The sequence below is a fragment of the Gardnerella sp. DNF01144 genome (genome assembly GCF_049244245.1).
GTDB lineage: Bacteria > Actinomycetota > Actinomycetes > Actinomycetales > Bifidobacteriaceae > Bifidobacterium > Bifidobacterium piotii.
The window spans coordinates 980414-1037217 of record NZ_CP058390.1 but is presented as its reverse complement, the minus strand read 5'-3'; the positions used below and the strand labels follow the sequence as shown (position 1 = coordinate 1037217).

60 protein-coding genes and 5 tRNA genes (2 of these 65 running past the window's edge) are annotated in these 56804 nt (G+C 45.7%); 61 read left to right on the top strand and 4 right to left on the bottom strand.

The window, feature by feature from the left end:
• The 6 genes from HXT36_RS04250 to HXT36_RS04225 form a co-directional block, all read left to right on the top strand.
• Positions 1-280, top strand: the final stretch of a protein-coding gene (locus tag HXT36_RS04250) for a hypothetical protein (RefSeq protein WP_421778628.1). 2330 nt of this gene lie to the left of the window's left edge; the window shows 280 of its 2610 coding nt (coding positions 2331-2610); its start codon lies off the left edge, out of view; its stop codon occupies positions 278-280.
• Positions 281-569: 289 nt separating this feature from the next.
• Positions 570-2351, top strand: coding sequence for a SpaH/EbpB family LPXTG-anchored major pilin (locus tag HXT36_RS04245; RefSeq protein ID WP_421778627.1), 1782 nt, complete (start codon positions 570-572; stop codon positions 2349-2351).
• A gap of 415 nt (positions 2352-2766) precedes the next feature.
• Complete coding sequence (locus HXT36_RS04240; RefSeq protein ID WP_032813083.1) at positions 2767-3675, top strand: class C sortase; 909 nt, start codon at positions 2767-2769, stop codon at positions 3673-3675.
• 251 nt (positions 3676-3926) lie between these two features.
• On the top strand, positions 3927-5414 hold the full coding sequence (locus HXT36_RS04235) for an FHA domain-containing protein (RefSeq protein WP_421778626.1): 1488 nt from the start codon (positions 3927-3929) through the stop codon (positions 5412-5414).
• A gap of 18 nt (positions 5415-5432) precedes the next feature.
• Positions 5433-9275: a helicase gene (locus tag HXT36_RS04230; RefSeq protein ID WP_421778625.1), complete on the top strand. Its 3843-nt coding sequence runs from the start codon at positions 5433-5435 to the stop codon at positions 9273-9275.
• Positions 9272-9475 carry a hypothetical protein gene (locus HXT36_RS04225; protein ID WP_020758721.1) on the top strand — a complete coding sequence of 68 codons (204 nt, stop codon included), beginning with the start codon at positions 9272-9274 and terminating at the stop codon, positions 9473-9475. Before HXT36_RS04230 ends, HXT36_RS04225 begins: the two co-directional genes overlap by 4 nt.
• Positions 9476-9510: 35 nt before the next feature.
• Here the strand turns inward: HXT36_RS04225 and HXT36_RS04220 are convergent, their stop codons facing one another.
• Both HXT36_RS04220 and HXT36_RS04215 read right to left on the bottom strand, forming a co-directional pair.
• Entirely contained in the window at positions 9511-10239 is a 729-nt protein-coding gene (locus tag HXT36_RS04220) for a hypothetical protein (RefSeq protein WP_421778624.1), read from the bottom strand.
• 368 nt (positions 10240-10607) lie between these two features.
• Entirely contained in the window at positions 10608-10784 is a 177-nt protein-coding gene (locus tag HXT36_RS04215; RefSeq protein WP_016636054.1) for an FmdB family zinc ribbon protein, read from the bottom strand.
• Between the two features lie 235 nt (positions 10785-11019).
• Here HXT36_RS04215 and HXT36_RS04210 point away from each other — a divergent pair, with 235 nt between their 5' ends.
• The 10 genes from HXT36_RS04210 to fdxA all read left to right on the top strand — a co-directional run bounded on the left by HXT36_RS04210 (position 11020) and on the right by fdxA (position 18089).
• Positions 11020-12057 (top strand): hypothetical protein, encoded by a 1038-nt coding sequence (locus HXT36_RS04210; protein ID WP_421778623.1) that lies wholly within the window; start codon positions 11020-11022, stop codon positions 12055-12057.
• 156 nt (positions 12058-12213) lie between these two features.
• The gene (gene groES / locus HXT36_RS04205; protein ID WP_004131681.1) at positions 12214-12507 is read left to right on the top strand and encodes a co-chaperone GroES; all 294 of its coding nucleotides are present in this window, start codon (positions 12214-12216) and stop codon (positions 12505-12507) included.
• Positions 12508-12686: 179 nt separating this feature from the next.
• Positions 12687-13781, top strand: a complete 1095-nt coding sequence (gene hisC / locus HXT36_RS04200) for a histidinol-phosphate transaminase (protein WP_421778622.1) — start codon at positions 12687-12689, stop codon at positions 13779-13781.
• A 128-nt stretch (positions 13782-13909) separates the two neighbouring features.
• Positions 13910-13991: transfer RNA gene (locus tag HXT36_RS04195), tRNA-Tyr, on the top strand.
• Position 13992: 1 nt separating this feature from the next.
• A tRNA-Thr gene (locus tag HXT36_RS04190) sits at positions 13993-14064 on the top strand.
• A gap of 4 nt (positions 14065-14068) precedes the next feature.
• Positions 14069-14142 (top strand) — tRNA-Met (locus HXT36_RS04185).
• Between the two features lie 50 nt (positions 14143-14192).
• On the top strand, positions 14193-14363 hold the full coding sequence (rpmG, locus tag HXT36_RS04180) for a 50S ribosomal protein L33 (protein WP_004114322.1): 171 nt from the start codon (positions 14193-14195) through the stop codon (positions 14361-14363).
• Positions 14364-14450: 87 nt separating this feature from the next.
• Positions 14451-15734: an FAD-binding protein gene (locus HXT36_RS04175; protein WP_421778621.1), complete on the top strand. Its 1284-nt coding sequence runs from the start codon at positions 14451-14453 to the stop codon at positions 15732-15734.
• A gap of 235 nt (positions 15735-15969) precedes the next feature.
• Positions 15970-17613, top strand: a complete 1644-nt coding sequence (locus tag HXT36_RS04170) for an APC family permease (RefSeq protein ID WP_421779238.1) — start codon at positions 15970-15972, stop codon at positions 17611-17613.
• A 155-nt stretch (positions 17614-17768) separates the two neighbouring features.
• The gene (gene fdxA, locus HXT36_RS04165) at positions 17769-18089 is read left to right on the top strand and encodes a ferredoxin (RefSeq protein ID WP_004131685.1); all 321 of its coding nucleotides are present in this window, start codon (positions 17769-17771) and stop codon (positions 18087-18089) included.
• Here the strand turns inward: fdxA and dinB are convergent.
• Positions 18086-19417, bottom strand: a complete 1332-nt coding sequence (gene dinB / locus HXT36_RS04160) for a DNA polymerase IV (protein ID WP_016839556.1) — start codon at positions 19415-19417, stop codon at positions 18086-18088. The genes fdxA and dinB overlap by 4 nt on opposite strands.
• A gap of 113 nt (positions 19418-19530) precedes the next feature.
• On the opposite strand from dinB, the gene HXT36_RS04155 reads away from it, so the two are divergent.
• The 42 genes from HXT36_RS04155 to HXT36_RS03950 all read left to right on the top strand — a co-directional run bounded on the left by HXT36_RS04155 (position 19531) and on the right by HXT36_RS03950 (position 50800).
• Positions 19531-20469, top strand: a complete 939-nt coding sequence (locus HXT36_RS04155) for an EamA family transporter (protein ID WP_421778620.1) — start codon at positions 19531-19533, stop codon at positions 20467-20469.
• A 119-nt stretch (positions 20470-20588) separates the two neighbouring features.
• Positions 20589-20675, top strand: a tRNA-Ser gene (locus tag HXT36_RS04150).
• A 358-nt stretch (positions 20676-21033) separates the two neighbouring features.
• Complete coding sequence (locus HXT36_RS04145; protein ID WP_421778619.1) at positions 21034-24228, top strand: peptidase; 3195 nt, start codon at positions 21034-21036, stop codon at positions 24226-24228.
• A 224-nt stretch (positions 24229-24452) separates the two neighbouring features.
• A complete protein-coding gene (locus HXT36_RS04140) occupies positions 24453-24746 on the top strand; it encodes a metal-sensitive transcriptional regulator (RefSeq protein WP_004131689.1) in 294 nt (97 codons plus the stop codon).
• 159 nt (positions 24747-24905) lie between these two features.
• Entirely contained in the window at positions 24906-25547 is a 642-nt protein-coding gene (locus HXT36_RS04135) for an IMPACT family protein (protein ID WP_080649944.1), read from the top strand.
• A gap of 112 nt (positions 25548-25659) precedes the next feature.
• Positions 25660-26352 (top strand): AbrB family transcriptional regulator, encoded by a 693-nt coding sequence (locus HXT36_RS04130; RefSeq protein WP_116285519.1) that lies wholly within the window; start codon positions 25660-25662, stop codon positions 26350-26352.
• 101 nt (positions 26353-26453) lie between these two features.
• The gene (gene malQ / locus HXT36_RS04125; RefSeq protein ID WP_421779237.1) at positions 26454-28622 is read left to right on the top strand and encodes a 4-alpha-glucanotransferase; all 2169 of its coding nucleotides are present in this window, start codon (positions 26454-26456) and stop codon (positions 28620-28622) included.
• A gap of 316 nt (positions 28623-28938) precedes the next feature.
• Positions 28939-29388 carry a 50S ribosomal protein L13 gene (gene rplM / locus HXT36_RS04120; protein ID WP_004131693.1) on the top strand — a complete coding sequence of 150 codons (450 nt, stop codon included), beginning with the start codon at positions 28939-28941 and terminating at the stop codon, positions 29386-29388.
• Between the two features lie 20 nt (positions 29389-29408).
• Entirely contained in the window at positions 29409-29897 is a 489-nt protein-coding gene (rpsI, locus tag HXT36_RS04115) for a 30S ribosomal protein S9 (RefSeq protein WP_004131694.1), read from the top strand.
• Between the two features lie 376 nt (positions 29898-30273).
• Positions 30274-32979 (top strand): bifunctional acetaldehyde-CoA/alcohol dehydrogenase, encoded by a 2706-nt coding sequence (adhE, locus tag HXT36_RS04110; protein WP_421778618.1) that lies wholly within the window; start codon positions 30274-30276, stop codon positions 32977-32979.
• Positions 32980-33359: 380 nt separating this feature from the next.
• Positions 33360-33668: a 30S ribosomal protein S10 gene (rpsJ, locus tag HXT36_RS04105; protein ID WP_003808013.1), complete on the top strand. Its 309-nt coding sequence runs from the start codon at positions 33360-33362 to the stop codon at positions 33666-33668.
• Positions 33669-33683: 15 nt separating this feature from the next.
• Positions 33684-34334, top strand: coding sequence for a 50S ribosomal protein L3 (gene rplC, locus HXT36_RS04100; protein ID WP_004116043.1), 651 nt, complete (start codon positions 33684-33686; stop codon positions 34332-34334).
• Between the two features lie 5 nt (positions 34335-34339).
• A complete protein-coding gene (gene rplD / locus HXT36_RS04095; RefSeq protein ID WP_004133440.1) occupies positions 34340-35005 on the top strand; it encodes a 50S ribosomal protein L4 in 666 nt (221 codons plus the stop codon).
• Between the two features lie 5 nt (positions 35006-35010).
• Positions 35011-35307 carry a 50S ribosomal protein L23 gene (rplW, locus tag HXT36_RS04090; protein WP_004114354.1) on the top strand — a complete coding sequence of 99 codons (297 nt, stop codon included), beginning with the start codon at positions 35011-35013 and terminating at the stop codon, positions 35305-35307.
• 34 nt (positions 35308-35341) lie between these two features.
• Positions 35342-36172, top strand: a complete 831-nt coding sequence (rplB, locus tag HXT36_RS04085) for a 50S ribosomal protein L2 (protein WP_004114355.1) — start codon at positions 35342-35344, stop codon at positions 36170-36172.
• Positions 36173-36187: 15 nt separating this feature from the next.
• Complete coding sequence (rpsS, locus tag HXT36_RS04080) at positions 36188-36466, top strand: 30S ribosomal protein S19 (protein WP_004114357.1); 279 nt, start codon at positions 36188-36190, stop codon at positions 36464-36466.
• Positions 36467-36482: 16 nt separating this feature from the next.
• Positions 36483-36842 (top strand): 50S ribosomal protein L22, encoded by a 360-nt coding sequence (gene rplV, locus HXT36_RS04075; protein WP_004131697.1) that lies wholly within the window; start codon positions 36483-36485, stop codon positions 36840-36842.
• A gap of 2 nt (positions 36843-36844) precedes the next feature.
• Positions 36845-37660, top strand: coding sequence for a 30S ribosomal protein S3 (rpsC, locus tag HXT36_RS04070; RefSeq protein WP_004131698.1), 816 nt, complete (start codon positions 36845-36847; stop codon positions 37658-37660).
• A gap of 4 nt (positions 37661-37664) precedes the next feature.
• Positions 37665-38084, top strand: coding sequence for a 50S ribosomal protein L16 (rplP, locus tag HXT36_RS04065; protein ID WP_004114362.1), 420 nt, complete (start codon positions 37665-37667; stop codon positions 38082-38084).
• The gene (gene rpmC / locus HXT36_RS04060; RefSeq protein ID WP_004105502.1) at positions 38084-38335 is read left to right on the top strand and encodes a 50S ribosomal protein L29; all 252 of its coding nucleotides are present in this window, start codon (positions 38084-38086) and stop codon (positions 38333-38335) included. Before rplP ends, rpmC begins: the two co-directional genes overlap by 1 nt.
• A 2-nt stretch (positions 38336-38337) precedes the next feature.
• On the top strand, positions 38338-38604 hold the full coding sequence (gene rpsQ / locus HXT36_RS04055) for a 30S ribosomal protein S17 (RefSeq protein WP_004114365.1): 267 nt from the start codon (positions 38338-38340) through the stop codon (positions 38602-38604).
• A 90-nt stretch (positions 38605-38694) separates the two neighbouring features.
• The gene (gene rplN / locus HXT36_RS04050; protein WP_004114366.1) at positions 38695-39063 is read left to right on the top strand and encodes a 50S ribosomal protein L14; all 369 of its coding nucleotides are present in this window, start codon (positions 38695-38697) and stop codon (positions 39061-39063) included.
• A gap of 1 nt (position 39064) precedes the next feature.
• A complete protein-coding gene (rplX, locus tag HXT36_RS04045; RefSeq protein ID WP_004114367.1) occupies positions 39065-39400 on the top strand; it encodes a 50S ribosomal protein L24 in 336 nt (111 codons plus the stop codon).
• Positions 39397-39969, top strand: coding sequence for a 50S ribosomal protein L5 (gene rplE, locus HXT36_RS04040; RefSeq protein ID WP_004114368.1), 573 nt, complete (start codon positions 39397-39399; stop codon positions 39967-39969). Before rplX ends, rplE begins: the two co-directional genes overlap by 4 nt.
• A gap of 1 nt (position 39970) precedes the next feature.
• Positions 39971-40156 (top strand): type Z 30S ribosomal protein S14, encoded by a 186-nt coding sequence (locus HXT36_RS04035; protein ID WP_004114370.1) that lies wholly within the window; start codon positions 39971-39973, stop codon positions 40154-40156.
• An 80-nt stretch (positions 40157-40236) separates the two neighbouring features.
• The gene (gene rpsH, locus HXT36_RS04030) at positions 40237-40635 is read left to right on the top strand and encodes a 30S ribosomal protein S8 (protein ID WP_004131699.1); all 399 of its coding nucleotides are present in this window, start codon (positions 40237-40239) and stop codon (positions 40633-40635) included.
• Between the two features lie 16 nt (positions 40636-40651).
• Positions 40652-41191 carry a 50S ribosomal protein L6 gene (gene rplF / locus HXT36_RS04025; protein ID WP_004133436.1) on the top strand — a complete coding sequence of 180 codons (540 nt, stop codon included), beginning with the start codon at positions 40652-40654 and terminating at the stop codon, positions 41189-41191.
• A gap of 1 nt (position 41192) precedes the next feature.
• Positions 41193-41564, top strand: a complete 372-nt coding sequence (rplR, locus tag HXT36_RS04020) for a 50S ribosomal protein L18 (RefSeq protein ID WP_004114376.1) — start codon at positions 41193-41195, stop codon at positions 41562-41564.
• Positions 41561-42289, top strand: coding sequence for a 30S ribosomal protein S5 (gene rpsE / locus HXT36_RS04015; RefSeq protein ID WP_004131701.1), 729 nt, complete (start codon positions 41561-41563; stop codon positions 42287-42289). Before rplR ends, rpsE begins: the two co-directional genes overlap by 4 nt.
• Entirely contained in the window at positions 42289-42471 is a 183-nt protein-coding gene (gene rpmD / locus HXT36_RS04010; protein WP_004131702.1) for a 50S ribosomal protein L30, read from the top strand. Before rpsE ends, rpmD begins: the two co-directional genes overlap by 1 nt.
• A 2-nt stretch (positions 42472-42473) precedes the next feature.
• On the top strand, positions 42474-42929 hold the full coding sequence (rplO, locus tag HXT36_RS04005) for a 50S ribosomal protein L15 (protein WP_004131703.1): 456 nt from the start codon (positions 42474-42476) through the stop codon (positions 42927-42929).
• A 211-nt stretch (positions 42930-43140) separates the two neighbouring features.
• Complete coding sequence (gene secY, locus HXT36_RS04000) at positions 43141-44481, top strand: preprotein translocase subunit SecY (protein WP_004131704.1); 1341 nt, start codon at positions 43141-43143, stop codon at positions 44479-44481.
• A gap of 66 nt (positions 44482-44547) precedes the next feature.
• Complete coding sequence (locus HXT36_RS03995) at positions 44548-45108, top strand: adenylate kinase (protein ID WP_004131705.1); 561 nt, start codon at positions 44548-44550, stop codon at positions 45106-45108.
• Positions 45109-45255: 147 nt separating this feature from the next.
• Positions 45256-45474 (top strand): translation initiation factor IF-1, encoded by a 219-nt coding sequence (infA, locus tag HXT36_RS03990; RefSeq protein WP_004105485.1) that lies wholly within the window; start codon positions 45256-45258, stop codon positions 45472-45474.
• A gap of 21 nt (positions 45475-45495) precedes the next feature.
• Positions 45496-45609, top strand: coding sequence for a 50S ribosomal protein L36 (gene rpmJ, locus HXT36_RS03985; RefSeq protein WP_003842636.1), 114 nt, complete (start codon positions 45496-45498; stop codon positions 45607-45609).
• Between the two features lie 144 nt (positions 45610-45753).
• Positions 45754-46131 carry a 30S ribosomal protein S13 gene (gene rpsM / locus HXT36_RS03980; RefSeq protein WP_004105472.1) on the top strand — a complete coding sequence of 126 codons (378 nt, stop codon included), beginning with the start codon at positions 45754-45756 and terminating at the stop codon, positions 46129-46131.
• 79 nt (positions 46132-46210) lie between these two features.
• Positions 46211-46609, top strand: coding sequence for a 30S ribosomal protein S11 (rpsK, locus tag HXT36_RS03975; RefSeq protein ID WP_004105468.1), 399 nt, complete (start codon positions 46211-46213; stop codon positions 46607-46609).
• 79 nt (positions 46610-46688) lie between these two features.
• Positions 46689-47684 (top strand): DNA-directed RNA polymerase subunit alpha, encoded by a 996-nt coding sequence (locus HXT36_RS03970; RefSeq protein WP_004131706.1) that lies wholly within the window; start codon positions 46689-46691, stop codon positions 47682-47684.
• Between the two features lie 78 nt (positions 47685-47762).
• The gene (gene rplQ, locus HXT36_RS03965; RefSeq protein ID WP_004131707.1) at positions 47763-48197 is read left to right on the top strand and encodes a 50S ribosomal protein L17; all 435 of its coding nucleotides are present in this window, start codon (positions 47763-47765) and stop codon (positions 48195-48197) included.
• Between the two features lie 149 nt (positions 48198-48346).
• On the top strand, positions 48347-49651 hold the full coding sequence (locus HXT36_RS03960) for an Mbeg1-like protein (RefSeq protein WP_421778617.1): 1305 nt from the start codon (positions 48347-48349) through the stop codon (positions 49649-49651).
• Between the two features lie 50 nt (positions 49652-49701).
• On the top strand, positions 49702-50613 hold the full coding sequence (gene truA, locus HXT36_RS03955) for a tRNA pseudouridine(38-40) synthase TruA (protein ID WP_421778616.1): 912 nt from the start codon (positions 49702-49704) through the stop codon (positions 50611-50613).
• A 101-nt stretch (positions 50614-50714) separates the two neighbouring features.
• Positions 50715-50800, top strand: a tRNA-Ser gene (locus tag HXT36_RS03950).
• Positions 50801-51182: 382 nt separating this feature from the next.
• Here the strand turns inward: HXT36_RS03950 and HXT36_RS03945 are convergent.
• Positions 51183-52124, bottom strand: a complete 942-nt coding sequence (locus HXT36_RS03945; RefSeq protein ID WP_421778615.1) for a hypothetical protein — start codon at positions 52122-52124, stop codon at positions 51183-51185.
• A gap of 256 nt (positions 52125-52380) precedes the next feature.
• Here HXT36_RS03945 and nusA point away from each other — a divergent pair, with 256 nt between their 5' ends.
• The 3 genes from nusA to rbfA form a co-directional block, all read left to right on the top strand.
• The gene (gene nusA / locus HXT36_RS03940; RefSeq protein WP_004131711.1) at positions 52381-53427 is read left to right on the top strand and encodes a transcription termination factor NusA; all 1047 of its coding nucleotides are present in this window, start codon (positions 52381-52383) and stop codon (positions 53425-53427) included.
• Positions 53428-53683: 256 nt separating this feature from the next.
• On the top strand, positions 53684-56581 hold the full coding sequence (gene infB / locus HXT36_RS03935; protein ID WP_116438208.1) for a translation initiation factor IF-2: 2898 nt from the start codon (positions 53684-53686) through the stop codon (positions 56579-56581).
• Between the two features lies 1 nt (position 56582).
• On the top strand, positions 56583-56804 hold the start of the coding sequence (gene rbfA / locus HXT36_RS03930; RefSeq protein WP_016796780.1) for a 30S ribosome-binding factor RbfA. 351 nt of this gene lie beyond the right edge of the window; 222 of the gene's 573 nt are visible here — the first part of the coding sequence; its start codon is at positions 56583-56585; its stop codon lies off the right edge, out of view.

Here is a 56804-nt window from a genome sequence, read left to right as displayed (position 1 = left end):
TGCTAAGTTCAACGACGAGGCAGCTAAACCAGATGTAACGCCAGATAATATATCTGCCGCTTTTACGAGTGCGAATCTAACAGCCAACAAAGACTACGCAAAGTTGGCTATTAACATTCACGTGACCGAAAAATTTACTTTGCCGAAAACGGGTGGTCAGAATTGGAACTTGCAGCTGGGTGCTGTGGCCGCCGTAATGGTGAGCGTGCTTGCTGCAGGATTTGTTATAAGTCAAAGTGAAGCATGCAGAAAGCTGCTTTACGAAAGGCGGCGATGCTAATGTGAAAGCTGCCTACGTAATCAAGTTGTGCGCGCGTATTAGTGCAGTGCGCGTAGCAAAAATAAAAACATAATTAGATTAACTAAACCAAGATATTCTAGCAGATATTCCAGGTAGTCAAAAACAAAACAAACACACAAACACAAACAAGTGCCGAATGGGTACAAACAAGTGCTTAGCAAGTACAAATAAGGCTCAATCGGTACGCAAACACACAGTAAACACAAAAACACAAAACACAAGTAACTTAACTCAACTGCTCTTAGAAGCATCGAGTAAAGGAGATAATATGAATAAACTAACAAAAAAGTGCGTTGCGGCGATTGCGTCGCTCGCGATGGCTGGCACGCTGTGCGTTGCTGGCGCCGTAACAATGGCAAGCGTTGCGTGGGGTGTGCCTAAGCCTCCATTAAAACAAGCAACTGGTGATCCTGCAGATGCGCCGTGGTGTAAGAAGAAGGATGGTGGCGCATGCGATAATCTAAAGACCGAAGGTACTTTAACGATTAACAAGTATAAGTACAAGGATGAAGGTAACCACCAGGGAGATGCTCTTGATGGTGCAAAGTTTACGCTTACCAAGGTAACCAAGATTGGTGATTACACTCTTAAATACGATGAGTTTCGCACTTGGTCTACGATTGCTGGCGTAGTCGATAAGCTTAACCGCGGTGATGCTACAGGCGTAGAGTTTGGTGCTGGTACTGGCAACGTGTATGAAGCAACTACTGCTAACGGTACTGCAACAATCAATAACCTCCCAGTCGGCTTGTACAAGGTTGTTGAAACGCCTCCTGCAGGCTATGGCGCTGCGGATAAGACCGAGTTCTACATAACAATGCCTTTGATTGAGTCTAAGACTGAGAATAAAAATACGACTACCACTTTCAAGTGGGATCAAACAATCAGCCCAAAGAACAAGGACATTTCTAAGACGTTTACCAAGAAGCTAGACAACGGCGAAGGTCACAACTCTGTTCTTGCAAAAGATGGTACGCTTGACTACACAATTAAAGCAAAGGTAAACCGCACTAAGTCTGGCGATTTAACTAAAGACGACATCAGTGGCTTTGCTGTGTTTGATGATTTCCCGACTGATGCATTTGGAACAAGTGTTGAGAGCAGTGCTGTTAAGTCTGTGAGTTTTGGCGATGGTAATGATGCTGAACTTACTTCAAATACTGACTATAGCGTTTCTATCGTGAAAACTAGTACTGCTGAAGGTGGCAAGAGTCTTGCAGCTGACAGAAACCGTATCTTAGTTAAGTTTACGCCTGATGGCTTAACGAAGATTGCCAATAAGCTGAACGGAGCAAAAAATGGAGATCCTGACGTAAAGGTGAACATTGAGCTTACGCTTAGTGATTCTTACAAGAACGGCGATGCTCCTGCTGAGGGTAAAAAGAATACTACCAACGTTGAAGTCAAAAACAAGTCTGGTTTCTTCCCAGCAAGTCCTAAGAGCACGCCAGATAAAGATAAGCCAGATCCAATCGTGTCTGGCGATGGTGAAGGTGAAGGCGGAACTTCTACTGTTAAGTATGGCTGGTTTGACGTATTCAAGTACGATGCGGCAGAAGAAAACAAGAAAGATAAGACTGGCCTTGCTGATGCTGAGTTTAGGCTTTTCAACACTGAAGAGAAAGCTGACGCTTGCGCTAAGAAACTTGTTGACGCGAGTAAGGATGCAGATAGTGTCGATGAATGCAAAGCTGGTTCTTCTACGTTTAAGGGTGATGAGGCTACAACTCAAGCAACTACTGGTAAATTGAAGGCGGCTGTTAAGGTTCAAGCTGGCACAAACATTTACCTCGTTGAGGTTAAAGCTCCAGACGGCTACATTCGTTTGCCAGAAGTTAAGACTGTGAATGTAGAAGAAGGCAAGCTCAAGATTGTTGAATTCTCTAACACAAAGAAGAGCTCTGAAAGCAAGTGGGCATGGTTCAACCTTCCTGCAACTGGTGCTGCTGGCGTGATTCTGTTTGCGCTTGCTGGCATGGGCTTGATTGCAGCTAGCGTGTTCCTCTACATGCGCAATCGCAAGGAAGAAGAACAGCAGGCAAAAGCCTGATGGGCGTGATTGGCAAACGCTGAATTATGTGGCGTTTGGTTTAATCAGGCAAAAGATTAGAGCACTTTGTACCAGAAGACACGCTGCAGCGTTTAAAACAAAATGCATTGAGCCTTTTGTTTCTACGCTGGCGCGCTCTGGTACAAAGTGCCTAAATCTTTTTGCGCTGTAATTGCGCAAATACGCCAAACTAGGTAGAGATTCGAGATTTTTCGCCGCTATCGAGGCGTATCGTTAGCGCGGTCTAAGCGCTATTCCTTACGGCTATTAGTAGCCGTAAAGCTGATTTGGCATGTAAAGTCCACTGGACTTTACATTTGAGCCAAATCACGCTTTGAAGGAGCTTGAAATGCGTTATGCAATTTCAAGCTCAGTCAAAGCGCCCATGCAAGTCGATTCGCGCATTGGAGTAGGAATGAAGCCTAATAAGAAGGAAAGCCGCGCAAAACGCAAAAAATCGCATTTGCGTCGTATCTTAGAGCCAATCGTTCTAGCGCTTGCAGCAATCCTATGCTTCACGTACCCAGTAGCGTCAACGCTGTGGAATAATCACGCGTCTAAGCAGCTTTCTGCCATTTACGACAAGCTTAGCCGCGAGCAGCCTAAAGATGCGCGTGCAATTAGCTTAGACAAGGCGCGCGAGTATAACGCGCATCGCAACGCGATTTTTACGGCAGATCCATATAACGGCACGGACGATTTTAAAAAAACGCCTGAGTATAAAAAGTACGATAGCGTGCTGGATGAGCCAATGGGAATTATGGGAATCGTAAAAATCCCAAAGATTGGCGTTAAGCTGCCGATTTATCACGGCAGTTCGCAGGATGTTTTAGCGTACGGAGCTGGCCACTTGTATGGCACGGATTTGCCAGTGGGCGGCAAAAACAGGCATTCGGTTATTACGGCACACACGGGTTTGCCGCATGCCACTATGTTTGACGACTTAATTTACCTTAAAAAAGGCGATTTTTTCTATTTGGATATTCAAGGCGAAACCTTAAGATACAAGGTGTTTCGCATTAGCGTTGTAGAACCTAACGACATCAGCTTGTTGCAGCGAGAAAAGGGGCGCGATTTGGTGACTTTGCTTACTTGCACGCCGTACGGTGTGAACTCGCAAAGGCTGCTGGTAACGGGGTATCGCGTGCTGCCCGATCTTGTTAAGGCGCCAGACGACAAGTTGCAGTGGCCTCTTTGGATGACACTGTTTGTTATTGCGCTTGTTGGGTGCGCGGTGATTCTTGCGACTATGGTTGTTGCAGATGCTAAAAGAAAGCGCGGAAAGCTTGATTTACACGCTAAGCATTTATCGATTCTTGCTTAAATCTGCTTTATTTTCCGCTTTTTGTAATTCTAATCGGCATTTTGAGCAACAAACTCGGGAAAATCTTCCGCATTTTGTACCATATTTGGCCTAAATCACGTACAAAAAGCGGAAATAGTCGACGCATTTTGTACCATATTTGACCCAAATCACGTACATTTTCGGGAAAGATTGCGCAATCGCCATTAGCGCAATATACACAAAGCATGACACAATAGTGTGTAGTGTGTTTTTTGAAGGGAGCAGGTTCCGTGAGTGTTCAACAAACCTTGCAGCGCTGGATGATTACGGTAGGTGGAGTGGAGCAGGCACGCGTTGGCGCGGGTCGGTCTGTAGAAATTGGCAGGAAGCCTATACGCCCTTTGCGTGAAGATGGTTTTATGCGCGTAGACGTAGTAGACAATAAGCGCTCTATGTCTAAAAGGCACGCGCTTTTTATTGTTGATGCAAGCGGCGCGGCTACGATTCGCGATTTAAACTCTACAAACGGAACTTACTTGGTTAGCGAAAGCGGCGACTTGCTGCGACTAGACCCAGGCGTTGATTTTCATATGCCAGATAGCATTGTTCGCATGCAATTTGGCGATGTTCCAGTTGATTTTGTGCGCATTGAAGAAAAAGCGCCGCAGGGAAGCGATGCTGATGCGCAGCCAGTGCGCGATTTATTCTCTTACGCGCCAGATAATGATATTAAGGAGCCAGACGCTGCGGATTTGTCGGTAGATGATATTCTTGACATTCGCGCGGGGGAGCCAACGGGTGTGTTCCATGCGCAGTCGGTTTCGCGGCCTGATTTGGTTTGGGATAGTCAAAAGCGGCTTAATGATGCTGCTGAGGCAGATGATCTTGGTAGTGCTTCGGCGGGGGATGCTGGTGCGGATGCGGATGATAATGATAATTCTGCTGTAACTTCTGCTGTAACTGACGCTGAGCCTTCGAGTGTTGAGCCTTCAAGTGTTGCGGATGTTGCAAGCGTTCTAGATGTTGCAAGTGTTGCAGAAAGCGTTGCAGAGCAAATTAAGCCTGTTATTGCGGGTCAGGTTGTTTTGCCTGTTGTTCGAGATGAGTTTGAATCGCCTGTGGAACCGCGCAATTTATTTGACGATGCTGCTAATAATGATGCTGCTAGTAATGGTGATGTTAATAACGATGCTGCTAGCGATTCGTCTAATAATGATTTGTCGAATAGTGATTTGTCGAATAGCAACTATGTAACAAATAGTCAGAATGTAGAATCTCAAGCGGATTCTAAAGAAGATTATAAAGAGGATTTGCAAGCAAGCGTTCAATCAGATATGCAAGATGTTGCTCAAGGTGTTGCTCAAAATTATTCCCAAGAAGAAGTGCAATACAATGATTCTGCAGATGCTGTTAATAGCGTTAATGATGCAAACGATGTAAGTGATGCAAGTGCTACCATATCAAGCGATTCCGCGCAATTTACACCAGCTTTTGAGCCAGGATCCGTGTTTGAAAAAGTTTCAAATGGCGAATTTAGCGCTCGCAAAGAAGTGGTTTCTGCTGGAGGATTTACATCGGAAGAAGCGCAAAAAACAGACGATTTTGCCGAGCAATTTGAGATGGCAAAGTACCAAGAGTTGCTGCCATTCTTGGCAATGAACACAAATTTGTACGACGATTTGTATGCGTGGCTTTCGGCGCAGGGGAACGCAGACGTGGATCAAGCGTTGGCGCAAAATAGCGGATACAGCGCGTATCGCAATGCAATCGGCTTGTAAACAAGGGAGTTGAGTAGTATGAGCGATAATCAAAATGACTTTATGCACAGCCAGCAAGGCCAGGCAAGTCAGTTAAGCCAGCAAAATCAGCAAAATCTTTCAGACAAGCCAGACCAGGCTGCGCCTCGCCAATCTGCACAATCTTTGCGCGCCGAGAAGCTCGAGCGCATGAACAAATGGCATGAAAAATACAAGTCGCAGCTTGCTCCTTCTCCGCTAGAAGACATAACAAAACTTTGTGCGCAACTAGAGTTGACTCACGCGCATCCTTCGGGAATCGCCCAGCTTTTTGCCAGTGGAAAGGCCACTCTTCAAGCGCTTTTCCGCGATTCGGGAATGCTGCGTGCGGCAGGTAGAAGGCTAGACAGAGTTTTTGAAGACAGAGACAACAAAGCGCACGAAAATGGCGTTTCGGAGCTTTCGCTTGTTGTTGGAGTTGCGTCTTGGAGCGGCAATCATGTGCCAGTTTTAACATACCCAGTACGCGTTTTGCGAGAAGCTGGAAAAGACGAGACGGCTGCAACGATTTACTTTTCGGGAAACGTTCGCCTAAACCACGCTCTTGTTCTTAGATTGCAAGAAAGAGGCGTACACCTTAGCGAAGACGCGCTTTTTGATGGCTCAAACTACCAGAGCGGCACGCCAGAAACATCTGCAGTTTTTGACGCGATTTGTGCTGCTGCGCAAAGAGTTTTCCCAGATTTCGACATTGAGCGAGATATTGTGCTCGGTTGTTTTACGGACTCGGGATCTAGATTCTTAGCAGAAAGCGGCCAGATTTTACGTGCGCTTAAGCTTGGGAACGTTGGAAATACAATGATTGATGCGATTGCGGGAGATGATATTGCCGTTGAATCGCTGGGCGCAAAATCTACTTCCGACTATTCTCCACTAGATGCAGACCCACACTACGAATACGAAGTTGGTGACGTTAGTAACGCTGTGCGATACGCTGCAGGAATGGCGTCAAATGGCGCTTCTTTGGCAATAGACGCAGATGCTGGATGTGATTCCGCTTTAATCGCATCTGCGATCTCTTCGCGCTGCGTTCTTGCAGGAAAGTCCGTTTTGTACGTTCCAAACGTTATGGAGCAGCAGCGCCGATTCCGCCACGCTCTTAGCGCAAATGAGATTTCTTCTCTTTCGCTAGACGTTTCGGATTCGCATCTTGCAAAGCACGTTGATGCGCAGCTTATAGCGGCCGTTGGGTCTCGCCAAAGCGTTGCTTCTAGCCGCTTTGAGCAAGTTTGCGACGAGCTTGTTGGCGTTAAAACGCGATTAAACCGCTACTTGGGAGATTTGCACGGAGTAAACGAGCGATGGGGTGTCTCCGCTTATCAGACGATGCAAAATCTTGCAGGAATCGCCATGCTGCCTACTCATCCTTGCACGCATGTTCGTCTTAGTGTAGATGCTGCGCGCTCGCTTTCTGGTCATTTAGACGAGTGGGCGCAAAAGCTGCACGAGGCAGATTCTCTTGGCGAATTTACTACTAATGCCGAAGATACGCCGTGGTTTGGCGCTTCGCTGTTTAGTGAGAACGAAGCTGTAAACGTGTATCAGCGTGTTGTAGATGTTCTTACAAAGCTTTTGCCAGCCGCGCGCGAGCACGTTAAGTCAACTGTGCAAAATTGCGGTTTCCCTATTCCTTCTACGGCGCGAGAATGGGGTAGGCAGGTTACGGTTCTAAAGAATCTTCGCCGCGTTTTAGACGTTTTCCAGCCAGATATTTTTGAGCGCGATCTTAACGCAATGATTGAAGCGAGCAAGCCGAAGGCTGTTCGCAAGCGCGAAGGCACGCCAATGGGCTTTTGGGAGCGCAGGCATCATATTAAAGAAGCGCGCAGCCTTTTGCGTGTTGGCGCAAAGGTAGACGATCTTCACGAAGCATTAAAGATTGTTGCCGCGCAAGCTGCGCAATGGCGTACTTTTGTGCCTCATGGCGGTTGGCCAGTATTGCCTCCTAAGCTAGACGAAATCGTTAGTACGCAGGAGCTTTTAGACCGTAATCTTGTAGCGCTTAACGCTGTGCTTTCTACAACGCGCCTTGGTGCAGACCTTGAAAACATTGAGTTTACTAAGCTTGACGAGCGCTTGCAAGCCTTGCACGATAGTCGCGAATCCTTAGATACGCTACCAGGTAGGTGTGTTATTGAGCGCGAATTGCGCGGCGTTGGTTTAGAAGATCTTGTTTGTGATTTGCGTAGGCGTAAAGTTACGGGCCAGGCTTTAGATGGCGAGCTTCATCTAGCTTGGTGGACTACCGTTTTTGAAGATATTGTTAATTCTTCCGAGATTATATCTAATCAAGACGGTTCCGCGTTGCAAGACGCTTCTGATCGTTTTGTTCAAGTAGACACAGAGCATGTGCGTTCTGTAGGACCAATGGTTCAGCAAGAAGCACTTAAAAAGCTTTGCGACTTGCTTTTTGCGCGTTCTCAAGAGGCAAATCAGCTTCACACTGCTCTTGCAAGCAATGGTTCGGGTGTAACTTTTGCTAAGTTGATGAACTCTTACCCAGATTTGCTGCTTGCTGCTAAGCCGATTCTGGTTGCAATGCCGTCTACTTTAACTATGATGACTGAGTTTAAGCCGATTGTAGACGTTGTAATCATTGATTCTGCAGAGCATATTAACAACATTGAGCTGCTTAGCATTCTTGCGCGCGCACGCCAAGCCGTTGTTATTGCGCACAAGCAAACTGTTAGCTCGCAAAGCGTAAGTGACCTTATTAGTGTTTTGCCTACTATTTGCGTTAAGTCGCGAGCAACCAGGCGATCCACGTATCTTGCTGATTTCCTTGAAAATCATGGCTACGGATTGCTTAGACACGATGTTCCTGTAGAAAAAATGCAAGGCAAGGTTAAGCTTCATCAAGTAGAAGCCGCTGGCGTTCCAGTTATGGCAACGGGTCTTATTGAAAGCAGCCAGCGCGAGATTGATGAAGTTGTGTCTTTGATTAAGCAGCGCGCTAAGACTTTTAGCATTGTTCCTTCTAGCTACGTGCTTGCAGTTGTGACTCTTACAAGCGTGTTTAGAAACAGGCTTGGTGCGGAGCTTAAGGCGTTGGCTGTTAAAGACGAAAATATGGGTAGATTCCTTAGGCATGTTCGACTTGTAAGCGTAAATGAGGCTGTTGGAGCAGCTGCAACGGATGTTATTCTTTCGCTTTGCTATGCAAAAACTTCTCATGGCAGACTTTTGCAACAATTTGGCGTTTTGGAAGAAGAAGGCGGAAAGTCCATGCTTCTTGACTCCTTGGCTTTGGCTCGCAGAAATCTGGACATTGTTTGCGCATTTAAGTCTAGCGATATGGAAGATGATCGTTTGCATCAAGACGGACCTAAGCTTCTTAAGGATTTGCTTATTTGGGCAGAGGCTTTGGGCGATAATCCAGTAGATGCAGTAGATGCAGCGGCTGCTGGCGATTCTAGCGATGCTGGAGATGCTGGAGATGCTGGAGACGAGGGTAGCGAGGTCGAGCCTACTAAATCGCAAGCTGCTGGCGATTTTTCCGCAAACGGCTTTAGCAACGTTTTGTTTGCTGATCTGGCAGAACGAATTCGCTCTCGCGGCCTTAATGTTGCAGTGAACTACGGTTTTAGTGAAGATCATAGCATTCCTCTTGTTGTTGGCTTGCCAAATAAGCCGTTTGCTTTGGCTGTTCTAACAGACGATGCGCGTTTTATGAGCATTGAGTCTACTCGTGAGCGCAATCGCGTACTAGCTCAAGATTTGGAGTATCTTGGCTGGTCGGTTATGAATGTTTGGAGCGTTGGAGCATTCGTTAATCCCGAAAAAGAAGTTGAGCGAATTGTTTCTAGAATTGGCGAGCTTTATAAAAGCGGCGAGCAGCAATGAGTGATTACAACGCTAATCGCAGGTGTTCTAGGGGGCATTCGCGCGTGGTTCGTAAAGGTTCGGAGCTTTTCGACGCGGATGGCGTAAAACAAGAGCCAGGTGATGCTCAAACGATTGAGCAGCGCGCAAAAGACGACGATAATCGTATTCTTGGCGAGCTTCCTCCTCATTGGGCAGTTTTTAGCGAGCGCGGCAGATAAACTTTGCATAGCGGCATAAGTTTCTTTATTGTTCGCTAGTTTTGCACAGCTATAACTGCAAGGTTTGGAATAATCGCCTGCGTGTTTATGATTTGCAACGCGTTTTCTGCTGGCATTGCCAGCAGTGCGCTTTGCGCAGAATTGTTTACGTTAACAACGATTACGTTGTGAACAAGCGAAACGTTTTTGTCTTGCAAAGTAATGTTATCGGGAAAACTGGCGTCGCTAGATGTTTCTATTTGTGTTGGATTTGTTGAATGATTGGCTGTATTTAAGCTGTTTGGAACTTTGCTAAACGCTATAGAAATAACGTCTCCTGGCGCAAGGCTGGCGCTGCTGCTTGCAAGATTAACCGAAATCGTTGTAAAGCCAGGCGGAATTTTTGTTTGCTTTGTAACTTGATTGCTAAAAATCGGCGTTCCGTATTTAATGTTGCACGCAGCAATAATAGCGTTTTTAGAGGAATTGTTTATAGAAGTTTGGTTAAGAACATTGTTAAAAACGCTGCTTTTAGGCACGTTAACGTAATGCAGGTCACTTTGTTTAATCACGCTGCCTTTTTCTATGTTTCTAATGGCTACTGGCACGCTTTGAGTAGCTTGAAACGTTGAAATAAGGTGTATTGAAAACAATGTTGCAACACTTATAAAAAATATTGAAAGCATGTTTAAGGTTTGCGCCCTTTTTCTGCGCTTTATAAGCTCTACTGGCGCCTTGTTTTCCGTGTTGTAGCCAACTGTTTTTAGTAAAAATGATGTACGCATATAAGCATCATTTATCGCGCGCAGCGCTTTTGCAAGCTTTTTTGTGCAATGTGGTTAAAGGCTAGCTTAGATGGGGATTTTACGAGGATTTTACTCACATATAAACATTTTTGATGAAGTTTAATAGTTACTTACGCACATATTCACATAAATAGACATTTTTGATTGGTATTAATCCACATATCAACATATATCAATATAAGTGATTACTAACATACGCACATAAGCGCAGCAAAATAAACGCCACTTACGCACATAAGCACATAAGTGGCGTTATAAATTTTCAATTTATTCACATACACACATAAGTTGCGTCATATTTTTTCACTTATGCACTTATGCACAAATTTTAATGGGTTATTTGCACGTTACTTATCGGTGCGGTAAAATCCGCTACCCTTAAAGTTGATTGGTGGTGCGCTAAAAACCTTACGAACTTCTTGCTTTCCGCACTTTGGGCACACGGTAATTGGCTCATCTTCAAACGATTGATGCTGTGAAAAATCATATCCGCATTGCTTGCAACGGTAATGATAAGTAGGCAACGGTTCCTCCAATCTGTAATTCCATCACATATCCTAGCTCATAATACCGCCTCGTTAAAGCGGCTAATCGCTAATCGTAAACGCTTTTTGTTTGTAAAATTTTGCGAAACAATCGCAAAAAATTCGACACGCCGACTTATTTTTAGCCTTTACATCCTTAATGCACTTTATATTTGTACGTATGGGTTATGAATCGGTGAGCGCGTTAACGGTATTGATCATCATCGTAGCCTTAATGTTTGGTTGGTTGCCTAAACGCACTGAAAACAGCATGAAGTCAATGCTGGAGCACAGCGAAGATAGGTATTCACCTTCGTTGCACATTGTGGATTATAGCAGTGATTCGCTTTTCCACGCGTGTAGCGGCACGATGGCGAAAGGGGTTGGCATGCAGCCGTCGAAGATGCAAGCGAATACAAAGCCTAACAATGGCAAGTTCAGTCGCAATGGCGTGAACGCTAATAAACATAAGTGCGCTAAGCAGTTTAATGGTGCTTTTACGCCTGCACACGTTGCCCGTATTCGCGCGCTTCGTCGTGCAGCAATCCGCCGTCGCCGTGCGTTGGTGCTTTCTCTAGCGTTTTTAACTCTTGTTGTGTTTGTTGCGGGTCTTTCTGGCCTTTATAGTGCGTGGTTTGCAATCATTCCTCTTGCTGCTGTTTGCACTGTTCTCTACTTTGGTTCTATGGCTGCTAAGCAAGCGCGCAAGTGGGAAGCAAAAGTTGCTTTGTATAACAAGCGTTCTGCAGCTTTTAATGATTCTGTTGTGGAGCCAATTTTTGACGCTGCTGTAAACTCAGTTGTTGAAAATGCAGAAAACTCACAGCATGCCGAAAATCCAGACAACACAGAGACTTCGGTTATGCAACAGCGAGATATAAGTATGGCTTTAGCTGGATCAAGCAGTAAAGAGGTTGCAAAAAGCGCGGTTGCTGGCGATTTTTCCGCTGCTAATGATGCGCGCTCGCAAAGTGATGTTTCCAAAGCCGATGCCTCCAACTCTAACCAAGATCTTATATCGTTCTCGTTTGGCGATGATTCTAGTGATTTTGGTGCTAATGGCAAAAATGCGGGTCCGCAAAGCTTAGAGATAAAGTCTACTAAGCAAGTTACTAAAGCGATTTCAACAGACGATTCAAACGAATCGGCGGCGGCTTTCGATTCAAGCAAAGTGTCTGAAGTATCTGAAGTTACTGTAGAGCCTCCAGTTAGCACAAAAGACTCGCTTGGTAAAGCCGATTTAAGGGATGTTTTGGCTCGTCGCGCTGCCTAAAGTTTGTAAAAATTTTCTAAAATTTTAGCACTCCAGTTGGTAGAGTGCTAAAAACGCGCTATTATAAGGTTCAGTGCTCGATAGTTTTGACGTGATCGTCAGCCTCGTCAACATTATTCGCGCAAAGGTTACATTTCTCTAGAAAGAGGTACCGAAGTGTCGATTAAACTCACACCTTTGGAAGATAAGATTATTGTTAAGCAAGCTCAGGCAGAAACTCAAACTGCTTCTGGCTTGTACATTCCAGATAATGCTAAGGAAAAGCCACAGCAGGGAGAGGTTTTGGCTGTTGGCCCAGGCCGCCGCGACGATAAGGGCGAGCGCATCCCTATGGATGTTAAGCCTGGAGACAAGATTCTTTACTCCAAGTATGGTGGCACAGAAGTTCATTACGAAGGCGAAGATTACTTAATCGTTTCGTCTCGTGACGTTCTTGCAATCCTTGGCTGATTTTATTACTCGCTTGGCTAATTACTTGTATTAGTCAAGTAATATAAAGCTATTTAGCGCTGAAAATGACGGTTTACCGCTGTTTTCAGCGTTTTTGTTTAATCGTTTAGTGTGTCTGATTTGTTTTAATACGTTTAATAATTTATTTAATTTGTTTAAGACGCGACTATTATAAAATCATGGATTACAAACATCGCAGTATTTTAGATACTTTGCCAAATTACAAGCAAGGTAAACCAGCGCCCGCATTAGACGGCATTCGCGCATATAAGATTTCTAGCAACGAAAACCCATTTGAGCCGTTAGAAAGCGTGAAAAGCGCCATTTCTAGCCGCGCGCTTGGGGTTATTAATCGTTATCCAAACATGCGCGGAACAGAAGTCGTAGAAGAGTTAGCTAAGAAGTTTAACGTTACTCCAGACGAGGTTGTGCTTGGATGCGGCTCTACAGAGGTTATTACGCAACTTGTAAATCTTGTTGCAGGACCTGGAGACGAAGTCATATACCCGTGGAGAAGCTTTGAAGCGTATCCGATTATTGTTACTGGTGCTGGCGCTACAAGCGTTAAAATTCCTAATCGCGCAGATGGGTCGCACGATGTAGACGCAATGATTGATGCGATTAATGAGCGCACGCGTCTTGTTATTTTGAACAATCCAAACAATCCTACATCTGCATCGCTTTCAGACGAAGAAGCTAGAAGAGTTTTGGATGCTGTACCAAGCGACGTTTTGGTGCTTATTGACGAAGCGTATGTGCAATTTAACAACGCAAAAGGCACGGCAGATGGCATGCAACTCTACCGCGAATATCCAAACGTTGTTGTTGCTCAAACATTCTCTAAGGCTTACGGTTTGGCTGGTTTGCGCATTGGCTACGCTATTGCAAATGCGCAAGTCGTAGATGGCATGAGAAAAGTTGCTGTTCCGTTTGGCGTAAGCCAAATTGCGCAAGTGGCAGCTCTTGCGTCTTTGGAGAATGAATCGCTTGTAGAAATGCGCAATCGCGTAGATGCGCTTGTTAAGGAGCGTAACCGCGTTGTGAGCGGTTTGCGCGAGCAAGGGTGGAATGTTGTCGAGCCGTACGCAAACTTCTTCTGGATGCCGTTTGGCGAAGATACAGAGCGAGCTAATCAGCGTTTTGTTGATGCAGGTCTTTCTGTGCGCGCGTTTGCTGGAGAAGGTATTCGCATTACAATCGCAGAAACCGAGGCAAATGATCGCGTACTTAAAGTGTGCGAGTCTTTAAAGAAAGATGGTTTTTCGCTTAAATAGTCGCATTTTTTAGATGCATTTAGATGTGATTTTTGCTTTCGGCGTGTCTTGAACTTGCATTAGTCGCGCGTTCGTGGCAAAATAACAAAGTTGCCGTTTGGAGATATTCTTCTCCGCGCGGAAACGTTGGCGGGTTACCAGAGCGGCCAAATGGGACTGACTGTAAATCAGTTGCTTCGTGCTTCAGTGGTTCAAATCCACTACCCGCCACGCCTCGATAGCTCAGTGGTAGAGCACTTCCTTGGTAAGGAAGAGGTCGTGAGTCCGATTCTCACTCGAGGCTCTCTGGCGGGGTAGCTCAGCTGGCTAGAGCGTACGACTCATAATCGTAAGGTCAAGAGTTCGAGTCTCTTCCTCGCTACAATGGCCAGCAGGAGTTGGTCAACATACAATATTCTAGAGGTGAACAAAATGGCAAGTAAGAGCGCAGACATCCGTCCAGGCATTACGCTTGCATGCACGGAGTGCAAGGAGCGTAATTACATCACGACGAAGAATCGTCGTAATACGCCTGATCGCCTTGAGTTGAGCAAGTTCTGCCCACGCTGCGGCAAGCATACTCTCCATCGCGAGACTCGCTAAAAGCGTGAACTTCGGCGAAGTTTTATAGCTTTATTACCCCGCGTTTTGCGGGGTTTTTTGTTATTTATTGCTGTTAGGATTAATCGTATGAGTATGCAATCATCCTTATTGGAATCTGATAATCCAACTTTTGCAAATCTTACAACAATTGGTGTTGGCGGTTCTATTGCTCGTTTTGTAGAGCCTACTAGCAGAGTGGCTGTTATAGAAGCTGTAGAAGACGCAGATTGCGCTGGATTGCCGCTTTGTGTTATTGGTGGCGGGTCTAACATGCTTGTAAGCGACGAGCCGTTTAACGGAGTTGTTGTGCGCGATGCTCGTCGTGAGATTTGCGTTTTAGATGAGGCTGCTCCTGGCATAGACGGCGTTGATAAAACTAGCGGAGATTTTTTGGTTCACGTTAGTGCAGAAGCTGGTTGCAATTGGGATGATTTTGTGTCTCACACTATTGAGCTTGGATTGCAAGGCGTAGAAGCGCTATCTGGGATTCCTGGAACGGTTGGAGCGTCTGTTGTACAAAACATTGGCGCGTACGGTGCGGAAGTTGCGCAAAGCGTTGAATCTGTAGAAGTTTGGGATCGTAAAGATAAAACCACTTTTTATATGAATCTTGCAGATCTTAAATTTGGCTACCGCACTTCTGTTCTCAAAAAAAGCATGTATAAGGCGCCTGGTGTTGCTGCTGACTGCTTCTTCCCAACGCCTAGATACGTTGTTTTGTCTGTTACTTTTTGCTTAAAGCATTCAAAAACTGGAGTTGTGGCTCATTCGCAGCTTGCTCACGCGCTTGGTGTGCAAGTTGGAGATAGGATGGAAACATCTAAGATTCGTCGCGAAGTTCTGCGCGTTAGAGCGTCTAAGGGCATGCTTGAAGATGCTATGCGCTACGCAAATAAGTGGATGTGCTACTCAAAAAGCGAAAACGGTGTTGAGTCTTCGATTAGGCTTCAAAATGAAGACTATTCTGCTGGAGATTTGTTAGAAGGCGATTCTAAGTATGCTGATCGTCATAGTTGCGGAAGCTTCTTTATGAATCCGATTTTGACTAAAGCTCAAGCAGATTTGCTGCCAGAAGACGCTCCGCGCTTTGACGCCACTTTGCCAGATGGCTCTAAAGGAGTTAAGACTTCTGCAGCATGGCTTATTGACCATGCTGGATTCCACAGGGGATTTAGACTTACGCAAAGCGATGGCACAAAAAGTAAAGCAGGGTTGTCTTCTTTGCACACTTTGGCGTTGACTAATCGTAGTTGCGCAAAGTGCTCGGATATTGTTGATTTAGCGCTCAAAATCATAGATGGTGTTTACGGTTCGTTCGGAGTAAAACTTGTTCCAGAACCTGTTTTAATCGGCGTTAGTGTGGATTGTTAAGACATTTGTTAAGATATTTGTTAAGACATTGTTAACACAAATTTAGCATAATTTAACATAATAAATTGCGATTTGTGTTGTGATTTTCCGCTAGACAAAGTACTATGCTCTTTTAATATCGTAAAAATTATTGTTTAATAGCACTTAATGTGTGTTGAACCGTATTTTTTGCGATTTATAACATATAACCCCTTATATGGAATGTTTTAGACGTAGTTTTAGAGAAGGTTGGATTATGCAAATATGGAGAAAAAAGTCTGTTGAGCAGACTATTGCAGAAACAATGGATGGTGATCGCCATCTTAAGCGCACGCTAAATGCTTGGGATCTTGCGGTTATGGGCGTAGCGGTTGCTGTTGGCGCTGGAATCTTCTCTGTTGGCGCTCAAGCAGCTGCATTCCATGCGGGACCTGCGGTGATTATTAGCTTTATTATTGCTGGAATCGTTTGCGGAACGGCTGCAATGTGCTACGCTGAGTTCGCTTCGATGATTCCTGTTGCAGGATCTGCATACACCTTTACGTACACAACAGTCGGCGAGCTTATTGCTTGGATTATTGGCTGGGATATGATTCTGGAAATGCTTATGGCAGGATCTGTTATAGCCAAATATTGGGGCGTTTATCTTAACGATTTAATGCATTTGTTTGGTCTTAACGTATCTACTTCGGTAAATATTGGCGGTTTTACTTTTGATCTTGCTCCAGTAGTTATTGTTGCGTTCTTTACGATTATGCTTGTTGTTGGAACAAAGCTTTCTGCGCGTTTTGACGGCGCTTTAACAATCTTGAAGATTGGCATTGTTCTGTTTGTTGTTGTTGTTGGATTCTTCTACATTAAGGCTTCTAACTTCACTCCATTTGTTCCACCTGCAACAGACGTTGCTAGCGTTAAGGGAATTCACGTTTCTGGCACTATGAGCCAGCCGCTTTGGCAGTGGGTTACTGGCATGCAGCCAGCTGTTTACGGCGTTACGGGTATTCTTTCTGGCGCGGCTCTTGTGTTCTTTGCATTTATTGGATTTGACGTTGTTGCAACTACGGCAGAAGAAACTAAAGACCCACACAAGAACATTCCTAAGGGCATTGGTCTTGGTCTTTTGATTGTGACTGTTCTTTACATTCTTGTTGCTGTTGTTACAACTGGTATGGTCTCTTACAAGGATTTGGCTAAGCAAGAGGCTCCTTCGCTTTCTACGAGCTTTGAGCTTGTAGGCGCAACTTGGGCTGCTAAGATTATTTCTCTTGGCATTGTAATCGGCTTAACAACTGTTGTTATGGTTCTTCTTTTGGGCCTTACACGTATTGTGTTTGCTGTTAGCCGAGATGGTTTGCTTCCACGTAGCTTCTCTAAGGTTAGCAAGCGCGGAATCCCTGCACGTATTCAGATTGTTTCTGGCGTTGTTGTTGCAATAATCGCTTCTACGTTAGATATTGGAATTCTTTCCGATATGGTGAATATTGGTACGCTTTCTGCGTTCTTGCTTGTTTCTGCAGGCGTTCCTATTATGCGTATGCGTAGGCCTGATTTGCATCGATCCTTTATGGTTCCATGGAATCCAGTTCTACCAATTTTCGCCGCGCTTTCTACGTTCTGGCTTATGCTAAACCTTTCTGTGCTTACATGGATTCGTTTTGCAATCTGGCTTGCAATCGGTTTTACTGTGTACTTTGGCTATTCTTACCGCAATTCTTTGCTTGGAAGGCAACTTCGTAAAGCTAAGAAGCTTGGTGTTCCAGTAGAAACCTTGTTTGCGCAAGATGCTGCTGCTGCAGAAAAAGTTGCGGAAGGCGAGTCGGAAGATCAAGCGCGAGCTGAAGCTGCTCAAGAGGTAGCTCAAGAGGCGACTGTTGGGTCTGCTCAAGAGGATGCTCAATAGGCTTTTGCTTTTAGACGTTGATTTTTTGAGACGTTGATTTAATTGCGTTGAGTCGGTATGCGATTACGTATGCCGACTCAACGCGTTTTGCACTCGTAATGTGAACTATAATAGAAGAGTTAGTTTATTTTTGAGTGTGAAAGGGGGCGTTTGTTATGCCTTACGTTATTGCAGAACCGTGCGTTGACGTTAAAGATAAAGCGTGTGTTGACGAGTGCCCTGTTGATTGCATTTACGAAGGCGATCGCACGCTTTACATAAACCCTAACGAATGCGTTGATTGCGGTGCGTGCGAGCCTGCATGCCCAGTAGAGGCCATTTTTTACGAAGACGATGTTCCAGAAGAGTGGGAATGGTATAAAGACGCTGCTGTTGAATACTTTAACAAGCTTGGCGATTTAGGTGGCGCGCAAGAAGCTGGCCCATCTGGTTGGGATGAGGATCGCGTAGCTGCTCTTCCTAAAAAAGATGCTTAAATGCCCATTTGAGCAGCATTCTTACCATACTTTTTTCTTACTGCATCTAATACGTGTTCTGCGTGACTTATTCTTGCATGCGTATTTTTTATTGCGTTTTGCGCAATTTCTGTTGAATTTTTACGCATACCACTTATGGTGTTTTCTCTTTCGTTCTCTTCTAATATGTCGCTAATTGTAGGCTGAACAATTGCTTTGCTTTTATCTACAAGATTGCTTACGCTAACGCCAGCAAGCCTGACGGAGCTTAGTAAACAAATATGACTTCCGCCTAATTTATGGTCATGAACTGTTGGATTTACCGATTCTAGTAAATCGCAAGCATGCTTATAAATCTCTGGAGCGCAATCGGTTACGTTTCTTAATGTTTTGCATCTTGTTGCATAGTGCAAATCACTGAATCGCAATTTTAACGTTACTGTTTTTGCCATTGTGTTGCGATTGCGTAATTCTTGCGCCACTTCGTTGCAGCAGTGCCTGATCAGGTTTTTCACTGCTGCAATATCTGTGGTGTCTTTATCAAGAGTGCTTTCTGTTCCAATGGATTTCTCTGGAACGTGGGGCATTACTTGCCGTGTATCAATTCCGCGCGAAGTGTTATAAAGCATTCGCGCAAGAACTTTAGACCCAGCAACTCGTTCCAGAGTCTTCTCATCTACACTTCTAAGCATCTCAATGCTGTTTATTCCCCACGTAGCTAGTTTTTTAGCAAGCGCGGGTCCTATTCCTGGTATTGCTCGTAATGGCATTATCGAAACAAAGTCGGCATTGCGATTTTGGGGGATAATCAGCATTCCGTTTGGCTTTGCGTTCGTTGACGCCATTTTTGCGATCAGCTTATTTGATGCAATCCCCACAGAGCAAGTGATGTGAAACTTGCGCGCGACTTCGCTTCTTATCCACTCACCTATGGCGATGGGCGTTTTCCAGCGTAATAACGCTGAGCTAACGTCCACGTAACACTCGTCTACAGAAACCTGTTCAACTTTATCTGTGATCTTTGAAAAGACCTCCTTAAAAATCCTAGATGAAATGGAAACGTAATATGGCATATCTACCGGCAAGAAAATGCCATTAGGGCACAATCTTCGTGCTTGCGCTGTAGGCATAGCGGAATTCACGCCATACTTACGTGCTTCGTAGCTGGCTGCCGAAACTACGGAGCGCGAGCCTGTACCAATAATCACAGGTTTGCCAAGTAACCTAGGATTACGCGCCGCCTCGAGTGATGCATAAAATGCATCCATATCGATATGAAGTATTGTGCAGCCAGACGCATTGCGCCCCCAATCGCGTTTAGCTGCATTAACTCGCGGTGCTGTGCTCATGAATTTATAGTAGAACAAACGTTCGATTTTGTACAATAGCGTGTCGCAATAAGTTTACGAAAAATCAGTGTAAAAATATGCAAATATAACTACTGCCGTGTAGGGTATGCTTTATGAAACAAATCATAGTAAACGCGCTAAATCGCATGCCTGTTTTGCTAATCGTTGTTGTAGAAGCTGCAACGGTCTATCTAGCAACGTCTATAGCAAAGGTCGCGTTTAGCCAGCTCGATCCGCTTTATTCTGTGTGGTATCGCGTTGGGTTTATGTCTTTGTTTTTGCTTGCATGGAGAAGACCTTTTTCGCGTAAAAAGCGCGCTCGCAACTCTCTTCCTAAAACGTTAAAAGAATGGTTAATTGTTGTTGCAGTAGGTATTTCTGTTGTTCTTATGAACACAATGTTTTATTTAGCTATTAGTTGTATGGCTGTTGGAGTGGCTGTAACTATTGAGTTTGTAGGGCCGCTAATGGTTGCTGTTATAACGGGTAAAACATGGCGTGAGCGCATGGGAATTGTTATTGCATCTTGCGGAATTGTGCTTCTTGCAAGCGCGTCTATGCGTTCTAACGAAAGTCCGCATTTTCTTGTTGGATTAGTGGCAATTCTTATTGGCGGATCAATGTGGGGAATGTACATTGTATCTGGGCGCATGCTTGCAAGAGGTTCTAATGCAATTGACCGAGTTAGTATAGCTATTTTAATTGGTTGGCTTTTGCAATCGAGCGTTCTTGGTGTTCCTGCAATTTTGCATGTTGCGCATCCTAAATCTAGTGCAACTTGGGCTGCTCAGCCTTACGGATCTTTGAAACTTCTTGGATTAATGGTTGTTATTGCAACTTGTGCGTCTTTTATTCCAACGCTTTTAGACCAGGTTTTGCTAAAGCGTGTGTCTTCTGCACGATATTCAGTTATGCAAGCGCTTTACCCTGCAATTGCTGCAATTGTTGGAATGGGTTTTGGTGAAATGCCAACGTTGATTGACGTTTGTGGAATGGCTCTAGTTATGTTGGCTGTTGTGATTACATTTTCGGGAGACCATAATCCAGCATAAATATTGCTGTTTGGCTATTAAATCCACTTTTGCGCTTTTGGTGTGTCGCTTAAGCATTGTGCACGTCCTCAAGAGGTGATATAGTCTGAATCTGTTGCTATCTTGAATAGTTACAAAGTGGAGTCATGCCTGAGTGGCCGATAGGGGCACCCTGCTAAGGTGTTAGTCGCGTAAGCGGCTCGAGAGTTCGAATCTCTCTGACTCCGCGGTTTTAGCTCTAAATCGTTGAAAATCAGCGGTTTAGAGCTTTTTGTTTTGATTTTGCAAATAGCACCATGGTTGCTATTTTTGGCCTATAGACGATATAACCCCTATTTTTCTGATTGCAACATATTCCTATAAACGCGAGTCGCCAGCAACCACCACTACTGTGTATGATTGTGCACAATTGTGTATAACAATGTGGATAACTGCCCTCTAAAATAGCCTTTAACCACATTGAAAGTTTTTTATTTACAGATTGAAATTCCTAAATCATAGTTAGAGCATGAGCGAATTTTTCGTTCATCGTGGCTAGCAAAAACGTTTGTCACGTTAGAGAAAACAACGTTTTAAGGAGTTGATATGGGAAAACATGGATGTAAAGGGATTTCAATCTTTTTACGCAATAAGCGCACGCGAATGTTCTCTTTAATGACAGCGTTGCTGGCGACTATTGCAATTGTTGTTGGGAATGGCGCAATAAATGCTGCTTCTGCAGATATTTTTGGTCAATACTATACGTATAGTGATGCCTGTTCAAAAGTGAGTCCGAGCAAAAAAATTGTAAAAAAAGATGAAGATGGTAATTACGTATTTTGCATTAATACTGGATCAACTGTAAAAGCTGATTCCGATTGGAGAGATATTCCGCTTGATGTTAACAATATTAATGAAATCACAGCAAGAATAGCTAAGTTTGCTATTGAAAATGATTTTACATCCCGAATGGAGGCTGCAGCATATTTAATTCATGAACATTATGATGAAGATAAACGCGGGTGGGAAGAAGCAAAGCGTAGGGGATTTGATACTGCGTTCAACTTAAAGGAAGAAGCCGAAAAACTGTGGAATGAAGTAACCCAAAAAACGCCTAACAGTATGGGATTCAAAATACTTGACCCTTATGCTACCTACTATTCTAAGCACGGTAGAGTAGTTATTGATGCGAATGGTATTGATCTAAACAAGGTTCCCTCTGGCTATGAAAATATAAATTTTAAAGTTACTGCAGTAGGCGATAAGTTGCGTTTTATAAAAGATAAGAAGCAGGTTAAAGAGGTTAAAGATTACATTGGATCTTATAGTACGTTGTATGGAATTGATTGGGTTGCAACAGGAGAAGGCGAAGAAGAAATTAAAGGTGAATACTACATTCCATATTTGCAAAGAAAAGATATAGGGAATGGAGCAGCTTTAATACGAGTAGCAAAAGATGAAAAAGTCAGAGAATTTACAAATGTATTAACAGAGAGAGCACACAGAAAGTTCCAGCCTTCGATTTCTTCTAAGTCGACTGTAAAAGAGTTGAAAGTAGGCGATTCTGTAGAAGATACTGTTACTTCGTCGCTAAAGAATCCTACTGAAGATGAGTGGGTAAGTGGTAAAGACGTTCGTGCTCGTGGATACTACTTTGTTGGTTCTTATAACGATATTATGAAAAAACGCGAAAATAAAAAAGACAAAGTAGAAGAGTATATAAAGGAACTACGAGAAGATAAGAATATTCGTCAAGTTGCTGCAGCCGATGTTTATTTTTCGGGAGAAAATCAAGAGGTTAAGGCGGTTGCGCACGAAGCAAAAGGTGACTTATCTAAAGATGAACTTGCTAGCGCAAAAGTTTATAAAGTGAACAAAGACGATGCAGGATTATTTGGAACGTGGGTTTGGTTTATTGATCCCGGAAATCAAAAAGACGACGTTCGAGAGTTTATTCCAGGAAAGTTTGTTGAAGAATTTGGAAACGTAAATTCAACAGTTTCGCATAAGGCAAAAATATCGATTGAACATGTTAAGAATCTAAAAAACAAAGATACAAATGACGTTTCGGATGCGATAGTTGTTAGTGGTGTTCCAAAAGACTACGGAAAATTTGATGGAAATACCGATTATGGGTTTAGTAAAGATGCAAAGATGAATATTCGTCTTTGGTGGGTTGGAAACAAAGATGGTTCAATGAGCAATGAAAATATGGTAAAGCTTGTTTCCAGCTCTGTAGAAGAGCCTAAAGAAGACGAAAATCATAAGAAAATAGATTCATGGGATGTTCCATTGCGTAATGGAACTTACACTCTTGGGAACGGCAAGATAATTCTTACTCATAACGAGTCTAATGGCAAAGAATCTGGCAAAGAAGCTGGCAAAGATAGCGATAGTGAAGATAACAAGGGCAGTGAAGATAACAAAGAGAACAGAAGTGCTGAGAATAAAAAAGAAAAGTTTGAAAAAGTTGGAGATATGATCGATCTTTTAGACGGCAATACGGCTAAAAGTGGAATGTATGTTTTTGTTTATGAATTCCCAGGTTCTTCTAGAGCGCAAGAGTTTAAGACGTCGTTTAATAACGAAGATAGTAGAAGCTTCTTTGATAGAAATAAGCCTGTTACTGTGACTGTTAATAAGGCGGAGAATGCTGGTGCGAAGGGTGAGCCTGGAAAGAGTGAGCCTGGTAAGGGTGAGCCTGGAAAGCAGCAGCCTGGTGGTTCTAGTGAAAAGCCTGGTAAGCAAGATCCTGGTAAGCAGGATAATCCTGGAGGTTCTAGTGAAAAGCCTGGTAAGCAAGATCCAGGTAAGAGCGAGCCTGTTGGTAGTGGAAATGTTACGGGTAGTGAAGTTGATCCAAAGACGTCTCCTAGTGGTGGCGTTGTAGATAATATTATTTCAAAGCAGAATCCTCAGAGTCCTCAGAATCAGCAAGGTTCTGGTGTGCAAGCTGGCAATAATAATCAGTCTGGTAGCACACAGGGTTCTGGGAAAAACGAGCCTGGTAAGCAGAATCCTGGAAAGAGTGAGCCTGGTGTGCAAAAGCCTGGTGGTTCTAGCGAAAAGCCTGGTAATCAGAAGCAGCCTGGGACTGGTGAGTCTGGTAAGCAGGATAATCCTGGCGGTTCTAGCGAAAAGCCTGGCGGCACACAAGGTTCTAGTGCGCAGAATGAAGTTGCTGGCACACAGTCTGGCAGCACGCAAGTTGGCAACAATGCGCAATCTGGTGTAAACGCTGGAGCGAATAATAATACGCTCGGTGCGCAAGTAGATGCTGGAACCAATAATACAGTTCATCAAAATGCAGATGCGACTGCTAAGAGTAATGCTAAGAGTAATGCTAATAACGATAAAATTAATGAAAAAAACAATAAAAAAGATAATCAAAGTAATGTTAATGCGGATTCTCAGCATAAATCTGAGCATGTCGAAGGCAAGGAAGATAGCAAGGAAGGTAAATATACAGCTACTAAATCAGGTACTATTCAGAGAGGTGATTCTAAGAAGGTTGATACTCATCAAAGCGCTACTCAGCCGGGAGATTCTAAACAGGGAGATTCTCAGTATGGAGATAATCAACAAGTAAGCGACTCTAATGTAGAGCAGAACTCGCAGCCAAATAATCAATATGTAAGTGGAACAAAAAATTCAAAACGACGCCATGCTCGTCTAGGTGCTAATGTTGGGCATCTAGTAACAACTGGCGTAAAAGTTGAAACAACATTAATGTTCTCTCTGGCTATATTGCTTATTGCAGGATCTGTGATTTTGGCAAAACGTGTAAGCTACATTGCATAAAATCTCTCATAAAATATTTGATTCATATGTGCATAAATTTGTAAAACATGTATGTTGAGATATATTAATAAAGTATTAAAACAGATAAAAATAGTTGCGTTGTATAATATGCATAATTTATTCTATAAACATAGCTTTTTGGCGCTTATAGTTTTGCGTACTATACAACGCACAATTATTATGTAAATGGTATATAAAAGCACTGTTTTCAAATGAGGTTTTTTATGAGTGACTACAACATAGATAAAGAAAAGATGTTGGTTCGCTTGCATAGAGTATGTGGGCAAGTTCACGCTGTTGAAAATATGGTTGAAAAAGGGGAAGACTACAACAACATTCTTATGCAACTTTCTGCATCTACGGCAGCTCTTAGGGCAGTTGCGCTTATAGTTGCTCATCAAGAAATATCAAAGGCCTTAGAAGAAGCGCAAGACGCTGGAAATAAAAAGGTTACAGATAAGAAAGTTGCAGAGCTTGTAGACGTTGTAGATCACTTAATGCGCTACGATAAGTCGTGATTTGTGATTTGCGATTTGTGATTTGCGATTTGTAATTCTAGCGGTTGCATATAATCTTTTGTAGCTTTAAGACTGTTTGAATTGAAAACGATTTGAATATTGAATATCGAATGTCGAATGTCGAATGTCGAATAATATTGAATATCGAATATGAAGAATATGCAAAATATGCGAACCGTAACTGATTTATGTGAGAATCCTGCGCACTTTGCTTTTGTGGAAAAGAAGTCAGAATTTATTTCGGATGCTTGCCACATTTCTAGTGCTGAAGAAGCGCTTGAGTTTGTAGAGTCAATTAGGATGATTCACCCCAAAGCAAGGCATGTTGCGTACGCTGCGATTTACGCAGATAAAAATGGCAGATTGTGCGAGCGTATGAGCGATGACGGCGAGCCATCTGGCACTGCAGGTAAGCCGATTTTAGATGTTATTCGGTCTTCTAATGTTGTAGACACAGTTGTAACAGTTACGCGCTATTTTGGTGGGATTTTGCTTGGCTCTGGTGGTTTAATAAGAGCGTATTCTGCTTCGGCTGCAGGTGCTATAAAGTCTAGTAAAATAGCGGATATTGTAGAGTGCAATTGTTTTTCTTGCAAAGTTGAGTACTCGCATTTAAGAATGTTTAAGCATTTATTGTTAAAAAATAATGCGGAAATTATAAGCGAAGAATACGGCGTTTCTATTGAATTAACAGTGAGTTTGCCGCGTGAAGAATCAGATAGATTCCTTGAAGCAGTAAAAAATACATTTTCTGGAGTAATAATTCCAGATTTTTGTGGTGTTTGCACTAGAATTTGCTGATTTTTATTTTTAGTGATTCTTGTTTGATACTTGTTTGATTCTTGGTTTTAAGATTTGTGTTGCAAAGCTGATAGATTATATAAGTGATTAAGCAAAGGTTGGTGAGTCGTTTATGAATGATACGCAAAAGCTTAATGGCGTTGAGCAAAACGATGATTTAGGCAATGGTGCAAGCCGCGATTTATCTATTGAATCTAATGATTCTAGCAATTCATATGAGCCGTTAACCGCGGTGTATGAGCATTTAAGGCATTCCAGTGATTCTAAAGAATTGCATGAATTTGCTGTAAAAGAGTTGCCAGATAGGTCTGATCAGGCAGGATTTTCTAGAGCGACTGCACTCTTGGAAGCAGTAGCAGGCAATTCAAACACTCCAGAAGAAGATCGCATTCACTTGGCAACAGTAATGCCATTCCCGAATATCTTGGTTAAGCTTTCTCAAGACGAATCAAGTAATGTTCGCTTAGCTGTTGCAAAGAACGAAAATGCTAAGAATTGGCTAGTTGGAAGGCTTACTAAAGATTCTTGTGCAGAAGTTAGAGATGCCGCTTTGTGCAATCCGCGAACATCTTGGAAAATGCGATTAGAAGGTGCGCAAACAAATGGTGTTAGCACAAAAACGTTGGATTACTTGGCTTCTCTTGGTGCAAGCGAAGAAAGTGACGATTCTCCTGTGCTCTCTGCAATGGTAAGAAGAGCAGTGGCTCTTAATCCTGGTGTGTCGCAGCCAACTTTGATTGCTTTGTCTAAAGATAAGGACTCGGACGTCTCGCTTGCTGCGTCAAAAGTCTTAAATAAGTCTTAAATAAGTCTTAAATATAAAAATAAGTCTTGAGTATAAAAGTAAAATGAATAATAATTGCATACGTTTGCATTAAAACCCCACAAATAGACTCGATGGAAAATATGAACACTAAAAATGAAGAAACAGTGCAGCCAACAAGTCCGTTAATACATTTGGCTGAACTAATGGGCGTTCGCTCCAAATTTGTTGGATCGGATGGCGTAGAGCACAAAATAGCAGATAGCGTGCTTGTAAAAGTATTGCAATCACTATGCGTAGAGGCTCAAAACAATAAGCAAATCGAAGAAGCAACTCAAAAAATTCTTAATGAGCGTCACACTCGCTTAGTTGCTCCAACAGTTTTGCACACAGTTGGTAAAGAAAGCGAAGTAAGTATAAATACTGGGATTTTGGAGTATCCTACAGCAACTCTTATTTTGGAAGATGGCAGTGAATATAAGGGTGATTTGCAGATTTTGCCTTCTAAAAATGACGTTGCAATTCCAGTAGACGGCAAGTTTGTAGCAACTTCTTTGCTTAAGATTCCTGCAGACGTTCCAATGGGCTACCACACTTTGCGTGTTAGTGTTGAGAACCGCGTAGAAGAGGCCACTCTTATTAGTGCGCCAGAAAGCATTGATACTATTGAGAAACTAGAAAAAGATGGCAAGCAAATTTGGGGTTGGATGGCTCAGCTTTATTCAATCCGCTCCTCCAAGTCTTGGGGAGTTGGCGATTACGCAGATTTGGCGGATTTGCTTGTTAAAGCTAAAGAAAAGTCGGGAGCGGACTTTGTTCTTGTAAATCCGCTTCACGCTGGAGAGCCAGTTGCTCCGTTAACGCCTTCGCCATATTTGCCTGTTGCTAGGTCTATGGTAAACGTTACGTATATTCGCCCAGAAAGCATTCCAGAATATAATCTTCTTAGTGAGCAAGATCGCAAAAGTGTTGACGATTTGCACAATCAAGTAGAGCCGCTTAATAATGATGCGCAAATTATTGATCGCGACGCAATGTGGCGCGTAAAAATGCACGCTTTGTGGATTATTTTTAAGTCGGGCATGTCAGATAAGCGCGCGCAAAAGTTTGAAGCGTTTAAGAAAGATATGGGAGACACGCTTGAATCCTACGCAACTTGGTGCCTTTGCTACGACAAGTGGGGCGCGCCTAATGGCGATGACTGCTGGGAGAAGCATCTTACTAAAGATTCCGATGAGATTAGCGCTTTAGCAAAGCAATTCCCAGATACGTTAGAGTTTTATCGCTGGCTTGAGTGGGTTGCGTTCGGCCAGTTGCACGATGCGCAAATGGCAGCTAAAAAAGCAGGAATGCGCATTGGAATTATGTCGGATATGGCTGTTGGCGTGCATCCTGCAGGATCGGAAGTTTGGTGGAATCCAGAGCGATTCGCCAATGGTGCTTGCGTTGGTGCGCCTCCTGATTACTTCAATCAGCAAGGTCAAAACTGGTCTCAGCCTCCGCTTAATCCATTTGAGCTTGAGCGCACAGGCTTTAAGACCTACAGAGATATGGTTCATGGCATGTTTGCTTCTGCAGGAGCTGTGCGAATCGACCATATTCTTGGACTTTTCCGACTTTGGTGGATTCCAGAAGGATCTACTCCAGGAGACGGAGCTTATGTTTACTACGATGCAAACGTTATGCTTGGCATTCTTGCGATTGAAGCCACGCGCGCAAATGGCGTTGTAGTTGGAGAAGACCTTGGCGTTGTGCCAGCTGAAGCTCTAGAAGTTTTGGCTAAGAATAAGGTTCTTGGATGCACGGTTGAGTGGTTTGAACAGAGAGATGGCGCGTTTCGCGAGCCTAAGAAGTGGCGCGAAATGACGCTTGCATCTGTAAATACTCACGATATGCCACCTGCTGCAGGGTACTTAAACTACGAGCACGTTAATATTCGTGAGCGTTTGAATCTTCTTACTGGATCTGTAGAAGAGTTCCGCGCAGACGCTGTTAAAGAGCATAATGCAATGCTTAAGATGCTTGTTTCTGGCGGATTCTTAAGCGAAAGTGCGTTAGAAGACGAGTCGCAGCATGAGCAAGAGATTGTTGAAGCGTTGTATAAAGCGCTTAAGGCTGCGCCTTCTAAGTTGCTTGCTGCGTCGATTGTTGACGCCACTGGCGAGCATCGCGCGCAAAATCAGCCTGGAACTAACGACGAATATCCAAATTGGCGTATTCCTTTGGCAGATGCTGATTGCAATCCTGTTCTTTTGGACGATTTATTCGACTTGCCTAGAGTTAAGTCTTTAGCGCAAATCATGAATAAGTAAAGATGAATAAATAGAGGTAGATGCGTTATTAATTGCGGGCTGCAGCGTTTGTTTTTGACTTGCTAGCGTTGTAGTCCGCATTTGTATAACGTTGTAGTCCGTGTTGTAGTCCGCGTTGTATGTAAAATAGAAGCTTGCAAATAGTCGTCATATGGCGATATACTTGCAGATTGTTGTGTTTCCCTAAGGGGTCCTTCAAAGCGCTTTTCCCACTCGCCATCGAGGACTTTCAGGGAGCCCACGGATTATGAGTAGAGTATCTTCTATAAACCAAGAAGATATAAAGCTCGAAACACAATAGAGAAAAGGTACGATTGTGAAGACTTTCACACCGAAACCAGCAGATTTAACTCATGACTGGTACATTATCGACGCCACTGATGTGGTGCTTGGTCGCTTGGCTTCCCAGGTAGCTATTTTGCTTCGTGGTAAGAATAAGCCAACTTATGCTCCTCACGCTGATTCTGGCAATCACGTTATTATTATTAACGCAGATAAGATTGCTTTGACTGGCAATAAGTTGAGCAAGGAATTGTATTCCCACTCTGGCCGTCCAGGCGGACTTCGCCGCGATAGCTATGCTGAGCTTTTGGAGAAGAATCCAAAGCGCATCATCGTTTCCGCTGTTAGGGGAATGCTTCCAAAGAATCGTCTTGCTAAGGTTCAGCTTGATCGCCTTCGTGTGTTCACTGGCGCTGAGCATCCTCATATTTCGCAAAAGCCACAGGTCTTTGAGATCTCTCAGGTTAGCCAGCAGGCTAAGTGAATCGTAAGGAGAATATGATTATGGTAGATAACAACAACTCCGCGGTTCTTGAGAACGAAGAAGAACTGACTAGCTACACCACCGAAACCAACGCTGGTGCAGGCACTGGTACTTCCGCTATCGCTCCAGGCTATGGCACTGGTCGTCGTAAGGAAGCCGTTGCTCGCGTTCGCTTGGTTCCAGGTTCTGGTAAGTGGACTATTAATGGCCGCACTCTTGAGGAATACTTCCCATCTCGCTTATTGCAGCGCGAAGTTAATTCCCCAATCGTGCTTCTAAAGCTTGAAGGTAAGTTCGACGTTGTCGTTTTGGTAGACGGCGGCGGCACCACTGGTCAGGCTGGCGCAATTCGCTTGGGCGTTGCCCGCGCTTTGAACGCTATTGACCGCGATGCAAACCGTGCTTCCTTGAAGAAGGCTGGCTTCTTGACCCGCGACGCTCGCGTTGTGGAACGTAAGAAGGCTGGTTTGCACAAGGCACGTCGTGCACCTCAGTTCTCGAAGCGTTAAGCTGCGAAGAATTACAACTTCAATGGCTCCTGGCTTATGCTGGGAGCCATTTTTTATTCGTGTGTAATCTAGAATCAAGTTAAATGTTATTAATCGTTTGTAAGTAACATCTAAAGCTAACATTCTAGAAAATTTTTCAGCAAATCGCACATAAATCATTACAAATAAGAACAAATAACGAACATTAGAGGATAAACCTCGCTCATAAATAGCGCAACTCGCTGCAAAGCCAAAATAGTACAGTAATTCAAGTAAATTGTGAAATGTATCACATACCAGCATTATGATGCGTCTTTCATAGAAGATTATGCATGTAAATGTTGATGTGCAAAAAGCGTAGAAGTACGTAAGGAATCTAAAGATCAAGGAGGACCAAATGGCGCAAGCGCAAGAAACAGCGCAAGAAAATGTGCTCGATGAAAAAGAGCAAGCGGCATTAGTTGCAAAACAAGAAGTTGATGAGTTAGCTAAAAAAGCAAAAGTCGCTTTAGATGAATTTGAAAAGTTAAATCAAGCTCAAGTAGACAGAATCGTAGCAAAAGCATCGATTGCAGCTCTAAACAAGCATTTAGTCTTAGCAAAAATGGCTGTTGATGAAACAGGCAGAGGATTAGTAGAAGATAAAGCTACAAAAAACATCTTTGCATGCGAACATATTACGCATTATCTTGCAGGCCAGCGCACAGTAGGCATTATTAGAGAAGACGATGTTCTTGGAATCGACGAAATCGCTGAGCCAGTTGGCATTGTTGCTGGCGTTACACCAGTCACAAATCCAACGTCTACAGCCATTTTTAAGTCGCTAATCGCGCTTAAAACTCGCTGCCCAATTATTTTTGGATTCCACCCATTTGCTCAAAAGTGCTCCGCGGAAGCAGCAAGAATTGTGCGCGATGCAGCAATAGAAGCAGGAGCGCCAGAAAATTGCATTCAGTGGATTGAGCATCCATCAATCGAAGCTACGGGAGCTTTAATGAAGCACCCAGATGTTGCAACAATTCTCGCAACGGGCGGCCCAGGAATGGTTAAAGCTGCTTATTCTTCGGGTAAGCCAGCATTGGGCGTTGGTGCAGGAAACGCTCCAGCATACGTTGATGCAGATGTAGACGTTGAGCGCGCTGCAAACGATTTAGTGCTTTCAAAGCATTTTGATTACGGCATGATTTGTGCAACAGAGCAGGCGATTATTGCGCATAAAGACGTGTATGATCCTTTGAAGCTCGAATTAAAGCGCCGTAAAGCTTACTTTGTAAACGAAGAAGAAAAAGCAAAGCTTGAGCAATACATGTTTGGTTGCACGTCTTATAGTGGCCAAACTCCAAAGCTCAATTCTGTTGTTCCTGGAAAGTCTCCTCAATTTATTGCGCAGCAGGCTGGATTTGAGATTCCAGAAGATGCTGTGATTCTTATTGCTGAGTGCAAAGAAGTTGGCGAGATGGAGCCTCTAACAATGGAAAAGTTGGCTCCTGTTCACGCTTTGCTTCGCGCAGATAACAAGGAACAAGGCTTTGAAATGTGCGAGAAGATGCTTGTGCACGGAGCTGGTCACACTGCTGTGATTCACACCAATAATCAGCAGCTTGCTCGAGAATACGGCAGCCGCATGCACGCTTGCCGAATCATTTGGAACTCCCCAGGATCTTTGGGTGGTGTTGGAGACATCTACAACGCAATCGCGCCTTCTTTAACTTTGGGATGCGGTTCTTATGGTGGAAACTCTGTTTCTGGAAACGTTCAAGCGGTAAATCTTATTAATATAAAGCGCATAGCGCGAAGGAATAACAATATGCAATGGTTCAAGATTCCGGCCAAAACGTATTTTGAGCCGAATGCTGTTCGCTATTTGCGAGATATGTATGGCATTGAGCGCGCTGTTATTGTGTGCGATAAAGTGATGGAACAGCTTGGCATTATAGACAAGGTGATTGATCAGCTTCGCGCTAGAGACAATCGCGTAACGTTTAGGATTATTGATTACGTTGAGCCAGAGCCAAGCGTTGAAACTGTTGAGCGCGGCGCGGAAATGATGCGCGAAGAATTCCAGCCAGACACGATTATTGCTGTTGGTGGCGGATCTCCTATGGATGCTGCAAAAATTATGTGGCTTCTTTACGAGCACCCAGAAATTTCCTTCGCTGATTTGCGTGAGAAGTTCTTCGATATTAGAAAGCGTGCGTTTAAGATTCCGCCTCTTGGCAAAAAGGCTTGCTTGATTTGCGTGCCAACGTCTTCTGGAACAGGATCGGAAGTTACTCCGTTTGCTGTTATTACAGACCATAAGACTGGCTACAAGTACCCGATTACGGATTACGCGATTACACCTTCGGTTGCAATTGTGGATCCAGTTTTGGCGCGTACGCAGCCTAGAAAGCTTGCTTGCGATTCTGGTTTTGACGCTTTGACGCATTCTATGGAAGCTTTTGCATCTGTTTATGCTAACGACTTTACGGATGCAATGGCATTGCATGCAGCAAAGTTGATTTGGGAGAATCTTAACGATTCTGTGAACGCTAATGACCCTGAGCGCAAGATTCAAGCTCAAGAGAAGATGCATAATGCAGCTACGATGGCTGGAATGGCGTTTGGCTCGGCGTTCCTTGGAATGTGCCACGCAATGGCACATACAATCGGAGCTTTGTGCCACGTTGCGCACGGCCACACAAATGCGATTTTGCTTCCTTATGTAATTCGCTACAATGGTCAAATTCCACAAGAGCCTACAAGCTGGCCAAAGTACAATCGCTACATCGCTCCAGAGCGTTACCAGCAGCTTGCTAAGAATCTTGGTGTAAATCCTGGTAAAACTCCTCAAGAGGGCGTTGAGAATTTGGCGCGCGCTGTTGAAAATTATAGGGATAATCTTCTTAGCATGGACGCTTCGTTTAAGGCGTGCGGTGTGGACGAAGAATACTACTGGTCTTTGTTGGATCAGATTGGTATGCGTGCTTACGAAGATCAGTGCGCTCCTGCAAATCCGCGTATTCCTCAAATCGAAGATATGAAGGATATTGCGATTGCAGCGTATTATGGTGTCTCTCAAGAAGAAGGACATCGTATGCGCCTACAGCGTGAATCGAAGTAGAATTTAAGTAAAATTTATTGCATGATTATTTGAGTGGTTATCTAAGTGATTATCTAGGTAATTATTGAATGATTATTGCATATTTAGTTACAAATGGCAGAGGCTGCACTAGCTGTAGTTTCTGCCATTTTTCGTTGGAAAATAGCCGACACGCCCGATTTTTGTTAATCCAAGGTTGATGGTTTAATTACTTAGTTGCCTGTTTTTAAGGCTCGCATATTGTAATTCAAAAAAGCGAGCGCAGAAGCAGAAATCGCAGTTTTTTGTTGATTTTTGTAGGCTGCGCACTGATGTGGAATGGCCTTTAGTGTCTATTCTCCCGGTGCCCTTTAATACAGGTTGGTAAACAGTAAACGAATCGCTAGAAAGGGCGGACGGCAATGGCGGGACAGAAAATCCGCATCAGGCTTAAGTCCTATGACCATGAGGTCATCGACCAATCGGCGAAGAAAATCGTCGAGACGGTGACGAACGCGGGCGCCACAGTAGTGGGTCCGGTTCCTCTGCCGACCGAGAAGAACGTGTTTGTTGTTATCCGTTCTCCTCACAAATACAAGGATTCTCGCGAGCATTTCGAGATGCGCACTCATAAGCGCCTCATTGACATCGTTGATCCAACGCCAAAGGCTGTGGATTCTTTGATGCACATTGACCTGCCTGCGGATGTAAATATCGAGATTAAGCTGTAGGAAGGGGGGTAAATAATGTCGCAAAATAAGAATCGCACTGCTTTGCTCGGCCGTAAGCTGGGCATGAGCCAGGTTTGGGATGAAAACGGCCTTTTTGTCCCCGTAACTCTGGTTGAGGTTGCTACCAACGTAGTTACCGCTGTTAAGACCGAAGAAACTGACGGTTATTGCGCCGTACAGCTCGGTTATGGCCAGATTGATCCTACCAAGGTTACCAAGCCATTGGCTGGTCACTTTGCAAAGGCTGGCGTGACTCCTCGTCGTCACCTCGCTGAGGTGCGCACTGAAAATGCAGCAGATTACAAGCCAGGTCAGGAATTGACCGCTGAAGTATTTGCTGAAGGTGCAGAAGTTGACGTAACGGGTACTACAAAGGGTAAAGGCTTTGCTGGCACAATCAAGCGTTGGGGCTTCAAGTCTTACCGTCGTACTCACGGCTCGCACAAGAATGAACGTCGTCCAGGTTCTGTGGGCGCATGTGCAACTCCAAGCCGCATTTTGAAGGGCAAGCGTATGGCTGGTCGCATGGGTCATGTGACTTCTACTGCGCTCAACCTCACAATCGTTTCTTCGGATGTTGAGAACGGTATTTTAGCTATCAAGGGTGCTATTCCAGGACCTAAGGGTGCTATCGTTCTAGTCCGTTCGGCAGTGAAGGGAGCCTGATTTAAATGGCAAACGTAACTCTGAACGTAACTGACACCAAGGGTAATGCAAACGGCACTGTTGAAGCTCCTGCCGAGATTTTCGGCATCTCCAACGAAGACGTTTTAGCTCACGGCCCATTGGTTCATCAGGTCGTTATTGCTCAGCTTGCTGCTGCTCGCCAGGGTACTCACGCGGTTAAGAATCGCGCTAACGTATCTGGTGGCGGTAAGAAGCCATGGAAGCAAAAGGGCACTGGTCGTGCTCGTCAAGGCTCCATTCGTGCTCCACAGTGGGTACATGGTGGCGTTGTACACGGCCCAGTTCCTCGCAAGTACGATCAGCGTACTCCAAAGAAGATGAAGGCAGCTGCTCTTCGTTATGCTCTTTCGGATCGTGCAAATGCTGGTCGCATTGCAATTGTGGACTTTGGCATTAAGGATGTTCCATCCACAAAGGCAGCTGTTGCAGCACTCACACCAGTAACTAAGGATCAGTTCACCACTGTTGTTCTCTCTCGCGAGAACATCAACGAGTGGATGTCTGTTCGTAACATTCCTACGGTGCATGTGATCTTCGCTGATCAGCTCAACACCTACGATGTCATCACCGCTCAGTACGTCGTCTTCTCCAAGGAAGGTTTCGAAGCCTTCGTTGCAGCTAAGACCGAGCCTGAAGTTAAGGAGGCCTGATTCAAATGGTCGCAGTCCATAACCCAGCACATGACATCATCTTAAAGCCAGTTGTTTCTGAAAAAAGCTATGCAGCTTCCGATCGTGGCCAGTACACCTTCGTCGTAGCTCCAAACGCTAACAAGGTTCAGATCAAGCAGGCTATCGAAGAAATCTTCAAAGTCAAGGTAACGAATGTTAACACCTTGAATCGCGCTGGCAAGCTCAAGCGCTCTCGCACCGGCTTCGGTCGTCGTGTGAATCAAAAGCGCGCTATTGTCACCGTGGCACAAGGCCAGACAATCGATATCTTTGGTAACTGAAGGCTAGCCGAGAAAAGTAAAGGAATACTATATTATGGCTATCCGCGTTTATAAGCCTACGACTGCAGGACGTCGTAACGCTTCGGTTTCGGACTTCTCCGAGATTACGCGTTCTACTCCTGAAAAGTCGTTGGTACGCAAACTCAGCAAAACTGGCGGTCGTAACTCTTACGGTCGCATGACTTCCCGCCATCGCGGCGGCGGACACAAGCGTCAGTATCGTCTCATCGATTTTAAGCGTTGGGACAAGGATGGCGTGCCAGCAAAGGTCGCTCATATTGAGTATGACCCTAATCGTTCCGCTCGCATCGCATTGTTGCATTATGCAGATGGTGAGAAGCGCTACATTATCGCTCCTGAAGGCATTTCCCAGGGAGATGTTATTGAGACTGGCGCCCAGGCTGATATTAAGCCAGGCAACAACTTGCCTCTTAAGAACATCCCAACTGGTACCGTGGTTCACGCAATCGAGCTTCGTCCACTTGGTGGCGCAAAGATTGCACGCTCCGCAGGTGCTGCCGTTCAGCTCGTAGCTAAGGATGGTGCTTACGCTCAGTTGCGTATGCCATCTGGCGAAATTCGTAACGTGGACGCTCGTTGCCGCGCTACAATCGGCGAGGTTGGCAACTCCGACCACGCTAATATCGAGCTTGGTAAGGCAGGTCGTGCTCGTTGGCTTGGTCGCAGGCCAATCACCCGAGGCGAATCTATGAACCCTGTTGATCACCCTCATGGTGGTCGTACCCGTGGTGGTAAACCACCTGTTTCTCCATGGGGCAAGGGCGAGGTTCGTACCCGCCGTCCGAAGAAGGCTTCGAACAAGATGATTGTTCGTCGTCGTCCGAATGGTAAGAACCGCAAGTAAGGGAGTGTCGAACAGATGACTCGTAGCATCAAGAAGGGCCCTTTCGTCGACGCCCACTTACAGAAGAAAGTCGATGAACAAAACGACAAGGGCACGCATAACGTCATCAAGACGTGGTCGCGTCGTTCGATGATCACTCCTGATTTCATTGGACACACCTTTGCCGTACACGATGGCCGCAAGCATGTGCCGGTATTCGTTACCGAAGCAATGGTTGGTCATAAGCTCGGTGAATTCGCCCCAACCAAGACCTTCAAGGGTCATGTGAAGGACGACAAGAAAGCACGCCGCTAAAGGAGAGTTAGGACACATGGAAGCTAAAGCAATCGCTCGTCACGTACGTGTGACGCCGCGCAAGGCTCGCCGCATGGTCGACCTCATCCGAGGCAAGCGTGCAAGCGAAGCTATTACCATTTTGAAGTTTGCTCCTCAAGACGCATCGTTGCCGGTGCGCAAGGTTCTTGAAAGCGCGATCGCTAATGCTCGCGTTAAGGCTGAGAAAGCTGGAGAACCATTCCGCGAGCAAAACTTGGTCATCAAGGAAACTTATGTGGATGAGGGTGTAACGCTTAAGCGTTTCCGCGCTCGTGCACAGGGTCGCGCTGCGCGCATTAACAAGCGCACAAGCCATATCACTGTTATCGTCTCGCTTAAGGAAGGGGATCGCTAAAGATGGGTCAGAAGATCAATCCTTTCGGCTATCGCCTGGGCATTACCGAGAATCATCGCTCTAGGTGGTTCTCCGACTCTACTAAAGCCGGCGAGCGTTACCGTGACTTCGTCCTTGAGGATGACAAGATTCGCAAGGAAATGAGCCATGACCTCGAACGTGCAGGCGTGTCCCGCATTGTTATCGAGCGTACCCGTGATCGCGTTCGTGTGGATATTCACACTGCTCGTCCAGGTATTATTATCGGTCGTCGTGGAGCAGAAGCCGAGCGTGTTCGTGCAAAGCTTGAGAAGCTCACTGGTAAGCAAGTACAGCTCAACATCTTTGAAGTAAAGAACGCTGCACTTGACGCTCAATTAGTTGCTCAGGGAATTGCGGAACAGTTGACTAACCGCGTTACATTCCGTCGTGCTATGCGTAAGGCACAGCAAGACGCAATGCGTGCAGGTGCCAAGGGTATCCGTATTAAGCTCTCTGGTCGCCTTGGTGGCGCCGAAATGAGCCGTTCTGAGTTCTACCGCGAAGGTCGCGTTCCACTGCAGACCTTGCGCGCCCTTATTGATTACGGCTTCTTTGAGGCCAAGACCACTTACGGCCGTATTGGCGTAAAGGTTTGGATTTACAAGGGCGATATGACTGAGCGTGAGTTTGAAGAGCAGCAGGCTCAGCAGGGTAAGCGTGAAGGTCGCCGTGGCGATCGTCGTCCACGTCGTGGAGCACGCTCTGCCAATCAGCAGAAGGCTACCGAGGCACAGGCTGAAAAGCCAGCCGAGGCTGTAGCTGCTGAAGCTCCTGCCGCAACGGAAACGAAGGAGTGAGCAGATGCTTATCCCAAAAAGGACTAAATATCGCAAGCAGCACCGTCCTACCCGTAGCGGCATGTCTAAGGGTGGAACCGCTATCGCTTTCGGCGATTTCGGTATTCAGGCGCTGGCTCCGGCGTACATCACTAACCGTCAGATCGAGGCAGCCCGTATCGCAATGACCCGCTATATTAAGCGTGGTGGTCGCGTGTGGATTACGGTTTTCCCTGATCGTCCATTAACCAAGCACCCGCTTGGTGCACGAATGGGTTCCGGTAAAGGTGCTCCAGAATTCTGGATTGCCAACATTCACCCAGGTCGTGTAATGTTCGAGATCGGTGGTGTTTCTGAGGACGTCGCTCGCGAGGCTTTGCGCCGCGCTATCGACAAGCTCCCAATGAAATGCCGTGTTATTGCGCGTGAAGGCGGTGACATCTGATGCCAGTCGGAACTGCAGACTACACCATCAAGAATTTAAACGAGAAGACTAATGCTGAAATCGAAGGCTTCTTAAAGAAGTCTAAGGAAGAGCTTTTTAACTTGCGCTTCCAGGCAGCAACTGGTCAACTTGAAAACAGCGCTCGCCTCAAGGCGGTCAAGCACGACATAGCCAGGATGTATACTATCCTGCGTGAGCGTGAACTCGGCATCAGCCAAGAGCCTGGCGCCACTGAGGTCAAGGAGAAGTAAGCATGGCTGAGAACCAAGAGCGCAACTTCCGCAAGGTTCGTCGCGGCTACGTCGTGTCCGAGGCCATGGACAAGACGATTGCCGTGGAGCTGGAGCAGCGTTCGACACACCCACTTTACGGTAAAGTCGTCCGCTCCACCCGCAAGGTCAAGGCCCATGATGAACACAATGAGGCGCATATTGGCGACCTCGTGAGTATTATGGAAACTCGGCCTTTGAGCAAGACCAAGCGTTGGCGTCTCGACTCGATTATCGAGCGCGCCAAGTAAACAAGTTCAGCAAGGCTCCGCGCTTCACCTGTGCTGCTTATTTGAGCGGTACGGGTGAGCGGGGAGAACCAGCTCGACTAAGGAGAATCAATGATTCAGCAGGAAACGCGGCTTCATGTCGCCGACAACACGGGTGCTAAGGAATTACTTGCCATCCGCGTGCTCGGTGGATCGAAGCGACGCTATGCCGGCATCGGCGACATTATCGTCGCCTCCGTTAAGGATGCTATTCCTGGCGGGTCGGTCAAGAAAGGCGACGTAGTTAAGGCTGTCGTCGTCCGTACTGTCAAGGAACATCGTCGTGTTGATGGTTCCTATATTAAGTTCGACGAGAACGCCGCTGTTATTCTCGGCTCCGGCCGTGAACCAAAGGGCACTCGTATCTTTGGACCAGTCGGTCGTGAATTGCGCGATAAGCGCTTCATGAAGATTGTGTCCCTCGCCCCGGAGGTGATCTGAGATGGTAGCCAAGATTAAGTCCGGCGACCAGGTAAAGGTTATCCGCGGCAAGGATCGCGGTAAGGAAGGCAAAGTACTTCGTGTACTCGCCGAAGACCGTTTGATCGTCGAGGGTGTTCAGGTTGTTAAGAAGCATGTGCGTGCTACCCAGCAGGGTCAGCAGGCAGGCATCGTCTCTGTTGAGGCTCCAATTCACCGTTCTAACGTTATGGTGATTGACCCAGAGACAAAGCAACCAACCCGCGTGGGCGTGATTGTTAAGCAAGAAGCTCGCGACGGCAAAGTAAAGACCGTGCGCGTGCGTGTAGCTAAGAAGTCCGGAAAGGAGCTGGCATGACCGATACTACAGTTGAGGCGCCGGCAACTCCGCGCTTAAAGCAGCAATACAATGATCAAATCGTTCCAGCTTTGGAAAAGGAATTTGGCCACACTAATCCTATGCAGGTGGCTCGTTTGCAGAAGGTCGTCGTCTCTATGGGCGTCGGCGCTGCAGCTCGCGATTCCAAGCTCATCGAAGGTGCGATTAAGGATCTCACTTTGATCACTGGTCAGAAGCCAAAGGTTACTAAGGCTAAGAAGTCTGTTGCGCAGTTCCATTTGCGCGAAGGACAGGCTATTGGCGCTTACGTAACTCTTCGTGGCGATCGTATGTGGGAATTCTTGGATCGTTTGCTCACTCTGGCTTTGCCACGTATCCGCGATTTCCGTGGTATTAATGGCAACCAGTTCGACGGTCAGGGTAATTACAACTTCGGTCTTACGGAGCAATCAATGTTCCACGAGATTGATCCTGATTCGATTGATCATCAGCGTGGTATGGACATCACCGTGGTGACCACCACCAAGGACGATGTGGAAGCGAAGTCGCTACTTAAGCACCTCGGTTTCCCATTCAAGGAGAACTGATATGGCAAAAACCGCTCTGAAAAACAAGGCGGCCGCTAAGCCGAAGTTCAAGGTGCGCGCTTATACGCGTTGCCAGGTTTGTGGTCGTCCTCACTCCGTGTATCGCAAGTTCGGTCTGTGCCGTGTATGCCTTCGTGAAAAGGCACATCGCGGTGAGTTGCCGGGTGTTACGAAGTCCAGTTGGTAAATATCGACGCTGAAGGTCCACTGCTTTATAAATAACAAACAGGCGGTGGAAACCACGGCGAGAAAGGGCGTTAGCCCAACATGACAATGACAGATCCTATCGCAGACATGTTGACACGTCTGCGTAATGCGAGCGCGGCAAAGCACGATATCGTGGAAATGCCGTACTCCAAATTCAAGGCGAATATCGCCGAGATTCTTAAGCGCGAAGGCTACATTAAAGACTTTGCTGCTAAAGAAGCTAAGGTTGGACAGACTTTGGAAGTTACGTTAAAGTACGGCTCCAATGGTCAGCGTTCCATCCAGGGCATTAAGCGCATCTCTAAGCCAGGCTTGCGTCGTTACGCAAAGTCTGATTCTTTGCCTATGCCTCTTGGCGGTCTCGGTATCGCTATTATCTCGACCAGCTCGGGATTGTTGACTCAGAAGGAATGCCTCGATCGAGGCATTGGCGGCGAAATCGTCGCCTACGTATGGTGAGAAAGGAGAGCTGAAAATGGCATCGCATATTGGTAAGCTCCCCGTCGACATTCCTGCAGGCGTGGAAGTTAAGATTGAAGGTCAGTCCTTTAGCGCTAAGGGTGCTAAGGGCTCTGATTCCTATGTAATTCCAGAAGGTATTACCGCTGAAGTTGCTGATGGCAAGATCGTTTTGACCCCAGTTGACGATTTGCGTCCAACTCGTGCAAAGCACGGCTTGGCTCGCGCAATCGTGGCGTCTATGGTTAAGGGTGTGCACGAAGGCTACGCCAAGACTCTAGACATTGTTGGAACTGGTTATCGTGCTGTAATGAAGGGCAAGGGCATTGAGTTCTCGCTCGGCTATTCGCACACTATTACCGTTCAGCCACCTGAGGGCATTGAGTTTGAATTGCCAAACGCAAATCAGGTAATCGTCAAGGGTACTGACAAGCAGGCCGTTGGTCAGGCTGCCGCTAACATTCGCAAGCTTCGTGCTCCAGAACCTTATAAGGGCAAGGGCATTAAGTACAGCGATGAGCGTATTTTGCGCAAGGCTGGAAAGGCTGGTAAGTGATATGAGCGTTAAGATTTTCGGTAAGGGTACCAAAGTCGCACGTTTGCGTCGTCACGCCCGCCTTCGTAAGCGCATCTCTGGCACTCCAGAGCGCCCACGTTTGGTAGTTTCTCGTTCTAACCGTCACATGGTTGCTCAGATTGTGGATGACACTAAGGGTCTTACCCTTGTAAGCGCTTCCACCTTGACTTCTGACTTCGCTGGTTTTACTGGTACGAAGACTGAAGCTGCTACCAAGGTTGGCGAGTTAATCGCAGCCAAGGCGAAGGAAGCGGGAATCACCGCTGTTATCTTCGATCGTGGCGGTAATAAGTATCATGGTCGCGTCGCAGCCGTAGCTGAAGGCGCCCGTCAGGGAGGTCTAGCACTGTGAGCGATAACGAAAAGGAAACCCAAGTGGCTGAAGAAACTCAGAACACTCAGGCATCCGCTGAGGAGCGTACCGACGATCGTCGTTCCCGTCGTTCTAAGGGCGAAGGTAAGCGTAGCGAACGTCGTAGCCGTCGTGAAGAAAACCGCGGCGAAGAGCTTTTGGATCGCGTAGTTACTATTAACCGTGTTTCCAAGACCCACAAGGGTGGCCGTACCTTTAGCTTTGCAGCACTTGTTGTTGTTGGCGACGGTAAGGGCACTGTTGGTGTTGGTTACGGTAAGTCTCGCGAAGTTCCAGCAGCTATCGCTAAGGGTCAGCTTGACGCTAAGAAGCATATGTTTACTGTTCCACGCATTCGTGGTACCGTGACTCACCCTGTGTTGGGTCACGATGCTGCTGGTACAGTTTTGCTTCGTCCAGCTGCTCCAGGTACTGGTGTAATCGCTGGTGGCGCTGTGCGTGCTGTTATGGAGTGCGCTGGCATTACCGATATCCTCACCAAGTCCATGGGCTCCGCAACCGCTGTTAACGTGGTTCGCGCTACTGTGGATGCTTTGAAGAAGCTTGAAGAGCCAGAAGAAATTTGCGCTCGTCGTGGACTTTCCCTCGAGGAAGTTGCACCAGACGCATTGCTTCGTGAGCGCGCTGCTGGCATTGCCGAAGCACGCAAGGCTCGTGAAGAAGCTCAGGCTGCTAAGGCTGCCCAGGCAAAGGATGGTGAGTGATGGCTAACTTAAAGATCACTCTGGTGCACGGTTTGGTTCATTCCACCGAGCGTCAGCGCGCTAACGTTAAGACTCTTGGCCTTCACAAGATTGGTCAAAGCGTTGTTCGCGAGGACAATTCAGTCAATCGTGGCTTGGTTATGGCCGTTCGCCACTTGCTGAGCGTTGAGGAGGTTGACTGATTATGGCTAATGAAGAACCAATGTTGCACATGCACACGTTGCGTCCAGCTCCAGGAGCTAAGAAGGATCGCATCCGCGTGGGTCGTGGTGAAGGCTCTAAGGGTAAAACTTCGGGTCGTGGAGACAAAGGTACGAAGAAGCGTTACCAAGTTCGTCCAGGCTTTGAAGGCGGCCAGCTTCCACTTTACATGCGCTTGCCTAAGCTTCGTGGCTTTAAGAGCCCATTCAAGAAGGAGTTCCAGGTTGTTAATGTTGCAGCCCTTGCAGAACTCTTCCCAAAGGGTGGTGAAGTCACTGTTGCTGATTTGGTAGTTAAGGGCGCTGTGCGTGATGGTTACCCAGTTAAGGTTTTGGGCGATGGCGATCTTAAGGTTGCTTTGACTCTTAAGGGAGTTAAGGCTTCTGCATCCGCTAAAGCCAAGATCGAAGCTGCTGGTGGCTCTGTTAGCGAAGAGTAGTAATAAGTAGTAATACTTAAGCTAGTAATGCTAATTAACGCAGTGATTTAACTGTTTAATAATCCCCCTAGTTTGCGCTGGGGGGATTATTTTATTGCAAAACTCACTCAATTATTGTTTCAGTATGTACCGTGATATAAACTATTGCCTCAGAGTTTGTTTTTTTACTGGTGCGCCTAGATCGTAGCGCAAAAAAGGGAGGAAGACCCAGGTGAAAACGTTAATCCAGGCCTTCAAGACGAAGGAGTTGAGGAATAAGATCCTCTTCGTCTTCGCAATGATTATTATCTACCGAATCGGCTCATTTATTCCGATTCCTGGAGTTGACTACAAAGTTATTCGAGCTTGCACCGCTAAGCTGGCTTCTTCTAGCGAGAACTTTATTGGGTTGGTGAATCTGTTCTCTGGCGGTTCTCTTTTGCAGCTTTCGATTTTTGCATTGGGCGTTATGCCATACATTACGGCGTCCATTGTTATTCAGTTGCTTAGAGTTGTGATTCCACGCTTTGAGGCTCTTCACAAAGAAGGTCAATCTGGAGAAACAAAGCTTACTCAGTACACCCGTTACTTAACCATCGGTTTGGCTGTTTTGCAATCAACTACCATTTTGGTTACGGCTCGTTCTGGCGCGCTATTTAACTATCAATGCGGCCAAGTTATTCCAGACGGTTCTATGTGGAGCCTTATTGTAATGGTCTTAATCATGACTGGTGGCACTGGCCTCATAATGTGGATGGCAGAGCTTATTACAGATAAGGGTATTGGCCAGGGTATGTCTGTATTAATCTTTATGTCTATCTGCTCTGGATTCCTTCCAAAGTTGTGGGAAATCGGTTGGGGTACGAATGGCCTTAATGGAGATTGGACTAAGTTCTCCATTGTTGCTGGCGTTTTCCTTGTGATTCTTATTTTCGTTGACTTTGTGGAGCTTGCTCAGCGTAGAATTCCTGTTCAGTACACGCGTCGAATGATTGGTCGCAAGATGTATGGCGGCTCTTCCACATACTTGCCTCTTAAGGTGAATATGAGTGGCGTTATTCCACCAATCTTTGCGTCTTCGATTCTTGCTATTCCAACACTTCTTGCTCAATTTGGAGATAGTCGTAAGGATTGGGTGCGTTGGATTAATGCCAATTTAGCAAACTCTACTTCTGTTTGGTACATAGCGTTGTACACCGTTATGATTGTGTTCTTCTGCTTCTTCTATACCGAGATTACTTTTAATCCAGATGAGACTGCAGACAACATGAAGGAATACGGCGGATTTATTCCTGGCATTCGCGCTGGTAGTGCTACAAGCCGTTATCTTAGCTACGTTATGAATAGACTTAACACAGTTGGTGCTATCTACTTGCTGTTTGTGGCTTTGATTCCAACGGTTTTGATTATGTCTTTGCATCTTAATATGAAGCTTCCATTTGGTGGTACAACAATTCTGATTATTGCTGGTGTTGGTTTGGATACTTTGCGTCAAGCCAAGGCTCAAACTGAGCAATTCCAGTATGCTGGATTCCTGTTTGATCACAGCAATAATAAGCAGGTTGCTAAGTAGTATTTCATATAGGTTTTGTTTAATATTTGCATTGGATTTGCATTGGCATAAAACTAGGAGATTAATATGCGATTGTTAATTATGGGTCCGCAAGGAGTAGGTAAAGGCACTCAAGCCGCTTTGCTTGCAGAGCATTACAATATTCCTGCTATTTCTACTGGCGATATTTTCCGTTACAACTTAAAGAATAAAACGGAGCTTGGCAAGAAGGTTCAAGGTTATCTCGATAAGGGAGAGCTTGTTCCAGATGAATTAACAAATAGCATTGTTAAAGATCGTCTTGCTCAAGATGATGCAAAGAATGGCTGGATTCTAGATGGTTACCCTCGTAACGCTTCTCAAGTTCAGGCGCTTGATCGCATGTTGGAAGAGCTTGGTACTCCACTAGATCATGTTGTTGCTCTCGAAGCAGAGCGTGAGGTTTTGCTCGAGCGTATGCAAAAGCGTGCTGTAGAGCAGGGTCGTTCCGACGATACTCCAGAAGTTATTGCTAAGCGTTTGGAAACTTACGAGAAGGAAACAGCTCCTTTGCTGGATATTTACGAAAGCCGTGGTCAACTTGTTGAAGTTGATGGTGTTGGAGATATTGCCGAAATCAACAATCGCATAGTTGAATCCTTGGTATGAGATTTATTTAAGATTTAGATTTTCTCATATTAATAATGCGCCCTTGCGACACGCCGAGTGTTGTATTGGGCGCATTTACTGTATCATAGAAGATTGGCGTGTCTTCGGATGCGCAAAGTAGTATATCCAAGGAACGGAACGAGGCTCATGGCAAAAGACGGTGTGATTGAAGTCGAAGGCACGGTAGTAGAAGCACTACCTAACGCGATGTTTCGCGTTCAGCTTGAGAACGAGCACATCGTACTAGCGACGATTTCGGGAAAAATGCGTAAGAATTACATTCGCATTCTTCCGCAAGATCGTGTTGTGCTGGAGATGAGTCCTTACGATTTGAACCGCGGACGTATTACGTACCGTTATAAGTAAAGGTACAAGCAAAGGAAAACCATGAAGGTCAGCCCTAGCGTGAAGAGGATCTGCGAAAACTGCCGCGTGATCCGCCGTCACGGTCGCGTCATGGTGATTTGCATCAACCCACGTCATAAGCAGCGTCAGGGCTGAGTGGATCTCCACCGCGAATATAAAGGAATAAGGCGCTAAGTCGCAGCTTAAGCTGAACCCTGGGTGCGCAGGCCCAGGCCGCAAATAATTGATATTATTGCGGGAGACTTGGTGCACGACCTGCGTAATAGTAAAGGAATTACAATGGCACGTCTTGCCGGAGTAGATATTCCCAATGAGAAGCGCATTGAGATTGCCCTCACCTATATTTTTGGTGTAGGTCGCACTCGCGCTAAGGAAACGCTTGCCGCGACCGGTGTTAATCCGGATACCCGCGTCAAGGATCTTACGGATGAACAGTTAATCACTTTGCGTGATTATCTTGAGGCCAACTATAAGATTGAAGGCGATTTGCGTCGTGAAATCGACGCTGACATCCGTCGTAAGATTCAGATCAACTGCTATCAAGGCCAGCGTCATCGCAAGGGTCTTCCTGTGCGTGGTCAGCGTACTAAGACTAATGCTCGTACTCGTAAGGGTCCAAAGCGTACTGTCGCCGGGAAGAAGAAGGCCACCCGATAGTCGGTGGTCGGCTCTAGGCCACGAGTTAATTCTCATCGCCTAGACATACCAACTAATTCGTCATAGGAAACGAGGGTCAATGGCAGCTGCAAAGCAAGCCTCGCGCAAGCCGCGTCGCCGGGACCGCAAGTCGGTACCGGTTGGGCAGGCGCATATTAAATCAACATTCAATAACACGATTATTTCCATCACCGATCCATCGGGTGCAGTCCTCTCTTGGGCTTCCGGTGGCGATGTCGGCTTTAAGGGTTCCCGTAAGTCGACTCCTTACGCTGCAGGTATGGCCGCTGAGTCTGCTGCTCGTAAGGCAATGGAACATGGCCTTAAAAAGGTCGACGTGTTTGTTAAGGGTCCAGGTTCCGGTCGCGAAACCGCTATCCGTTCCCTTCAGTCCGCGGGTCTTGAGGTCGGTTCTATTACCGACGTCACCCCACAAGCGCATAACGGCGTTCGCCCACCAAAGCGTCGCCGCGTCTGAGCACTCTTACGAATCCATCCATCCAACCCGCTTATGGGCGGCGAGTGCACCACCGACCAGAAGCTGAAAGGATACAAAAGTGCTTATCGCACAGCGTCCAACACTTACCGAGGAATCACTGAATCCCCAGCGTTCTCGCTTTACTATTGAGCCGTTGGAACCAGGTTTCGGATACACGCTCGGCAATTCGCTGCGTCGTACCTTGTTGAGCTCCATTCCAGGTGCGGCCGTTACTTCGGTACGCATCTCTGGTGCTTTACACGAGTTCACGACTCTGCCAGGTGTTGAAGAGGATGTCACTGAAATCCTGCTGAACATCAAGGGCATCGTACTTACAAGTGAGTATGACGAGCCAGTAGTGATGTATCTACGCAAGAGCGGCAAGGGTGAGGCAACAGCTGGAGATATTACTCCTCCTGCTGGCGTCACTATTGCCAACCCACAGATGCATATCGCTACACTTGCTGAAGATGGCGAGCTCGAAATTGAGTTCACTGTGGAGCGTGGTCGTGGCTACGTGCCTGCTCAAATGAATAAGCAGGAAAACAGCGAAATCGGTCGCATTCCAGTGGATTCGATCTACTCGCCAGTTTTGAAGGTGAGCTATAAGGTCGAAGCTACCCGCGTGGAACAGCGCACGGACTTCGATAAGCTCATCCTGGATGTGGAAACTAAGCCAGCTATTACACCACGCGACGCGGTTGCGTCCGCAGGTTCGACTTTGGTTGAGCTTTTCGGTCTTTGCCGTGAGCTTAACGTCGATGCTGAAGGTGTTGAAGTTGGTCCAGCTCCAGTCATGGCGGAAGCTGATTCCCAAATGGCCACTCCAATTGAGGATTTGAACCTAACGCAGCGCAGCTACAACTGCTTGAAGCGTGAAGGAATCCACACAGTTGGTGAGCTGGTAGTTCACACTGAGCAGGATTTGCTCGATATTCGTAATTTCGGCATGAAATCCATCGATGAGGTTAAAGAAAAGTTGCAATCCATGGGATTGTCTCTTAAGCCTTCACCGCTTGGCTTTGACGCCAATAATCTCGAAGGTGGCACATTCTTCTCGCCAGAAGACGAGTAAACAACCACCGCAAATCGTCGCGGTTTTTGGATGTTCGGGTTTTTGCCCACCTGAATTCCGCGGCAATAAGGAGTAATAATGCCTACACCGAAACAAGGGCCTCGTCTGGCTTCTAGCCCAGCGCATGAGCGCCTGATGCTGGCCAATATGGCTACCAGCCTCTTCCAGCACGGTCGTATTGTGACTACTTTGCCAAAGGCAAAGCGTCTTCGTCCACTTGCTGAGCGTTTGGTAACATTCGCTAAGCGTGGCGATTTGCATTCGCGCCGCCGCGTGTTGCGCGTAATTCGCAATAAGTCCGTTGTTCACATGCTTTTCACTCAGATTGCTGAGCAGATGAAGCAGCGTGAAGGTGGCTATACTCGCATCGTTAAGATGGCCCCTCGTCGTGGTGATACTGCTCCACAGGCTATTATCGAGCTTGTTGTTGAGCCAGTAAGCCCAAAGAAGGCTGTTGTTAAGGAAGCTGAGTCTGCTACTAAGGTTGCTGCTAAAGAAGAAGCAGCCGAGTAGTTGAGATTAGCATCTTGATGCATCGGTAAGTAAATCTTTTGCGATTAATCGCAAGTATAAAGGTTTATTAAACGGGTTGGAGATATCTCCAGCCCGTTTTTTATATCTGACATATCTTTTCTATATCTGGTATCAATTACTATTGAACTATGCCAAATATTCTCGATTTACTGAATAACGATTTTACTAACTTTAAAGAGCGAAAATTCAACGCCGTAGATTCGCTTATTTTATGCGAGTTGGCGTATATTTGCATGCCTGAATCGATTCCAAAGTATAATGACGATTCTAACGCACTAGCAACCGTTCCTTTAAGTGAATTGCTTCGCGGCGAGGATTTTTCTTCAATGTTTAGCTCTGGTTCTACTAAGGTAGATGAGTTTCGCAAGAATCTACTTTTGGCTGTTGAGTCTAGCCCGCGTTATAGGGGCATGCGTGTTGGTGAGGTTCTTGAACGTTTTGATGAGTCGAATATTGATGACTCTTGCGAACAGCAATTTGCGGCTGTTACTTTTGATTTAACAGATTGCATTGGGTCTAGCTGCTTTGTTGTTGCTTTTAGGGGAACAGACAATACGCTTGTTGGCTGGAAGGAAGACTTTAACATGGCGTTTCGCTGCCCAGTGCCAGCGCAGGAGTCGGCGGCGGAGTATTTGCTCTCTATATCTAGGCGCGCGTGTAAAGATTCTTGCAAAAGTGGCGGTATTCGTGGGATTTTTAGCAGTGTTGGTGATTATTTTGCGAATTTGTTTAATAAGAAGAGTGATTTTAAGAATAGTGATTTAGATAATAGCGATAACACAAATAGCAATGATTGCGATTTAAGTGATTGCGATTTAAGTGATAATCCTAAAATATTTGTTGTGGGTCATTCAAAAGGCGGGAATATGGCTGCATACGCGGCAATGCGATTAGACGCGCACGATCGAAGCCTTGGAAACCATATTAGTAAAATCTATTCAATGGACGGCCCTAGTTTTGGCTCGGATGTTGTTGATCCAAAGGTTTTTTCTCGCGTTGTTTCCAGAATCGAAAAAGTTGTTCCGCAATCTGCTTTTATTGGATTGATTATGGATACGGGAGTGCCGTATAAGGTTACAGCCGCTGATTCGATTGGATTAATGCAACATTTTGGCATGTATTGGCAAGTTAAAGATGGTGATTTTGACTACTGCGATTGTGTAACTCCGCGCGCTCTGGCCGTTTCTAAAGCTGCAAACGAATGGATGATGAGTTTGCCATTTGAAGAGCGAAAACGCAGAATTGATAGTGTTTACAGCATGTTTAGTAGTTTAGGGTACTCGACTTTCGACGAGATGTCTTCGCATTGGTCGGAGGTTGTTCCTACATTATTGAAGATTGCAATGCATATGGATTCAAAGACACATGAGTTGATTCGTAGCGTTATGAGTGCTTTTGCGCTCGCTAGTGTGCCTTCAGATAAGGAAAACTAGTGTAAGTTTGTTTGTAGGTCTGTTTGTAGGTCTGTTTGGAAAGGTTTTGAATGCGTCTTCGTTTGGATTTAGCGTATGATGGCGGCGATTTTTATGGTTGGGCAAAGCAGCCTACTTTGCGCACTGTTCAAGGTGTTTTAGAAGACGCATTGCACAAGGTTTTGCGCGTGAATAAAAGCGATGCTAGCGAACCTTTGCGCCTTAGCGTTGCTGGCCGCACAGATACTGGCGTTCACGCATCTTACCAAGTTTGTCATTTAGACGTTTCGGAATCCGTTTTGCAAAATTGCGTCGGTCACACAAATCTTACGCCTGTAAAAGCATTGGAATATAGGCTTTGTGGTGTTTTGCCTAAAGATATTTCGATTCATAGCGTAAGCGTTGCGCCAAGCGGTTTTGATGCGCGTTTTTCTGCGTTGGATCGCACATACGTGTATAGGATTAACGATGCGGCAAATCGCGCGAATTTGGATCCGCGCATGCGTGGCTTTGTGTTGCAGCTTGACTACGACTTAAACGTTGATGCCATGAATCAGGCGGCGTCTTTGATTGTTGGTTTGCACGATTTTGGCTCTTTTGCGCGGCCAAATCCTGGTGGAACTACGATTCGCTGCGTTAAAAAGGCTGTTTGGAATCGCGTTTGCGTGGGGAGCTGTTTATCTAAATCAACTGGAAAAATTCCTTGCATTGAGAACGGTTTGCTTGAGTTTACTATTGTTGCAGACGCGTTTGCGCATAACATGGTTCGTTCGCTTGTTGGAGCGTGCGTGCAAGTTGGGCGTGCAAAGCGTTCTGTTGAGTGGTTCAAAAATAAGATTGAAAATCCTATTCGAGAAGGATCTACTGGTCCGATTGCAGCAAATGGCTTGACTTTGGAATATGTTGAATACCCTAAAGACGAGGAGCTTGGTGCGCGAGCAAACGCGATTCGTGCTAAGCGCACGATCGAGGAGCTTGGGTGAGTTCAACGCGCCATGCGCTTGTATATTCTAGGGTTGTTTTACAATTGAAAAGTTGCGTTTCTTTTTGCATTTGCGTTTTGCGTATTTGCGATTGGCGCAAAGGATGAATGTCCGAGCGGTCTAAGGAGCACGCCTCGAAAGCGTGTGAGGGCTACACCCTCCGCGAGTTCAAATCTCGCTTCATCCGCAAGCAGGGTTTCTAGCGATTAGCTAGAAGCCCTTTTTACTTACGCGAGTGATTTCATACTTAATGTTGCGCGAGGTTTGAGTATTTCTCTCCTCGCAAATCCCGTCGCTATGCTCCTCTTTTATTGCTCGTAGAGAAATACATCAAACCTTCTGAATAGCTAGAACTTCTGCGTATTTTTAATCACTGCATTTACGTAGTCCTGTAGTGCGATTGTACCTAAAACACGACGTGTCGTCATACAATCGCACTACAAAAACACGCAGAACTGTAGTGCGTTTGTATTAAAAAATGCCGAAATTCGGTACAATCACACTACACTCTAAGTGCAAGGCAGGTTTTAGCGCATTACATAAATCGTAGTGTAATAAATCGTAGTGGGCTATTGCTCAAAAATCGCAGAAACATCGCTAGGGTATCCATACGCGTACGCGCTCATAATATGCGAAATAGTAATGTTTGCAAGAATCTCAATAAACTCTTGATTTGTTCTGCTAGAAAGTGCGCTATTATTAACGCTACCGTCTTTGTTTGTAGGGAAAATGGCTTGATTTAGCGCGTCTAGTTCTCCGCGCGCGCAATCCATATACGCTATTGCAACTATTGGCAAGTCTTTTGCGCTAGCTTCGTCTTTTGCAACGCCAGAATCCAGATTCTTTTGTGGTATTTCGTATACTTTTTGTCGCAAGTCGCTTCCGCTTGAAGCAAAGTGCATAAGCGTGTTAGCAATCGTAGCTGTAATATCGCTTTGTCTTAACGAAACATTATCAACATCTTTTGCAGCTAAAGTTTGTAACATAAAAGCTAGTTTGTCTTGTTCTAATGCCGCTTTTGCAAGTGGGTCGTGATTCCAATACAAGTTACTAGTACTATTTGCAAAGTCATACAATTTTTTGTAAACGCTTGATTCCATTTGATTTGCGATTTTAGAGGCGTTCGCTGCTCCACTTTCGTTGCCTTGACTTAAGTTGGCCAATTTCCAAGTGTTTTGCGCGCTAAAAACAACGCCTTGAGCAAATCGTGCGTTGCATTGTACCGCAACGTTTTTCCAAGAATCCGCAGCATTTTGCAAGTTGTTTCTAGTTACGTTTGCTTCTTTTTTATCTACGATTTTTTGATTGTGCTTTGCGCTTTGTAAAACCTGGTAGCACTCATTATTGCTTTTAGATGAACGAACCGCAGTGTTATTAACGTTATTAAATTGCCTTGATCCCGAGCAAGCGCTAAAAGCCATTAATACAGCAATAAGTGATGCAAATACTAGAACAAACTTTTTTTTGCGCATTAGAACACCTTTTGCTACGCGTTTGATAATATTTTGCACGCCTTGCAAGGCTTTAGGACAAAACAAAACGTGTCTGCATAATCTACTAAAATAGTCCGTGACTGTGACCAATGTTGGCTTGCCTTGTGTCTAACATTTTATGCTTAACATTTTTAATCATAGTCATAAGATTTTGCGCTTTACGTACTTGTTAAAATTAGATTTTAGCGTTTTGTTATGCGTAAAACGTATAAAAGAAGAATAAGTTAATTTTATAAGTGAAAATTTATAAATGAATCACAGGAGGACGTGCACGATGGAATTGGATTTGGCGGGAATGCATCAGCTTGCGGCTCAGCAGGGGATTAATGCCGATGAGCTGGACGAGGCACTCGCCGAGGCTTTGCGTCTTGCATACATGAAGACTTCCCACCCAGCAAGGCATGCTCGAGTTGAGCTAGATGAGCGTGCTGGCTGCTTTACTGTATGGGCACGAGATGAGATTCCGGGTGTTCCTACAGAAGATAATCCTCACCCAGCATTTACTTTGGGCGAGGAGTATGACGATACGCCTAGAGATTTTGGACGTCTTGCTGCAGCAACAGCTCGCCAAGTTATTACGCAGCTTTTCCGCAAAGTGGAAGATGACCGCGTATTTGGAGCTTTTTCTGGTCAAAAAGGAAAGCTTATTAACGGCATTGTGCAACAGGATTCTAAAGATCCTTCTAATATTCACGTTGCTGTTGGAGATGTTGAAGCCATTTTGCCTAGAAGAGAGCAAGTTCCTGGCGAAAGGTATCGTCACGGCGAGCGTATTCGCGTTTATGTTGTAAACGTTGCTCGCGGCTTGCGCGGACCAGAAATAGTTGTTTCTAGGTCTCACCCAGATCTTGTTCGCAGACTTTTTGAGCGAGAAGTTCCAGAACTTGTTTCGGGAGCTGTTTCGATTATGGCAATTGCTCGAGAAGCTGGCGCTCGCACTAAGATTGCTGTTCGCGCTAACACAGATGGCGTTAATCCAAAGGGTGCTTTGATTGGCCCTGGTGGTTCGCGCGTTCGTGCTGTATTGGAAAATCTTGGTCAAGAAAAAATCGATATTGTTGATTGGTCGCAAGATCCAGCACAGTTTGTTTCCGCTGCATTGTCTCCAGCAGTAGTAACTGAAGTTCATGTTGTTAGTGAGAAAAGTCAGACTGCTGTTGCTTTTATTCATGATTCTCAGCTTTCGCTTGCCATTGGCAAGGAGGGACAGAACGCGCGACTTGCAGCAAAGTTGACTGGTTGGAAGATTGGAATTGAGTCTGCGGAAGAGCATGCTAAAAAGCAAGAAGCTATGAACGCTGATTCTAATTCGGCGGAATAAGATTTTTGCTAGCATTTAGCAAACTTGCGACACTCCCGAGAATCCAACGTTTCGAGTAAGCTGAAAGCTGCAATCTGGGCTTATTAACAGCTTTTTGCCTAGGGAACGAGGTACAAAATCATGGTTGAAATCATGGTTACACGATGAGATATCGCATTATGAGATATCTAAATAAAAAGCATAAGAGTAAGAATCTTATAACAATATAAAGTGGCTGCGTTCGTTTTACGCTGCCACAGACTGAGGAGAACACTGAGTGGTAAAAAAGCGCGTATACGAACTGGCCAAAGAATTTGGCGTAGATAGTAAAACCGTATTGGAACGTTTGAAGAGCATGGGCGAATTCGTAAAGTCCGCATCTTCAACCGTTGAAGCTCCTGTAGTGCGTCGTCTAAAGACGGAATTTGTGCCTGCGGATTCTGCTGCAAAGAGCGAATCGAAGCCTTCTGCGTCTAAGAATGTTGATCATGCATCTAATAAATCTGCGGATTCTGCGTCTAATAGCAAGCCAGAATCTCATGGTCAAAATGCAGAAAAGAAGGCTAATCAAAAGCCAGAACAAAAGTCTTTTGCAAAGCAGAATTCTGCGCAAAAAGTGCATGACAATCACGAATCTAAGACTTCTAATGCGCATGCTGCTACCACTGCAACTCCTAAGCCTTCGGCTGGAAACGCAAAGCCTAATAATTCTTCTAAGTCTGGCGATTCAAAGCGCGGCGCGGAAAAGCGCGGTGGTGTAGAATCTAAATCTGCTAAGCAAGAGCGTTCTGCGCAAATGCCTCCACGCCCTAGACCACACCAAGGCTCTGGCTCGGGAGCCGCTCCTCGTCCAGGAAACAATCCGTTTAGTCGAAAGCAGGGTATGCGCGCGCCTACACCTGGAGACATTCCACGCCCACACCCAATGTCGCGCCCAGGCGCAGCTGCAGAGAACGCTCGTGGCTCAAAGCCAGGATCTGGCAATGGCAACGGCGGCAACGGTGGTGGTCGCGGTCGCGGTGGTCGCGGCGGAAACCGTCAAGGCGGCGGCAATGGCAATGGTGGTAACGGAGCAAATCGTTCCCAATGGCAAGGCTCGCATCGTTCAGGCGGCGGCAATGGTGGCGCAGGATCGCGCCCATCGGCAGAATCGCGCTTTAACGCAAATCAAGCTGCAAGCTTCCAAGCAGCGGCTGCAGGTGCTCCAAATGCAGGCCCATCCAGGGGTGGTCGTGGTCGCGCAGGAGCTGCAGGTGCATTCGGTCGCCAAGGTGGAAAGTCTTCTAAAGCTCGTAAGAATCGTCTTGCAAAGCGCAGGGAATACGAAGAGCTTAAAGCACCAGTTATTGGCGGCGTGCGTATTCCTTCGGGTAACGGCGCTACGATTCGCCTTCGTCAAGGCGCAACGCTTTCGGATTTGGCAGAAAAGATTGATGTAAATCCAGCAGCTTTGGTTACTGTTTTGTTCCATCTTGGAGAGATGGCAACAGCTACGCAATCTTTGGATGAAACAACATTCCAGATTCTTGGCGAAGAAATCGGCTGGAATATTAGCCTTGTTTCTGCAGAAGAAGAAGATAAAGAGCTTCTTCAGCAGTTCGATATTGACTTAGACGAAGAAGAGCTTCAAGAAGACGATAATCTTGTAACTCGCCCTCCAGTTGTTACTGTTATGGGCCACGTTGATCACGGTAAAACTCGCTTGCTTGATACAATCCGTAAGTCGAATGTTGTAGCGCGCGAAGCTGGCGGTATTACTCAGCGCATCGGCGCTTACCAAGTTACAGTCACCTTAGATGGCGACAAGCGCAAGATTACGTTCTTGGATACCCCAGGCCACGAAGCGTTTACAGCTATGCGTGCTCGTGGTGCGGAGCTTACAGACGTTGCAATTCTTGTTGTTGCAGCAGACGACGGCGTTATGCCTCAGACTGTTGAAGCAATTAACCACGCTCAAGCTGCTCACGTGCCTATTGTTGTTGCAGTAAACAAGATTGATGTTGCTGGAGCAAACCCAGATAAGGTTCGCGGTCAGCTTACAGAGTACGGTCTTGTGCCAGAAGAATACGGCGGTGACACCATGTTTGTGAATATTTCCGCAAAGCAGGGGACCAACGTAGATAAGCTTCTTGAGGCTGTTCTTTTGACTACAGATGCGGAGCTTGATCCTAAGGCGAATCCAAACATGGATGCTCGTGGCGCAACTGTTGAAGCTCGCTTGGATAAGGGTCGCGGTGCTGTTGCAACCGTTCTTGTTCAGCAAGGTACGCTTAAAGTCGGAGATTCCATTGTTGCAGGCACGTCTTATGGTCGCGTTCGCGCAATGCTCGACGAAAATGGCAACCACTTGCAAGAGGCAGGTCCTTCCACGCCAGTTCAGGTGCTTGGTTTGACTTCTGTTCCAACTGCAGGCGACTTGTTCTTGGTTACTTCCGACGATCGTTCTGCTCGCCAAATTGCCGAAAAGCGCCAGGCTACAGAGCGTGCGGCTCAGCTTGCAAAGCGTCGTAAGGTTGTGTCTCTTGAAAGCCTTAAGGAACAGTTTGCTAAGTCCGAAGTGGATATGCTCAACATTGTTATTAAGGGTGATTCTTCTGGCTCCGTTGAAGCTTTGGAAGACTCCTTAATGAAGATTGAGGTTTCCGACGAAGTTGGAATTCAGGTTATTCACCGCGGCGTTGGTGCGATTACGCAAAACGATGTGAACCTTGCAACAGTTGATAAGGCCGTTATTATTGGCTTCAACGTGCGTCCAAATCGCCAGGTTGCAGACTTGGCAGATCGCGAAGGCGTGGAAGTTAAGTACTACTCTGTTATTTACAAGGCAATCGAAGATATTGAAGCTGCTTTGAAGGGTATGCTTAAGCCAGAGTTTGAAGAGGTTGTTACATCTCATTCCGAGATTCGCGAAATCTTCCGCTCGTCCAAGTTTGGCAATATTGCTGGCGTTATGGTTCAAGATGGTGAGGTTAAGCGCGGAACCAAGTGCCGTATTTTGCGTAACGGTGTTGCAACTGTTAATGATCTTGAAATCTCCACTTTGCGTAGGTTTAAGGATGATGTGCAATCCGTTAGCGAAGGCTACGAAGCAGGCATTAATCTTGGAAGCTTTAACGACATTGAGCTTGGCGACGTAATCGAAACCTTTGAAATGAAGCAGATCGAGCGCAAATAATATGGCTGGAACAAACCCTAGAGCCGCGCGAATTGCGGCTTTGATTCACAGAGTGATTGCGTCCAATATGGAATCGCATTTGCACGATAAGCGACTTGCTAACGTAACGATTACAGAAGTGAGAGTTACTAACGATTTGCAAATAGCTAAAGTGTATTGGACGCAGCTTGGTACTGCTGGAAAAGAGCAGGGCGAGCGTATGCGCGCAAACCAGGCTTTGCAG

What these genes read in the sequence shown, in the direction of transcription:
- dinB (WP_016839556.1), bottom strand. Translation starts at nt 19,417, where the DNA reads ATGAGCACAGCACCGCGAGTTAATGCAGCTAAACGCGATTGGGGGCGC.
- HXT36_RS04175 (WP_421778621.1), top strand. Translation starts at nt 14,451, where the DNA reads ATGAGTATGCAATCATCCTTATTGGAATCTGATAATCCAACTTTTGCA.
- HXT36_RS04145 (WP_421778619.1), top strand. Translation starts at nt 21,034, where the DNA reads ATGGGAAAACATGGATGTAAAGGGATTTCAATCTTTTTACGCAATAAG.
- rpsS (WP_004114357.1), top strand. Translation starts at nt 36,188, where the DNA reads ATGACTCGTAGCATCAAGAAGGGCCCTTTCGTCGACGCCCACTTACAG.
- HXT36_RS04130 (WP_116285519.1), top strand. Translation starts at nt 25,660, where the DNA reads ATGAATGATACGCAAAAGCTTAATGGCGTTGAGCAAAACGATGATTTA.
- rplB (WP_004114355.1), top strand. Translation starts at nt 35,342, where the DNA reads ATGGCTATCCGCGTTTATAAGCCTACGACTGCAGGACGTCGTAACGCT.
- HXT36_RS03960 (WP_421778617.1), top strand. Translation starts at nt 48,347, where the DNA reads ATGCCAAATATTCTCGATTTACTGAATAACGATTTTACTAACTTTAAA.
- rpsJ (WP_003808013.1), top strand. Translation starts at nt 33,360, where the DNA reads ATGGCGGGACAGAAAATCCGCATCAGGCTTAAGTCCTATGACCATGAG.
- HXT36_RS04035 (WP_004114370.1), top strand. Translation starts at nt 39,971, where the DNA reads ATGGCAAAAACCGCTCTGAAAAACAAGGCGGCCGCTAAGCCGAAGTTC.
- adhE (WP_421778618.1), top strand. Translation starts at nt 30,274, where the DNA reads ATGGCGCAAGCGCAAGAAACAGCGCAAGAAAATGTGCTCGATGAAAAA.
- HXT36_RS04140 (WP_004131689.1), top strand. Translation starts at nt 24,453, where the DNA reads ATGAGTGACTACAACATAGATAAAGAAAAGATGTTGGTTCGCTTGCAT.
- rpmJ (WP_003842636.1), top strand. Translation starts at nt 45,496, where the DNA reads ATGAAGGTCAGCCCTAGCGTGAAGAGGATCTGCGAAAACTGCCGCGTG.
- HXT36_RS04230 (WP_421778625.1), top strand. Translation starts at nt 5,433, where the DNA reads ATGAGCGATAATCAAAATGACTTTATGCACAGCCAGCAAGGCCAGGCA.
- rplP (WP_004114362.1), top strand. Translation starts at nt 37,665, where the DNA reads ATGCTTATCCCAAAAAGGACTAAATATCGCAAGCAGCACCGTCCTACC.
- malQ (WP_421779237.1), top strand. Translation starts at nt 26,454, where the DNA reads ATGAACACTAAAAATGAAGAAACAGTGCAGCCAACAAGTCCGTTAATA.
- rplX (WP_004114367.1), top strand. Translation starts at nt 39,065, where the DNA reads ATGGTAGCCAAGATTAAGTCCGGCGACCAGGTAAAGGTTATCCGCGGC.
- HXT36_RS03995 (WP_004131705.1), top strand. Translation starts at nt 44,548, where the DNA reads ATGCGATTGTTAATTATGGGTCCGCAAGGAGTAGGTAAAGGCACTCAA.
- rpsM (WP_004105472.1), top strand. Translation starts at nt 45,754, where the DNA reads ATGGCACGTCTTGCCGGAGTAGATATTCCCAATGAGAAGCGCATTGAG.
- HXT36_RS04240 (WP_032813083.1), top strand. Translation starts at nt 2,767, where the DNA reads ATGAAGCCTAATAAGAAGGAAAGCCGCGCAAAACGCAAAAAATCGCAT.
- rpsI (WP_004131694.1), top strand. Translation starts at nt 29,409, where the DNA reads ATGGTAGATAACAACAACTCCGCGGTTCTTGAGAACGAAGAAGAACTG.
- rpsC (WP_004131698.1), top strand. Translation starts at nt 36,845, where the DNA reads ATGGGTCAGAAGATCAATCCTTTCGGCTATCGCCTGGGCATTACCGAG.
- rplF (WP_004133436.1), top strand. Translation starts at nt 40,652, where the DNA reads ATGGCATCGCATATTGGTAAGCTCCCCGTCGACATTCCTGCAGGCGTG.
- HXT36_RS04220 (WP_421778624.1), bottom strand. Translation starts at nt 10,239, where the DNA reads ATGCGTACATCATTTTTACTAAAAACAGTTGGCTACAACACGGAAAAC.
- HXT36_RS04170 (WP_421779238.1), top strand. Translation starts at nt 15,970, where the DNA reads ATGCAAATATGGAGAAAAAAGTCTGTTGAGCAGACTATTGCAGAAACA.
- rpsH (WP_004131699.1), top strand. Translation starts at nt 40,237, where the DNA reads ATGACAATGACAGATCCTATCGCAGACATGTTGACACGTCTGCGTAAT.
- rplO (WP_004131703.1), top strand. Translation starts at nt 42,474, where the DNA reads ATGGCTAATGAAGAACCAATGTTGCACATGCACACGTTGCGTCCAGCT.
- rplD (WP_004133440.1), top strand. Translation starts at nt 34,340, where the DNA reads ATGGCAAACGTAACTCTGAACGTAACTGACACCAAGGGTAATGCAAAC.
- HXT36_RS04155 (WP_421778620.1), top strand. Translation starts at nt 19,531, where the DNA reads ATGAAACAAATCATAGTAAACGCGCTAAATCGCATGCCTGTTTTGCTA.
- rplV (WP_004131697.1), top strand. Translation starts at nt 36,483, where the DNA reads ATGGAAGCTAAAGCAATCGCTCGTCACGTACGTGTGACGCCGCGCAAG.
- nusA (WP_004131711.1), top strand. Translation starts at nt 52,381, where the DNA reads ATGGAATTGGATTTGGCGGGAATGCATCAGCTTGCGGCTCAGCAGGGG.
- rplQ (WP_004131707.1), top strand. Translation starts at nt 47,763, where the DNA reads ATGCCTACACCGAAACAAGGGCCTCGTCTGGCTTCTAGCCCAGCGCAT.
- rpmG (WP_004114322.1), top strand. Translation starts at nt 14,193, where the DNA reads ATGGCAAGTAAGAGCGCAGACATCCGTCCAGGCATTACGCTTGCATGC.
- infA (WP_004105485.1), top strand. Translation starts at nt 45,256, where the DNA reads ATGGCAAAAGACGGTGTGATTGAAGTCGAAGGCACGGTAGTAGAAGCA.
- HXT36_RS04225 (WP_020758721.1), top strand. Translation starts at nt 9,272, where the DNA reads ATGAGTGATTACAACGCTAATCGCAGGTGTTCTAGGGGGCATTCGCGC.
- rplR (WP_004114376.1), top strand. Translation starts at nt 41,193, where the DNA reads ATGAGCGTTAAGATTTTCGGTAAGGGTACCAAAGTCGCACGTTTGCGT.
- hisC (WP_421778622.1), top strand. Translation starts at nt 12,687, where the DNA reads ATGGATTACAAACATCGCAGTATTTTAGATACTTTGCCAAATTACAAG.
- HXT36_RS04210 (WP_421778623.1), top strand. Translation starts at nt 11,020, where the DNA reads ATGTTTGGTTGGTTGCCTAAACGCACTGAAAACAGCATGAAGTCAATG.
- rplE (WP_004114368.1), top strand. Translation starts at nt 39,397, where the DNA reads ATGACCGATACTACAGTTGAGGCGCCGGCAACTCCGCGCTTAAAGCAG.
- rpmC (WP_004105502.1), top strand. Translation starts at nt 38,084, where the DNA reads ATGCCAGTCGGAACTGCAGACTACACCATCAAGAATTTAAACGAGAAG.
- rpsQ (WP_004114365.1), top strand. Translation starts at nt 38,338, where the DNA reads ATGGCTGAGAACCAAGAGCGCAACTTCCGCAAGGTTCGTCGCGGCTAC.
- rplC (WP_004116043.1), top strand. Translation starts at nt 33,684, where the DNA reads ATGTCGCAAAATAAGAATCGCACTGCTTTGCTCGGCCGTAAGCTGGGC.
- truA (WP_421778616.1), top strand. Translation starts at nt 49,702, where the DNA reads ATGCGTCTTCGTTTGGATTTAGCGTATGATGGCGGCGATTTTTATGGT.
- fdxA (WP_004131685.1), top strand. Translation starts at nt 17,769, where the DNA reads ATGCCTTACGTTATTGCAGAACCGTGCGTTGACGTTAAAGATAAAGCG.
- HXT36_RS04135 (WP_080649944.1), top strand. Translation starts at nt 24,906, where the DNA reads ATGCAAAATATGCGAACCGTAACTGATTTATGTGAGAATCCTGCGCAC.
- rplW (WP_004114354.1), top strand. Translation starts at nt 35,011, where the DNA reads ATGGTCGCAGTCCATAACCCAGCACATGACATCATCTTAAAGCCAGTT.
- rplN (WP_004114366.1), top strand. Translation starts at nt 38,695, where the DNA reads ATGATTCAGCAGGAAACGCGGCTTCATGTCGCCGACAACACGGGTGCT.
- HXT36_RS04245 (WP_421778627.1), top strand. Translation starts at nt 570, where the DNA reads ATGAATAAACTAACAAAAAAGTGCGTTGCGGCGATTGCGTCGCTCGCG.
- rpsK (WP_004105468.1), top strand. Translation starts at nt 46,211, where the DNA reads ATGGCAGCTGCAAAGCAAGCCTCGCGCAAGCCGCGTCGCCGGGACCGC.
- rpmD (WP_004131702.1), top strand. Translation starts at nt 42,289, where the DNA reads ATGGCTAACTTAAAGATCACTCTGGTGCACGGTTTGGTTCATTCCACC.